Annotated in this window: 40 protein-coding genes (2 of these 40 only partly in view); 16 read left to right on the top strand and 24 right to left on the bottom strand. The window is 46.8% G+C overall.

What is annotated here, in order from left to right:
• Together recQ and K7399_RS12175 are read right to left on the bottom strand one after the other, a co-directional pair.
• Positions 1-1,432, bottom strand: partial view of a DNA helicase RecQ gene (gene recQ, locus K7399_RS12170; protein ID WP_028976159.1) — the 5' portion only. 353 nt of this gene lie to the left of the window's left edge; the window shows 1,432 of its 1,785 coding nt (coding positions 1-1,432); the start codon lies at positions 1,430-1,432; its stop codon lies off the left edge, out of view.
• A gap of 150 nt (positions 1,433-1,582) precedes the next feature.
• Positions 1,583-2,125 (bottom strand): cysteine hydrolase family protein, encoded by a 543-nt coding sequence (locus tag K7399_RS12175; RefSeq protein WP_028976160.1) that lies wholly within the window; start codon positions 2,123-2,125, stop codon positions 1,583-1,585.
• Between the two features lie 130 nt (positions 2,126-2,255).
• On the opposite strand from K7399_RS12175, the gene K7399_RS12180 reads away from it, so the two are divergent.
• The gene (locus tag K7399_RS12180) at positions 2,256-2,720 is read left to right on the top strand and encodes an Hsp20/alpha crystallin family protein (RefSeq protein WP_028976161.1); all 465 of its coding nucleotides are present in this window, start codon (positions 2,256-2,258) and stop codon (positions 2,718-2,720) included.
• Between the two features lie 81 nt (positions 2,721-2,801).
• Here the strand turns inward: K7399_RS12180 and K7399_RS12185 are convergent, their stop codons facing one another.
• On the bottom strand, positions 2,802-3,962 hold the full coding sequence (locus tag K7399_RS12185) for an aminotransferase A (RefSeq protein ID WP_028976162.1): 1,161 nt from the start codon (positions 3,960-3,962) through the stop codon (positions 2,802-2,804).
• A gap of 557 nt (positions 3,963-4,519) precedes the next feature.
• On the bottom strand, positions 4,520-5,620 hold the full coding sequence (locus K7399_RS12190; protein ID WP_028976163.1) for a branched-chain amino acid aminotransferase: 1,101 nt from the start codon (positions 5,618-5,620) through the stop codon (positions 4,520-4,522).
• Between the two features lie 434 nt (positions 5,621-6,054).
• Between K7399_RS12190 and K7399_RS12195 the strand changes: the two genes are divergently transcribed.
• Positions 6,055-7,290, top strand: coding sequence for an MFS transporter (locus K7399_RS12195; RefSeq protein ID WP_028976165.1), 1,236 nt, complete (start codon positions 6,055-6,057; stop codon positions 7,288-7,290).
• 137 nt (positions 7,291-7,427) lie between these two features.
• The gene (locus K7399_RS12200; protein ID WP_051575203.1) at positions 7,428-8,039 is read left to right on the top strand and encodes a DUF6944 family repetitive protein; all 612 of its coding nucleotides are present in this window, start codon (positions 7,428-7,430) and stop codon (positions 8,037-8,039) included.
• On the opposite strand, the gene K7399_RS12205 is transcribed toward K7399_RS12200, so the two are convergent.
• Entirely contained in the window at positions 8,003-8,614 is a 612-nt protein-coding gene (locus K7399_RS12205) for a hypothetical protein (RefSeq protein WP_028976166.1), read from the bottom strand. The two genes, K7399_RS12200 and K7399_RS12205, sit on opposite strands and share 37 nt — an antisense overlap.
• A 272-nt stretch (positions 8,615-8,886) precedes the next feature.
• Between K7399_RS12205 and K7399_RS12210 the strand changes: the two genes are divergently transcribed.
• The gene (locus K7399_RS12210; RefSeq protein WP_028976167.1) at positions 8,887-10,581 is read left to right on the top strand and encodes an adenine deaminase C-terminal domain-containing protein; all 1,695 of its coding nucleotides are present in this window, start codon (positions 8,887-8,889) and stop codon (positions 10,579-10,581) included.
• On the opposite strand, the gene truA is transcribed toward K7399_RS12210, so the two are convergent.
• Complete coding sequence (gene truA, locus K7399_RS12215; protein ID WP_028976168.1) at positions 10,571-11,308, bottom strand: tRNA pseudouridine(38-40) synthase TruA; 738 nt, start codon at positions 11,306-11,308, stop codon at positions 10,571-10,573. The genes K7399_RS12210 and truA overlap by 11 nt on opposite strands.
• Before the next feature lie 203 nt (positions 11,309-11,511).
• Between truA and menB the strand changes: the two genes are divergently transcribed.
• The 4 genes from menB (at position 11,512) to K7399_RS12235 (ending at position 16,169) form a co-directional block, all read left to right on the top strand.
• Entirely contained in the window at positions 11,512-12,333 is an 822-nt protein-coding gene (menB, locus tag K7399_RS12220) for a 1,4-dihydroxy-2-naphthoyl-CoA synthase (protein WP_028976169.1), read from the top strand.
• A 20-nt stretch (positions 12,334-12,353) separates the two neighbouring features.
• Positions 12,354-13,835: an o-succinylbenzoate--CoA ligase gene (locus K7399_RS12225; RefSeq protein WP_081791717.1), complete on the top strand. Its 1,482-nt coding sequence runs from the start codon at positions 12,354-12,356 to the stop codon at positions 13,833-13,835.
• 419 nt (positions 13,836-14,254) lie between these two features.
• Entirely contained in the window at positions 14,255-14,737 is a 483-nt protein-coding gene (locus K7399_RS12230; RefSeq protein ID WP_028976171.1) for a PH domain-containing protein, read from the top strand.
• Positions 14,727-16,169 carry a PH domain-containing protein gene (locus tag K7399_RS12235; RefSeq protein ID WP_028976172.1) on the top strand — a complete coding sequence of 481 codons (1,443 nt, stop codon included), beginning with the start codon at positions 14,727-14,729 and terminating at the stop codon, positions 16,167-16,169. Before K7399_RS12230 ends, K7399_RS12235 begins: the two co-directional genes overlap by 11 nt.
• A gap of 11 nt (positions 16,170-16,180) precedes the next feature.
• Here the strand turns inward: K7399_RS12235 and K7399_RS12240 are convergent, their stop codons facing one another.
• Both K7399_RS12240 and K7399_RS12245 read right to left on the bottom strand, forming a co-directional pair.
• On the bottom strand, positions 16,181-16,906 hold the full coding sequence (locus K7399_RS12240) for a uracil-DNA glycosylase (protein WP_028976173.1): 726 nt from the start codon (positions 16,904-16,906) through the stop codon (positions 16,181-16,183).
• An 18-nt stretch (positions 16,907-16,924) separates the two neighbouring features.
• Positions 16,925-18,490: a bifunctional metallophosphatase/5'-nucleotidase gene (locus K7399_RS12245; RefSeq protein ID WP_028976174.1), complete on the bottom strand. Its 1,566-nt coding sequence runs from the start codon at positions 18,488-18,490 to the stop codon at positions 16,925-16,927.
• Between the two features lie 226 nt (positions 18,491-18,716).
• On the opposite strand from K7399_RS12245, the gene K7399_RS12250 reads away from it, so the two are divergent.
• The gene (locus K7399_RS12250) at positions 18,717-19,643 is read left to right on the top strand and encodes a phosphate/phosphite/phosphonate ABC transporter substrate-binding protein (RefSeq protein ID WP_028976175.1); all 927 of its coding nucleotides are present in this window, start codon (positions 18,717-18,719) and stop codon (positions 19,641-19,643) included.
• A gap of 638 nt (positions 19,644-20,281) precedes the next feature.
• Here the strand turns inward: K7399_RS12250 and phnE (K7399_RS12255) are convergent.
• The 3 genes from phnE (K7399_RS12255) to phnC are packed head-to-tail and all read right to left on the bottom strand — an operon-like array spanning position 20,282 to position 22,622.
• Positions 20,282-21,082 carry a phosphonate ABC transporter, permease protein PhnE gene (gene phnE / locus K7399_RS12255; protein ID WP_028976176.1) on the bottom strand — a complete coding sequence of 267 codons (801 nt, stop codon included), beginning with the start codon at positions 21,080-21,082 and terminating at the stop codon, positions 20,282-20,284.
• On the bottom strand, positions 21,079-21,855 hold the full coding sequence (gene phnE, locus K7399_RS12260; RefSeq protein ID WP_028976177.1) for a phosphonate ABC transporter, permease protein PhnE: 777 nt from the start codon (positions 21,853-21,855) through the stop codon (positions 21,079-21,081). The genes phnE (K7399_RS12255) and phnE (K7399_RS12260) overlap by 4 nt, the downstream gene beginning before the upstream one ends.
• The gene (gene phnC / locus K7399_RS12265; RefSeq protein ID WP_028976178.1) at positions 21,852-22,622 is read right to left on the bottom strand and encodes a phosphonate ABC transporter ATP-binding protein; all 771 of its coding nucleotides are present in this window, start codon (positions 22,620-22,622) and stop codon (positions 21,852-21,854) included. Before phnC ends, phnE (K7399_RS12260) begins: the two co-directional genes overlap by 4 nt.
• A gap of 298 nt (positions 22,623-22,920) precedes the next feature.
• On the opposite strand from phnC, the gene K7399_RS12270 reads away from it, so the two are divergent.
• Positions 22,921-24,936, top strand: a complete 2,016-nt coding sequence (locus tag K7399_RS12270; RefSeq protein ID WP_028976179.1) for a penicillin-binding transpeptidase domain-containing protein — start codon at positions 22,921-22,923, stop codon at positions 24,934-24,936.
• A gap of 159 nt (positions 24,937-25,095) precedes the next feature.
• On the opposite strand, the gene ptsP is transcribed toward K7399_RS12270, so the two are convergent.
• The 8 genes from ptsP to K7399_RS12310 all read right to left on the bottom strand — a co-directional run bounded on the left by ptsP (position 25,096) and on the right by K7399_RS12310 (position 36,135).
• The gene (ptsP, locus tag K7399_RS12275; RefSeq protein ID WP_028976180.1) at positions 25,096-26,814 is read right to left on the bottom strand and encodes a phosphoenolpyruvate--protein phosphotransferase; all 1,719 of its coding nucleotides are present in this window, start codon (positions 26,812-26,814) and stop codon (positions 25,096-25,098) included.
• Positions 26,815-27,150: 336 nt separating this feature from the next.
• Entirely contained in the window at positions 27,151-29,070 is a 1,920-nt protein-coding gene (locus K7399_RS12280; protein WP_028976181.1) for a PTS fructose transporter subunit IIABC, read from the bottom strand.
• A 115-nt stretch (positions 29,071-29,185) separates the two neighbouring features.
• A complete protein-coding gene (pfkB, locus tag K7399_RS12285) occupies positions 29,186-30,097 on the bottom strand; it encodes a 1-phosphofructokinase (protein ID WP_028976182.1) in 912 nt (303 codons plus the stop codon).
• Positions 30,098-30,672: 575 nt separating this feature from the next.
• The gene (gene qoxD / locus K7399_RS12290) at positions 30,673-30,990 is read right to left on the bottom strand and encodes a cytochrome aa3 quinol oxidase subunit IV (RefSeq protein ID WP_028976184.1); all 318 of its coding nucleotides are present in this window, start codon (positions 30,988-30,990) and stop codon (positions 30,673-30,675) included.
• Between the two features lies 1 nt (position 30,991).
• On the bottom strand, positions 30,992-31,621 hold the full coding sequence (gene qoxC, locus K7399_RS12295; protein ID WP_037562934.1) for a cytochrome aa3 quinol oxidase subunit III: 630 nt from the start codon (positions 31,619-31,621) through the stop codon (positions 30,992-30,994).
• Complete coding sequence (gene qoxB, locus K7399_RS12300) at positions 31,621-33,564, bottom strand: cytochrome aa3 quinol oxidase subunit I (RefSeq protein WP_037562950.1); 1,944 nt, start codon at positions 33,562-33,564, stop codon at positions 31,621-31,623. The genes qoxC and qoxB overlap by 1 nt, the downstream gene beginning before the upstream one ends.
• A gap of 16 nt (positions 33,565-33,580) precedes the next feature.
• Positions 33,581-34,525, bottom strand: a complete 945-nt coding sequence (gene qoxA / locus K7399_RS12305; RefSeq protein WP_051577806.1) for a cytochrome aa3 quinol oxidase subunit II — start codon at positions 34,523-34,525, stop codon at positions 33,581-33,583.
• Between the two features lie 500 nt (positions 34,526-35,025).
• Entirely contained in the window at positions 35,026-36,135 is a 1,110-nt protein-coding gene (locus K7399_RS12310; RefSeq protein WP_223362309.1) for a LysM peptidoglycan-binding domain-containing protein, read from the bottom strand.
• A 434-nt stretch (positions 36,136-36,569) separates the two neighbouring features.
• On the opposite strand from K7399_RS12310, the gene pdxK reads away from it, so the two are divergent.
• Complete coding sequence (pdxK, locus tag K7399_RS12315) at positions 36,570-37,406, top strand: pyridoxine/pyridoxal/pyridoxamine kinase (protein WP_028976189.1); 837 nt, start codon at positions 36,570-36,572, stop codon at positions 37,404-37,406.
• A gap of 62 nt (positions 37,407-37,468) precedes the next feature.
• Here pdxK and K7399_RS12320 read toward each other — a convergent pair whose 3' ends face one another.
• Complete coding sequence (locus K7399_RS12320; RefSeq protein WP_028976190.1) at positions 37,469-38,077, bottom strand: TetR/AcrR family transcriptional regulator; 609 nt, start codon at positions 38,075-38,077, stop codon at positions 37,469-37,471.
• Positions 38,078-38,256: 179 nt separating this feature from the next.
• Between K7399_RS12320 and K7399_RS12325 the strand changes: the two genes are divergently transcribed.
• From K7399_RS12325 to K7399_RS12340, 4 genes are all read left to right on the top strand, one after another.
• Positions 38,257-38,988: an ABC transporter ATP-binding protein gene (locus tag K7399_RS12325; RefSeq protein ID WP_176557881.1), complete on the top strand. Its 732-nt coding sequence runs from the start codon at positions 38,257-38,259 to the stop codon at positions 38,986-38,988.
• Complete coding sequence (locus tag K7399_RS12330; protein ID WP_223362310.1) at positions 38,985-40,193, top strand: ABC transporter permease; 1,209 nt, start codon at positions 38,985-38,987, stop codon at positions 40,191-40,193. Before K7399_RS12325 ends, K7399_RS12330 begins: the two co-directional genes overlap by 4 nt.
• A gap of 188 nt (positions 40,194-40,381) precedes the next feature.
• Positions 40,382-40,948 carry a hypothetical protein gene (locus K7399_RS12335; protein ID WP_028976193.1) on the top strand — a complete coding sequence of 189 codons (567 nt, stop codon included), beginning with the start codon at positions 40,382-40,384 and terminating at the stop codon, positions 40,946-40,948.
• 385 nt (positions 40,949-41,333) lie between these two features.
• Positions 41,334-43,517 carry an alpha-galactosidase gene (locus K7399_RS12340; RefSeq protein WP_223362311.1) on the top strand — a complete coding sequence of 728 codons (2,184 nt, stop codon included), beginning with the start codon at positions 41,334-41,336 and terminating at the stop codon, positions 43,515-43,517.
• Positions 43,518-43,872: 355 nt separating this feature from the next.
• Here K7399_RS12340 and K7399_RS12345 read toward each other — a convergent pair whose 3' ends face one another.
• From K7399_RS12345 to K7399_RS12370, 4 genes are all read right to left on the bottom strand, one after another.
• Complete coding sequence (locus K7399_RS12345; protein ID WP_223362312.1) at positions 43,873-45,771, bottom strand: ABC-F family ATP-binding cassette domain-containing protein; 1,899 nt, start codon at positions 45,769-45,771, stop codon at positions 43,873-43,875.
• A 48-nt stretch (positions 45,772-45,819) separates the two neighbouring features.
• Positions 45,820-46,455: a class A sortase gene (locus K7399_RS12350; RefSeq protein WP_010025378.1), complete on the bottom strand. Its 636-nt coding sequence runs from the start codon at positions 46,453-46,455 to the stop codon at positions 45,820-45,822.
• A 288-nt stretch (positions 46,456-46,743) separates the two neighbouring features.
• On the bottom strand, positions 46,744-54,306 hold the full coding sequence (locus K7399_RS16240) for a SpaA isopeptide-forming pilin-related protein (RefSeq protein WP_276530140.1): 7,563 nt from the start codon (positions 54,304-54,306) through the stop codon (positions 46,744-46,746).
• 612 nt (positions 54,307-54,918) lie between these two features.
• Positions 54,919-55,998, bottom strand: a complete 1,080-nt coding sequence (locus K7399_RS12370) for a response regulator (protein ID WP_028982813.1) — start codon at positions 55,996-55,998, stop codon at positions 54,919-54,921.
• Positions 55,999-56,257: 259 nt separating this feature from the next.
• Here K7399_RS12370 and K7399_RS12375 point away from each other — a divergent pair, with 259 nt between their 5' ends.
• Positions 56,258-57,671: the 5' end (the start) of a hybrid sensor histidine kinase/response regulator gene (locus K7399_RS12375; RefSeq protein WP_223362610.1), read on the top strand. Its footprint extends 1,631 nt past the window's final position; 1,414 of the gene's 3,045 nt are visible here — the first part of the coding sequence; its start codon is at positions 56,258-56,260; its stop codon lies off the right edge, out of view.

Consider the following 57,671-nt stretch of genomic DNA (forward strand, 5'->3'; position numbering starts at 1 on the left):
GCACAAGATACTGCTCGGCAGTCAGAAAATCGATGAATTCACTGATCTGCTTCTGCGTTTGCTCCTGCATGATGCCATAGGTTGAGAGCCGATTCAGATGAAATGTCTTCACCTTTTGATCCGATGCACCGGCGAGTACCTTGGCAACCATCATCTTGCCATAACGTTCGCGCAGCCGCTTGACACACGACAGTACTTTTTGGGCTTCAATCGTTACATCGGATTGTTCACGTGTATCCAAGCAGTTGCCGCAATGCCCGCAATTGTCTGGATCTTTATCTCCGAAATAGCGCAATATGTAACCTTGCAAACACGTTTCTGTGTGGCAATAACCGATCATCTGCTCCAGCTTATGGTACTCCGCATGTTTCAATGCATCATCCATCTCAGATTGATCGATGAAGAATTTCTGCAGCCGAATGTCCTGTGGCGAAAACAACAGGATGCAATCGCTCTTTTCTCCATCGCGTCCGGCACGCCCTGCCTCCTGGTAATAGGCCTCAATATTGCGCGGCATATTGTAGTGAATCACAAAGCGTACATTGCTTTTATTAATCCCCATACCAAACGCATTCGTCGCAACAAGGACCGTCAGATCATCATAGAGAAAACGTTCTTGACTCATCGCCCGTTCCTGTTCCGATAATCCAGCATGATAGCGACCGACTGCCAGTCCTTTCTCCGCAAGGCGCGCAGATAAGCGGTCAACCTCTTTGCGGGTTGCAGCATAAACAATGCCCGGCTGATCCTGATTTTTCTTCAGATAGTCGAAAAGAAAGACATCCGCACTTTGTCCACGAATCACTTGAAAGTTCAGATTGTCACGGGCAAAGCCAGTAGCGATCACGTGATCCTGCGCAATCCCCAGAAGCTGACAAATATCTGCGGTGACATTCGGCGTCGCCGTTGCGGTCAGTGCGACAACCACCGGTTTCTGAGAAAAGCGCGTGATCATCGCTGGAATCGAGCGATAGCTTGGCCGGAAGTCATGTCCCCATTGCGAGATGCAGTGCGCCTCATCGATAGCAACCAGAGAAACCTTCATCCGTTCCAGAGCCCGTACAAAATCAGGAACCTCTAATCGTTCTGGAGCGATGTAGACCAGTTTATACTTGCCGCGGGCAGCCGCTGTCAGGCGCTCTTTTCCTTCAGTGAAGCTGAGTGAGCTGTTGATGAAGGTTGCTTGGATGCCGGCATTGCCAAGCGCATCAACCTGATCCTTCATTAAAGAAATCAGTGGTGAAATGACAAGGGTAACGCCGGGGAAAAGCAGTGCCGGAATCTGGTAACAAAGCGATTTTCCGCCGCCCGTCGGCATAATGCCAATCGTGTCGTCGCCGTCAAGCAAGCGCGTAATGATTTGATCTTGACCTCTGCGGAACTCATCATAGCCAAAATATTTTTTCAAGGCTCGGTGCGCTGCATCATCCATCATTGAAATCTCCTTTAATCGTTGGCCTGCGTATCGGATCGTACGGGACTGTCTGTAACATTCGCCCGCTTCCACAAGCCTTTTCCCATCCTTAAACGTCGTATAAACGCTAGACCCATTTTATCATAATTATCCCGTTTGCTCTTGCCCTCACAGTTCAAGTTCAGACTGCCTGCGCGTGTCGGCACCAAGTACTTGATTCATCATGCGCAACGCATAGTCATTATCCTCCTTGACGTTTGAGGCGCAACAATCTTGCGGCACCATCAGATGAAAGTCGCGCATATACGCATCATTTGCCGTAAACAAAACGCATAGGTTGCCTGCTACCCCAGTCAAGATCAATGTATCCGCACCCAAATCATGCAGGAGTGCATGAAGCGGCGTCGCGAAAAAGCCGGAATGTTTCGGTTTAATAATAAAGTAGTCCTCAGGATCGGGGAGGAGTTGACGTACCGCTTCAGCCCCCGGTCCTTCCAGCGCCGCGTGAATCAGATCATCGCGATTCGATGCCCAGCGGCCACAATTATCGTTCACATAAATAATTGGAATGCCTTGTTTTCGCGCCCTGTCCATCAAACAGGCCAACGGATGAATCATTTGCTTGATGCCATTCAAGAGCAGCCCGGCTTTGCTGAATTGAAGCGGATTGATCATATCAATGATCAGCAAAGCTTTATTGTCGTTCTTCATCGCCCGCGCCTCCTCTGTTCCCCCATTATTGCCAAAGCGGTTGTTCCGCATTCGCCAATGAAAATCCACGAAACAAATCCACACCGGATACATATGATGGGAGCAGATAAGTATCTGAAAAGGAGGAGTCATGATGGATAAGAATAATCCCGACAAACCGCAGTTGCCCAAGAGAAGGAACCTCATGAATGATCTTGATGCCTTCTTCGAACGCAATCCTTTCGGTGATGTATTGAGATCCATCGACGATTTTTTCAGCAGTCATTCCGTGTCCGGTTTCCCAGTTCATTTCTATGAAGCGGAAAAAGAATGGGTGGTTGAAGCTGAGCTGCCTGGAGCAGAACGAAAGAATATTCATATTGAACTCTTCAGCGATAAAGTTAAAATTTCAGTGAACAATAATGTGGTAATGAATACGCAGCACCAGCAAACCGGTGCTTTTACCCACGAATACCGTTTTGACCATGCTGAGCGCGTCGTGACCATACCGTATACGATTGATCGTGCGCGTACCCAGGCTTCCTACATCAATGGGATCTTAAAGATTCACGGACCAAAAACGCCGAAAAAAGGACACCGGCTTTCAATCGAATGAATGCAAGGCAAAGAGGCTGCTTCATAGGAGGCAGCCTCTTTTCATAGCTCAAAGACAGCGCTTATGTAAGTAGAATCCCGTTCATTTGGATAGTCGCGCAACAAATCGTTCCAACCGATCCAAGCCATCTTTTAAGACATCCATCGAATAAGCATAGGACAAACGCAGATAACCTTCACCATAAGATGAAAAGGCGCTTCCTGGTACGGCTGCCAAGCGCTCCTGATCAAGCAGCTGCAAGGCAAAGTGTTCGGACGTCCGCCCAAACTTTTTAATCGACGGGAAAACGTAAAACGCCCCGGACGGCCGCACAACATCAAGACCCATCGCTTCGAGGCGGCCGATGACATAATCCAGCCGCTCCTTATAAGCGCGACGCATCGGTTCCGCATCGTTCTTCCCGGTCGTCAGTGCCTCAATAGCAGCGTATTGCGTGATGCTCGTAATGCAGGAAATACCGTATTGATGCACTTTAATCAATTGTTCAGCAATCGGTTGGTCCGCGAGAATATAGCCCATGCGCCAGCCGGTCATCGCATGCGACTTCGACAACCCGTTAATCACCAGCGTCTTCTCTTTCATTCCTGGAAAGGTTGCAATTGATCGGTGCTTTTGATCGTAGGTCAGCTCGCTGTAAATTTCATCAGAAACGACGAAAACTGGCTTATCCTTTAGCACTTCAGCGATTGCTTTCAATTCTTCGTACGTCAGCACGCATCCGGTCGGATTGGATGGGTAAGGAAGAATGACCGCCTTCGTTTTTTCAGTCAAATTTTCAGCGATCTGGGCGGCTGTCAGTTTAAATGCCGTTTCCCGAGTGTCGATAAAGACAGGTACACCTCCGGCAAGTGTGATCGGCGCGGCATATCCAGGATAGGCTGGTCCCGGCAGAATGACCTCATCGCCAGGTTCAAGAATCGTACGAAAAGCAAGATCAATTGCCTCGCTTGCGCCAACAGTGGTGATGATTTCCGACGCCGCTTCATAGTGAAGATCATATTTTTCTAAAATATAATTTGCAATCGCCTGTCTTAATTCAATTAAGCCCGCGTTTGCTGTATAGGTGGTTTTGTTGTGATCAATCGCAGTTTTCCCAGCATCTTTCACATGCTCGGGTGTTGCGAAATCCGGTTGGCCGATGGTCAATGAAACCGCCCCCGGATAGTCTTTCACTTTATTAAAGAATTGTCGAATGCCACTGATTTGAATGTCGCGAACATGACTGTTCACAAGGTGTTCCATAGCCGTCATGATCTTCCACTCTCCCATCGTTCATCTCTATTTGATTAGAAAACTTGGCTTTGCCAAGCCTCTGGCGAAGGCAAAGGCTTAGTTGCACTTACACTCGTTTCCTTAAATCTTTTTATTTTCTATACTTTCTTACCAGTGTGAGAAAAACCGGGCAAAAAGCGTCCGGTCCTTACTTCCGCAGGATGCGGTGGCTTTCGCGTTGCATACAGGACGTACTTTCACAGGATGTGATGACTTTCGCGTTGCATACAGGACGTGCTTTCACAGGATGTGATGACTTTCGCGTTGCATACAGGACGTGCTTTCACAGGATGTGATGACTTTCGCGTTGCATACAGGACGTATGCGCACTTAGCGAAAGTTCCTTTAAGAAAGTTCCTTTAGGAAAGTTCCTTCATACATGTGTGATGGTCTCCTGTCTTTTCGGTGCTGAATCGTCGCTCCGATTGCTCGCTTGCCGCGGGGCGATTCGGGCGCTTTGCGCAGCTGTTTGTAAACAAAAAGCCTGCACGCCTCAATCTGCGTAAAGGCTTTTCTGGGTTACCTGCTTATTCAGCAACGGCTTCTTTTTCTTTTTGAAGCTTAACTTCCTGCGTCCAGCCTAATTTATCTTCAATCTTGCCGCTTTGTATGCCGGTGATCGTGTCGTACAATTTTTGCGACAGCTTGCCGGTTTTTCCGTTTGCCACTTTAATGACATGGTCTTCCCACTTCAAGAAACCGACCGGAGAAATAACGGCTGCCGTTCCGGTACCAAAGACTTCTTTCAATTTTTGTTTTTCTGCTTTTTTGAACAGCTTGTTCACAGAGACTTTCTTCTCTTTGACCGTTATGCCCCATTTTTTAAGCAGTTCAATGACAGAAGCACGCGTCACGCCTGGGAGAATACTGCCGTTCAGTGCCGGAGTCCATACTTCATCGTCAATTTTGAAGAAGATGTTCATGCTGCCGACTTCTTCAATATATTTATGTTCCACACCGTCCAGCCAAAGCACCTGATCAAAGCCCAGCTTTTCCGACTTCGTCTGTGCTTTGAGACTCGCCGCATAATTGCCGGCGGTCTTTGCGTAGCCGACACCGCCCTTAACCGCACGGACGAACTCATCTTCAACATAGATCTTTACCGGACTCATGGAGTTGCCAAAGTAAGCACCCACTGGAGACAGAATAATCAGCAGCTTATAGGTTGCTGACGGATGTACGCCCAATGCCGCATCCGTACCAATAATAAATGGACGAATGTAAAGCGATTGCCCCGGTTCGGATGGAATCCATGCTTCTTCGATGGCAACCAGTTTTTTTATCGCTTTGATCACAAACTTTTCATCAATTTTTGGGATGTTCAGCCGATCACACGACTGATTCATACGCGCCATGTTTTTATCAGGGCGAAACAATAGGACACGTTTGTCTTCCGTCCGATACGCTTTTAATCCTTCGAAAACTTCCTGACCATAATGAAAAATCGTTGCAGCCGGATCCAATTGGATTGGTCCGTAGGGTACAATTCTTGCGTCATGCCAGCCTTTTTCCGTCGAATAGTCCATTTCGAACATATAATCGGTAAAAAGTTTACCGAAACCTAGTTTCGCGGAGCCAGGCTTTTCTTTCAAATGATCAGCTTTTTTGAACGTGATCGACTGCCCCATGATACGAATCCTCCTAAAGTTTCATATTCCTAATTTGATTATAGCAATCCGTTTCGCCAGACGCCACATCACGCAGCAATTCATGCATGCGGATTTCACTTTTCTTTTCTTTAGTATCGATAATGCCCTTATTAATATTCCAGAATTGTTTGGGGTAACTTAAAGGCCGTTCTTGCGTATACATATGCGGCATAAGCGCTGTGCAAATGCTAGGCGAATAACGCGTCGTACACATGTTTTTTTGGGCGGATTTCATGCGTGTAATCATTGAAAATACACACATTTTTACGCAACAAAAAAAACATAAAAAAATTCATTCAAAAGGCTTCTATTGTCTTGATCATCCTGCTACAATGTTCTGGTTGACTTAGGAGAACGCTTAGGCGGACGACGGTCTTCTCAATTATCGTTCACGATGAAAGGAGCGCTTTACCATGCGCCAATTTACTTTTGCCTCTTGTGCTTTGTATTTTCTGACCGGACTGACGGCTATTTCTATCGGATCTGTGATGCCTGAACTTTTAAGTTACTACCATGTTTCATACACAATTGGTGGAAGACTAATTTTTGTTGGTGCAATGGGATTTCTTGCAGGCGTTCTGCTGACTTCATATCTCAATCGCCGCTTTCATCCGAAAGCGCTGCTGACCTTTTCCGCGTTGTTGATTGCTGCAGCGCAATTCAGCATCTTGCTATTGCCGCCGTTTCCATTGTTTATGGCTCTTTATTTTCTCAACAGTGTTGGATCGGCTTCTATCGGGATCGTCGTTGCCACCATGTTCATTGAAGTGTTTATCGGCCGTCAGGCAGTAGCGATGAGCTATCTTGAAGTATCGTTCGGACTCGGTGCTTTTACAATGCCGCTTCTTGCCAGTTTCTTTATCGCCCATGATATCTGGCGTTATCTGTTCGTCATTACCGCCGTGCTCGCAGTCATCCTTGCCATTGTCTGGACGCGCATTTCATACTCGAAAACCATGGTCGATACTCGCGAGCCCTTGGATGCCTCGGGTTCAAGCGATGCGCAGCGACCACTCAGCAATCAATTAAAATGGATGGTACTTGGCTTTTTCGCTTTGATCGTCTTCCTGTATGGCGGGCTTGAAGGCAGTCTGAATAATTTCATGTCTTCAATTTTCATGAACTATTTAAACCAAGCTGCCTATTATGCCTCAATCAGTGTCGGTATTTTTTGGGGTGCGATGGTTATTGGCCGTGCAGCAACTGCATTTGTCATCCGCAAACTCACCTACAGCAAATTTCTGTTGATGAGTATCGCCGGAACCATCACCTCACTGTTGTTCTTCATTTTTATAAAGAATGTGATAACGGGATACATCTTCGTTGGTACACTGGGACTGATGATGTCCGGGATTTACTCGATCACCTTAGTCTACGCAAACTACTCCATCCCAAACAGCGCACACTTGGTGACGCCAATTATCTCGGGATTATCCGGACTGGGTGCCGCCGTGTTCCCAGCCATTACCGGATTCGCGCTTGACCGTGCGGGTGTCGGCATGACCTTGTGGTATATCGTTAGCATCGCCGTTGCGTATCTCATCTTTCTGCTGGTAATCAATCAGTTGCGTAGCGGCCGCATCAAATTTAATTGGCATCTTCATCGTGCCCAGCCTGCCTTCGCAGGACGCCGCACACGTTATAAATAAATTTAATTTGAATAAATGATAACCCGTACGGCTCATCCGTACGGGTTTTTCATTCGGCCTATATCAACAGATTCACCTGTTTTTGATGAACTCACGCCATCATCCCGAATAAATTGTGATAAGAGGAGGAGCGAGTAATGGACGAGCAAATTCGAGCGGTTGATTATGCCTTCATCAATGCACTAGGGACGATAAGTGCGGCTATTGGTGCCACACCGTCCATCACGCTTCCGGAAGAGATAAAGAATGGTCTGGATGTTGTGGGCAACGCCTTGCAGGCAACCGGGAATGGTCTAGATGCAAACATTAGCGAGGGTCTGGATGCGGTCGGCGGTACCATGCAAAGCTTCGGCAACGGACTCGTCATCTATGGGGACATCGCCGCGCAACCGCAACACGATAATCTGCGAACGACTACGATCGGCAACATGCTTCAGGCACTTGGAGGGTCGCTGTCGCTGCAGTCGGATCTGGAAACGGAGGAACGCAATCGTGCGACCGCCCTCTCGATCATTGGCAACTTGTTGCAGATTGCCGGCAACTCACTTCAGGCGGTCTCGACGATTCTTCAGATCAATCAAGCGGCAGACGAAGCCAAGACGGACCAAGTTAACGCGACCGGCAGTTGGGTACAAGCCACCGGCGCATCACTCTCTTTCCTGGCTGCCTATGATCGGGCAACAACAATCCCCTTTGAGTCACGTGACACCGGTCACTTCATTCCTTCTTCCGCCAGCCTAATGGACTGAACCTGGGCATGCTTATTCATGTTGAACTCGAGCTTCATTTCATTCTTGTGATCAACATAGCCAATGATTTGCCCGCCCTCGCGTATATTAAATGAATAATAATCAGTGCCGTAGTGGCGAATCACCTGTTCTTTGCTGTCCCCGATTTGAATCTCTCGATAGGTTTTGAGCGGATTATTTGGGCGAAAAGAAAATGACGGCAAGGCAGGCAATGAGTCTGAAAACACATTGCCAAGGCGCACGCGCTGCATTTTAAGCAGATAAAAGGCGGCAATCCGCCCCTTGTGCGGTTCGGCCCTTTTTGAAGCCGTAACCAGCCCGCCCTTCCAGGAATAATAGACCAGCTTTCGATCCTTCTGCGCTCTTGGAATCGGCTTGCCAAATCGACGGACAAACGCCTTTGATTCAATCGAGTCGCCGATACGCATGCCATGGAACGCCTCTCGGGACAAATCCGTGGACGGGGTACGCATCGCGGGATTGATTGCGCCAGCGGCGATCCACCAAGCGGCAGCCATGAGAAGGGCGGCGATGACACTGATGAACACAAAATACATCCATTTCTTCTTTTTCATCGATTCTCCTTTGCGCTGTACCGAAAATGATTTACTTTGATTATACGCCTACGCGTGGCAGAACTGCATGTCTGTCACGTGTGCGCCAACCGTTTGGACCGGTGCATGCTGACGCAATATGTGTTTCAGAAGATAGGATTTAACAGCATTTCGATGACCGTGTTGATCTCAAAAAAAGTGGTAAAAATTGGGGTGCGGATCTGCTTTCCATGAAAATCAGCGCGTCTCTCGTTATAATAGAGACAACTTGTTAGAATGTGATGTGATCATCCATGCATGCGTTAACTGAAAAAGAACACCACCAATTGATTGATACCGTTCAAAAAAAGGCAGCTGCATCCTTGTTCTTTCCCGATGCCCCTGTGCTTCATGTCTATTCTGGCATCGTCCAAAAAGAGAACATTTGGATCAGCGGCAATCGGATTGCCTATGTTGGGCCGGATGAACCGCTGATTTCCGAAAACACGGAAGTTTGCCGTTTAAAAGCAAATCAGATCATGGTCCCTGCCTATATTGAGCCACATGCCCACCCCTTTCTTGTTTATAACCCGCTTTCTTTAGGCCGTTATCTGACGGAAAAAGGAACGATGATTTCAGTCAATGACAATAGCTTCGCTTTGGCGCATTTGAGCGGTGAACAAATGGAACAGTTTGTTCACGAACTGAATCAAGCAGGCGGACACTCCTGGTTATGGTGGGCTTACTTTGAGAACCAGCATCCTTCAACTGCTGCGCTGGAAAAATGGCTGAAGCAGCCGTTCGTGATGCAGGGCGGAGAATTGAGCCACTGGCTGCCGCTTAAATTAGGTGCTCAGGACTTAAAGGATAAATTGTTTGCCGTGCGTCGCTCCGGCAAACGGATGGAAGCGCATCTGCCCGGTTCATCGCTCAACACACTCAACCTGTTCGCGGCATCCGGAATGACGGGCGATCACGAGTCTATGACTCCGCGCGATGTAATTCATCGGCTCAATCTCGGTTATTATACTGCGATTCGCAACTCATCGATCCGTCCCGATCTTCCGGTAATCATGAGCGGATTGGCACGGCATCCGGGACTTGATCTGTCCAAGCTGATGCTGACCAATGACGGCGCATCACTTCCCTTTTTACACCATGCCACACATGCCGCAATGATTAGACAGACCATGGATTGCGGTATTTCTATGGCGGACGCGTACCGAATGGCGACCTTAAACCCGGCAGTATATTACCATATCGACGACCTGTTCGGTAGCATCACGCCGGGCAGAATTGCCGACATCAACATTATCGAATCGCTTCAGGAGCCCGAGCCGACGAGCGTTCTTTTTGAGGGAAAATGGCTCGTGCGCAACGAGAAACGAATGACCGAGCCGGTTGCTCTTGATCTGAAACGTTATTTTAATCACGCCGACACGCGTCATTTGCCGGAACAGTATCCGCTTAGCCCAGTCGCGCCGATCGGTCTCGAACTGCAAAACAGCGTCATTACCCGTCCGTACCCCTTTGATCCGGTCAGCCCGCTGTCTGATGATGAATGCTTTCTTACCTATATATGCCGATTAACCGGTGCCGTCTTAAACACACGTATTCGCAACTTTGCGCATTCGCTTCAGGCACTGGGAAGTACCTACTGCGCCTCTGGCGACATCCTGATCATCGGGCGCGACCGTGCTGCAATGCACGCCGCCTACCAAGAAATCCGCCATGGATTCCAAGGGATCACGGCACAGTTTGATGGTACGGATGCGTTCTCGTTCAGCTTGGATCTGCTCGGTGTCATGAGCACACGATCGATGGACGCATTGAGTCCCAAAGCCGAACAGTTCTTGCAAGCAATGAAAAAGGACGGCTTCGCTTTTGACGATCCGTTCTTCTGTTTGTTTTTCCTGACCGAACAGCATCTCCCGTTCGTACGACTGACGCCAAGGGGTATCCTTGACATCAAGTCCAATCAGCTGATTGTGCCAACCATTAATAACTGATGTGCTCCAGATACAGGCCGCAGGCGTCCGCCAGGCGGCCTGTTTGTACGCGCTGCTTCGATTCGAGGATATGCGGAATCGCATCGACTTCGATTGCGCATATCCCGACTTCAATGAGTGTGCCGACCATTTTCCGCGCCATGTTGTACAGAAAGCCATCACCGGTCAAGCGGATATCAATGAAGCCATCATGCGCATCCATTTTAATCGCCGAAATCGTGCGGACTGCTGACTTTTTCTTTGATTTTGCATTTGCGTAAGCAGTAAAATCATGCGTGCCGATAAAATGCGTGCCGGCCTGCCGCATGCGCGCGATGTCCAACTTTTCGTCAACATGCATGCTGAATTTTCGCATAAAAGGATTACTGTTCGGCTCATTCCAAATTTTATATAGATAGGTTTTCGCTTTAGCATTGTAACGCGCATGGAAACGTTCAGAAACGCGTTCGATGGTCGGCACGCAAATATCTCTAGGCAGCTGATGATTCAATTGATTGAGAAAATCCGCTTCATCAAGCAGCGTCTCCGTTTTGAAATTGGCAACTTGTCCCAGTGCATGAACACCGGCATCGGTTCGGCTGCAGCCGACGATTTCAATGGACTGACCGATAATTGCTGTCAGCGTTTGTTCGATTTTTCCTTGAATCGTATTCTTCGTATCGCCCAGCCGCTGCCAGCCTTTGTAGCGGCTGCCGTCATACTGGATGGTTAATTTATAATTGTTCATTTCTTTCTCCTTTTGAAGCCTCATAAGGCGTCTCATTCCTACCTCCGCATTGTCCCGCAACTTCAGTCCGCTTGTCAATTTTGCATCCTGCATGAAAAGGTGCTCTATTCGAAAAAAGGCAATCCAATATGCTACAATGAGGGTGTCACATTTGACAAAATAGTGACAAATCCAACCAATTTTCCAGAAGGTCAGGTGGAATGATGTCCTCTATTGAGTGGCAAAAGGTCAAAGACTATGAAGATATTCTTTTTGAGACCTACGAAGGGATTGCAAAAATTACCATTAATCGACCGCATGTACGCAATGCGTTCACCCCAAATACAGTAGTTGAAATGATTGACGCATTTGCTCGAGCACGTGATGATGCATCGATCGGTGTCATCATTCTGACAGGTGCCGGTACGAAGGCATTCTGCTCCGGCGGCGACCAAAAAGTACGCGGCAACGGCGGATATGTCGGCAAAGACAATATTCCGCGGCTGAATGTCCTCGACCTGCAGCATCTGATTCGCATCATCCCGAAACCGGTTATCGCCATGGTTGCCGGCTATGCGATTGGCGGCGGCAACGTCCTCCAAGTGGTTTGCGACTTGACGATCGCCGCCGACAACGCCGTTTTCGGACAAACCGGACCAAAAGTCGGCAGTTTCGACGCGGGATACGGTGCCGGTTATCTAGCGCGAATTGTCGGTCACAAAAAAGCGCGTGAAATCTGGTACCTATGCCGTCAGTACAACGCGCAGCAAGCACTGGACATGGGCCTCGTCAACACGGTTGTCCCGCTCGATCAGCTTGAAGAAGAAACCGTTAAATGGGCCAAAGAAATGCTGTCGAAGAGTGCCACCGCACTTCGGTTTCTCAAAGCGTCGTTTAACGCGGATACGGACGGACTGGCAGGACTGCAGCAGCTGGGCGGCGACGCGACGCTTCTTTATTACACAACCGATGAAGCCAAAGAAGGACGCGATGCCTTCAAAGAAAAACGCGATCCTGATTTCAGCAAGTTCCCGAAATTCCCATGAGTTCGGACGCATATCCATCGATGCCGCAATGGCTCCGTCAGCGTGCGCTGCTGACGCCTGATCGGATCGCAATGGAAACGGTACGTGAACAGCTCAGCTTCAAACAACTTTATGCGCGCGTGCGCCAGGCGGCCGCCGGACTGCGCGACGCTGGTGTGCGCAGCGGCGATCCTGTCGCGTCGCTGCAAGGAAACACGCTGGATTGCGCCGTAACCGTTTATGCGCTGATGCTGCTTGGCGCCGTTATGGTGCCTTTGAACACGCGGCTGTCACCAACGGAGTTGTCCGGACAAATTAAACAGAGCGGCAGCCGGATACTGGTCACCGATCACGATAATGCGGCGGCCGCTGAACAAGCGGTCACTACTATGGGCTGCATGATACGCGATGCGGCAGAGTTGGCGCAAACTGCTGCGCTTTTTGATGATCAAGAAACCGAGATTGAACTGACTGATCCATGTACGATCATTTTTACTTCCGGTACAACCGGCCGACCAAAAGGCGTCGTACTTACCTATGGCAACCATTGGTGGAACGCCAATGGTTCATTAATCAATCTCGGACTCCAGCAGAGCGACACGTGGCTCTGCTGCGTCCCGCTTTTTCACGTCAGCGGGTTGTCCATTTTGATGAAAAGCATCATCTACGGCATGCCGGTGTATTTAATGAAGAAATTTAACGCGGTGCAAGTCAATCAGCTTCTATTAAGCAGCAAGGCAACCCATATTTCTGTGGTCGCCTCGATGCTGCAGCGTATGAGCGATGGACTTGGCAGCGGACAAGCTTATCCGAACACACTGCGCTGCATTCTGCTTGGCGGCGGTCCGGTGCCTGCATCGCTGCTTGATCGCTGCCTGCGCCTGCACATGCCGATCTATCAAACGTACGGAATGAGCGAAACGGCCTCTCAAGCGGCCACGCTGCCGCCCGAGTACATGCGCGAAAAAGCCGGCTCAGCCGGCAAACCGCTTTTCCCGCTGCAGCTGCAGATTGCCACAGATGGGCGACGTGCCGCAGTGCATGAACCTGGTGAGATTCTGATTAAAGGACCGACGGTATTCAGTCATTACTTAAACAACGCTTCAGCAACCGCCGCGGCGATGAAGAATGGCTGGTTCCATTCCGGCGACATTGGCTATTTGGACAAAGACGGCTTTCTGTTCGTCCTTGATCGCCGTAAGGACTTGATCATTTCTGGCGGTGAAAATATTTATCCGGCTGAAATCGAGTCGATCCTGCATGGCTGCCCCGGCATTGCGCGAGCAGGTGTGATCGGTATTCCCGATCACAAATGGGGCCGCGTCCCCGTTGCTTTTGTTTGTTTGAAGCCAGGCGCTGCGTTCTCCGAAACCAAATTGATTGGTGCTTGTCGCGCGCAGCTTGCCTCCTACAAGGTGCCGCGGCGTATCTTCGTTCTTGATGCATTGCCTGAAAATGCTGCACACAAATTGCTGCGGCGTAAACTCTATATGTATTATGAACAACTAAATCAAGTCAAATGAACCGGGCTGAGCCCGGTTTTTCTTACAGGAAAAGAATGTATATGATTTTTGGTCCCACAAAAGACAGTGCATCAAATGCGCAGATGCTCTGGCGTCAGCGGGAACAGTGAGCCGAGGAAGACCCCACAGGAATTTGTGTGTTCGAGGAAGCTTCCGGATCGCCCGCGGCAAGCGAGTAACCGAAGCGGCGATTCAGCACCGAAAAGACAGGAGACCATCACACATGATTGGAGATTAAGGACCGGGCGCTTTTTGCCCGGTTTTTCTTATAAGGTCAAAACGTATCGCCCTTTAATCAAATCGTCCGTTTGACTAGAAAAGTTAACTCGGTGCTGCTTTTCCACCGTCTGCTTTATGCTATAATTTATTAAAATGGCAAACTTTGCCGATTCATTGACTTAACAAGAGGTGACCTTTATTTGCAGAAAAGACAACTCAATCCCCGTATTGTTACGATCTGGCGGCAACGTGCGATCATGACACATCTTATTTTTTGGCTGATTATCGGCGGCTTTGCCGTATGCGTCCGCTTTTTTGATTGGCCACACTTTCTATTCTATATTGCCGGCGCTCTGGCCGCGCTCAACATTCTCCAGCTGATTCTGTACGTTTTTCTCTTTCCAAACATTAATTACCGAACGTTTTTCTATGAAATCAGGCAAGAGGATCTGCTCATTCAAGACGGCATCTTAGTGATTACACAGACGGTTATCCCGTTCACGCGCGTGCAAAATGTGGAAACCGAACAAGGCCCATTACTGCGCAAGCATCATTTAACTGCGGTTTCGGTGACAACTGCTGCCGGTGAACATGAGATCCCCGCTTTGGAAGAACGTGATGCCCTTGCCCTGCGCGACCAAATCTCCGAGCTGATCAAGGAGAATCCGGCCAATGAACTCTAAACGCAGACATCTTCACTTTTTTGCCATATTCAGTGACGCCTTATCGACGCTCTGGAGTATCATCGTACCCTTCGGCTTCGGGCTTGTCTGGGGACTGCGCCACCTTGACGACATTATCGGCTATGTCCTGATCCTGCCGCTCGTCATTCTGATCTTTAATTTTGTAAAATGGCTGCGCTATACCTATGAATGGTCGGATGATCAAATCCATATCCGCTCCGGCATCTTTGTACGCAACGATTGCTACATCCGATTTCAACGTATTCAATCCGTTCAAATTAAGACCAATTTGCTGCTCCGTCTGCTTGGCGTTGTGCAGTTAAAATTTGATACGGCCGATCCTGCTTCAAAAGGCGATAGGGTTCTCACCGCATTGAACAAAAAGGAAGCGGAACGCATTAAAGCGGAAGTTAGCCGCGTTAAAGGGCAGCTGTCGAACTTACGGACGGAGGGGACTGCGCCGGAATCTCCGGTACATAAAGAAAAACAGCCGAAGAAAAGGTATCAATTATCAGGAAAGCGGCTGCTGGCCGCTGCGCTGCTTTCATCGAAAATTGGCGTGATGCTGGCCGCGGTATTCGGGCTTTGGTCACAGGCAGACGATCTCATTCCCGACAACATTCGTGGTCGTTCACTCAGCTATCTCGAGCATGCATCACTGGTCGGTCTGATCATCCTGATCGGTGCGGCGATTCTATTGCTGTGGGTTGCATCGTTAATCAGTATCCTGCTGCGCTGGGGCTTTTTTCGGCTCACGGTCTTCGATACGGAATGGCGCATTCACCGCGGCGTTTGGGAGACCAAAGATGAAACCTATAAAACCGATCGTGTACAGGCGATCCAAATCCAAGAAACCTGGCTGCAGCAACTGTTTGGTTGGTGCACGATTTATGCACAGTGCAGCGGCAGCATTGATTCGGAAAATGATGATGGCGGATCGGTCATCGTCTTTCCAATGCTCCGAAAAGAAGAATTGCCCGGTTTTCTGAGTACCGTCATCCCAAGGTTCGCCGGTACCCTATCCACGCGCGTGTTGCCATTGCGCAGTACGCTTTATCGGATGGCCGGGCCGGCATGCTTCTGGATTGTATCGTGCTCCATACTTGCATGGCGCTTTGACTGGGGAAACTATGCGCTGATCGGCTTGCCGTTCATTCTTATTTGCGGCTGGTTCCGCCGCCGCTCGGAAAGCTGGGCATTAAGTGATAAACGGCTGATCGTTGTCAATCGCTGGTTCGCAAAGACAACCACCATCACACGGAGAAACAACATCCAAAGCCTGACAATCAAACAATCCTTTCTGCAAAAACGACTCGGGCTTGCAAACACCCTGGCAACCATTCGCGCCTCTTCTGAACAGATCTTTTCCATCCATCAGCTTGAAAAAGAACATGCGAATACTATTTTTCAATGGTTTCGCAATCGAAACTAAAAACATCTCGCTTACTCATGCGAGATGTTTTTTTCACGTTCAGAATGTAAATCCGGTTCCTCAAGCGAGACTTGCCAATTCACCGGCGTCTCACCGACCGATTCCAGAAATTGATTGGTTCGTGAAAACGGATGGCTGCCAAAGAAACCGGAATGTGCCGAAAACGGACTCGGGTGCGGCGATTTAATGATGAAGTGATGTGGATGGGTAATCAACGCTTCCTTTGCCTGCGCGTTTCGCCCCCACAGAATAAATACGATCGGTTTTTCACGATCATTCAAGTCGCGAATGACCGCATCGGTGAACTGCTCCCAGCCCATCCCTTTGTGCGAATTTGGTGACCCGCGTCGAACGGAGAGCACGGTGTTCAAGAGCAGCACCCCCTGACGCGCCCATTCAATCAGGCAACCATGCTGTGGAATCGCGCAGCCGAGATCGTCGTGTAATTCTTTAAAAATATTTTGCAGTGACGGCGGCTGCTTGACTCCCGGCATGACCGAAAAGCTAAGTCCGTGTGCCTGACCCGGCCCATGATACGGATCCTGACCGAGAATCACAACCTTCACTTTTTCATAAGGTGTGTAATTCAGAGCATTATATAGATCGAACATATCCGGATAAACGGTTTTTGTTGTATATTCTTCTTTTAGAAATTGCCGCAGCTTTTGATAATAATCCTTTTCGAATTCTGGTTTCAGCAAGGGAGCCCAATCATTTCTTAAAATATGCTGATTCACCTTTGTGCACCTCTCTGTTTAATAGATAATTTTCCAATTATGATCAACGGTTGCTTGAATCACTTTCCGCTCCAGCACTTCATTGGCAATCAGTTCAGTCACATCAATGGGAATGTCTTTAACGACCGGCTTGCCACTGAACATGAAGTACTCACCGCCGCCAATGGAACGATAATTGTTCATGACAACATCATAGGAAGCATCGACGTTTACGGCAGCTCCATGATAGTTGAGCTCCACCACACGACTGCCAACTGGTTTCGAAAGATCCAGGATGTAGTTGATCCCTTCCCACATGTCGTAGTTGTAGTGCTGCGGTTTCGGATCAGTGAATGCTTGGCTGACCTTAACCGTACCGTTTGAATCAAGCGCAAAATAGGATGCCGAACGTTCTAGCGCGTCACGCATATCTTGACCGCTAATCCGAAGCACACGCAATGTGTTGGGATAGATATAATTGGCAACAATATCACGCATGGAAACATTCGGCGGCATGCCCGGTGATTCATTATTGAAAAGCGCCGTTGCACTGATATCGGCACCCGATGCTTTCATCTGCAGCCGATTAATGAATTCAATCAGTGGATGATCCTGCATACGCACCTTCATCGGATCATGCACCAGCATGTCGCCATCAATTTTGCCTAATGGCTGATCCAACCAAGTTTGTGCATCTTTCTCATAGGCGTCGACATGTGCCAGCAAATCCTTGTCTGCCGCTTCACCGCGCACCGAAAGCAGTTCCGATTGCTTGGTGGTCACCTGCCAACCGGCCGGACCCTTTTCAAGCTCAAGCATCACTTTTCCAAGATGCGTGCCGCTCGACCCCGGTTGGATAATTGTGACCCCATTGATCGCTTTACCGGCGATCATCCGGTGCTGGTGTCCGGTAAGCAACACATCAACATCCGCTACTTCTTGACACATTTGGTAGGCTTGATTTTCACCTTTCATCTCTTCAATCGGTTCGCCGGTATCCAAATCACGTCCAAATCCGCCATGGTAGGACAGCACCACAAGGTCCGCTTTTTCTTCTTTTTTCAAAAAAGGAACCCATCGCTTCGCAGTTTCCACCGGGTCTTCAAAATGCATGCCCTTAATATTTTCCGGCTTTTCCCAGTTCGGCACGTATTGCGTCGTCAGCCCAAGAACCGCTACACGCGGCCCCTCAGGGAATGTTTTGACAATATACGGCTTGCCGAAGAACGGGCTTCCATCTGATTTCTTGACGATATTTGCGCCGAGCCATGGAAAGTTCGAGGAAGAAACGGCATCATTCAAGACATCCCTGCCAAAATTGAACTCATGGTTGCCGAATACCGCACAATCATAGTTCAAATGATTAGCAACAACCGCCATCGGATTCGGTCGTTTATGATCAAAGCGCGCATAATAATAGAGAAGCGGCGTTCCTTGGATCATGTCGCCATTATCAATCAGAAGCGTACACGGCGCTTCTGCCCGCTCCTTATGTATGAGCGAAGCGATTTTCCCCATCCCAACGTCTCTAGGACGGTTATCCGCATAATTTATTGGGTAGATGGAGCCATGAACATCGCTTGTTTCTAAGATGATCAATTTCATACGTCACACTCACCTCAATCCCTACTTTTCATAGTACCACGCGTCATATGGTTTTGGAGACAAAAAGATCATAGATTCGCCATCAAAGTAATTATTTTTTCACAAAATTATGTTAAAAAATAGATAATCTGCGCAAAAATAGTGTTATTTTTGTGACAAAGCCTTTATGATAGATAGGGACATACATTGTCTGCATATCTCATTTTTTCTGGAGGCGATTTGTTTTATGTTTAAGAAAAGTTTCGCTCTGTTCCTTGCATTTGGTCTCGTGTTGAGCGTACTCGCAGGATGCGGGAATGGAAGCAGCTCCGCATCATCAAAATCTAAGGCTTATGTACCTAAAGAATTGGTTATCGGATTTGTTCCTTCATCCAATGCGGACACACTTGAAGCAAAGGCAAAACCATTGGGCGATTTACTTTCTAAAAAAATTGGTATTCCCGTCAAGGTTCAAGTAACAACCGATTACAACGGAGTTATTGAAGCAATGGCTTCGAAGAAAATGGATCTTGGCTTCCTGCCTCCAACCAGCTATGTCCTTGCGCACCAAAAAGGCTATGCGAATGTATTACTACAAGCACAACGTTACGGTGTAAACCCCAAAGACGGCTCCAACACTTCTGAAAAAGTAGACTACTATTACTCAGGTATGCTCGTTCGCAATGATTCAGGCATTAACTCAATTAAAGATTTGAAAGGCAAAAAAATCGGTTGGCAAGATGCCACCTCTACCGCCGGTTACGTATTCCCGGCTGTTAAAATGAAGAAAGCAGGCATCGATCCTCAAAAAGACGTGACCGGTGTCACTCTGCAAGGCCACGATAAAGGTGTTCTCGCGGTGTTGAACAAAGACGTTGATGCAGCACCGGTTTTCGTAGATGCGCGCAATATTGTTAAAGCAGAAAACCCAAATGTATTTAAAGAAACCCATTATATCTTCCAAACCGCAAAAATTCCAAATGATACGATCAGCGTTCGTCCGGATATGTCGAAAAAATGGCAGAAAAAGATTTCAGACGCTTTTGTTTCGATCAGTAATGATCCCAAAGGCGAAAAAGTCATCTATTCGATTTACAGCCATGTCGGCTATTCACCTTCTAAAGATTCGAACTTTGATGTTGTTCGTAACTATAACAAAGAAATCGGCGAATAATAGTTTTACTGATTTAAAAGCCTTGCTGCTCTGCTGCGGCAAGGCTTCTTTTTACTAGGCGAGTAAATTTTGAACATTATGTCAAAATGTTCTGCAATGCACTATGCAGCTACGCCTTGCCTATTTTTTTGTGTAACTAACATTATTTCAATGTCCTTTAGACATTGTTCTCTTATGCGTGTTGCGCCCTTGGCTCGTATCCAGGGCTCAACACGTAGACGCATCTTCCTGTTCATCCTTGTACTTAGTCTGATAACTCTTTCCTTTTTCATGAGAAAAACCAAGCTGTGCTTGGTCCTTTATCTCCAGCCATGTGTGATGGTCTCCTGTCTTTTCGGTGCTGAATCGCCGCTTCGGTTACTCGCTTGCCGCGGGCGCACCGCGAGCCTCCTCAGACAGGCCAGGAATCTGCGGGGTCTCGCTGGCACGCATCAACTAAGCGCGATCCCGCCGGCGCCAGAGCCCCTCCGCTTTGACTCTTGGCCAAGACACTGGGGTATTGGTTTGAAGACAGGGCAAAATCTTATACTTTCTTTTCCTGCAAAAAAAGACGCTCTCGGCAGTTCCCCAACGCCTGAGCGTGTTTCTTCTTTAGTACTGTCTGTTTGCTTATTTTTCGATCAAGCCTTTGCAATCTGTTACACGAGCCGTTTGCGAATCGACCCAGAGATTAAGTCGATGATCGAAACCATGACAATGATGCCGAGCAGGATGATCCCGACGCGATCCCATTTGTGTGCATTTAAGGCAAAAATCAATGGTGCACCGATCCCTCCGGCACCAACCATACCGAGTATCGAAGCAGAACGTACACTGATTTCAAATCGATAGAGTGTGTATGAGAAGAATTGTGGCAGAACTTGCGGTACAACCGCAAACCAAAGCGTTTGAAATTTATTTGCCCCACATGCCCGCAGCGCCTCAGCTGCACGAAAGTCCATATCCTCAATTGATTCACCGAATAGTTTACCTAGCATGCCAATCGAGTGGAAGCCGAGTGCGAGCACCCCAGCAAAAGGCCCCAGTCCTACAGCTTTGATGAATAGGAGTGCCATAATCAATTCTGGGAACACGCGAATTGCACTCAAAATAACTTTACCCGTGGATGAGACCACTCGGAAACGGCTCATATTTCGCGCAGCCCAGAACGCGAACGGAACACAGAGGAGTGCGGAAATAAACGTACCAAGGACGGCAATGTTAAACGTTTCGAGTAAGGCATGCAGCAAGTCTTCACCATCCGGATCGCTAATATAGGACCAATCCGGATGTGCCATCCCTGTAAAAATAGCTTTGGCGGAGGTCCAAGCCGAAGCTTTCAATTCAAAATTTTGAAAGAAGCCGGTAAATGCCCAAATATAAATGATTAAAACGATAAGAGCGATGGTCCAATTTCTAAGCCGGCGAAACAGCAATTTTTTTTGTGTGGTATTCATCATATCAGTTTCTCCCGTATTCTATTGCTAAGTCCGTCAATGATCAAGACAACAACAAAGGTATAGAGGATGATCGACATCACGCGATCGTATTGCAGAAATCCAAGTGTACGGCTGAGATACAAGCCGATACCACCGGCGCCAACATAACCGAGAATGGCAGCAGCTCGAACATTAATTTCAAAACAGTAAAGAAAATAAGACATGTACGGAGCAACAACTTGAGGGACAACACCAAGAAAAATCCATTGTGTTTTATTAGCGCCTACGGCCGTCATCGCTTCCAATGGTCCATCGTCAATGGCTTCAACGGATTCATAGGCCAATTTAGCAATGACACCGAACGAAAACACGCCCAACGCAAAAATGCCAGACACAAAACCAATACCGAAAATCGGTACAAACAAAGCGGCAAGCAACAGTTCAGGGATGGTTCGAATCAAATTCATGATAAAGCGGAACGGGACATACACCCATTTCGTTTTGACAATATTGCGCGAAGCGAGCAAAGCAAATGGAATTGCGGCAAGTCCGCCGAAGGTTGTCCCGAGAACAGCCATACGGATTGTCTCCAGCATCGCTTGTGTTATGTAGTTAAAATAGCTCCAGTCCGGGGGAAACATCTGGTCAATCAATGCGCCCATATTTGAAAAGTTTGCAAGCAGCTCAGCGATTGATACCCCGGTTTGTTTTGAGGCACTCCAAATCAGCAGAATGAAGAACAGAATGACAAGAACCAACTTTAACCGTGCCACTCTTCTTTTTGCCAAATTCACGCTCTGCTCGCCTCCGATCCCTCTTTCTGTGAACCGCGACTGTAAATTTGATCAAATGTGTCATCGGATGCTTGCTCTGCAGTACCGTCAAAGACAACTTCACCCGAGCGGATCCCAATCAAACGCGTTGCATACTTCTTTGCAAGATCAACGGAATGCAGATTAACAATCGTCGTCATACCTAATTCTTTATTTACACGCTGCAAGTCATCAAGCACTTGAATTGTTGTGACCGGGTCAAGTGAGGCGACCGGTTCATCGGCAAGAATAATCGTCGCCTCTTGGGCGAGTGCTCGAGCAATCGATACCCGCTGCTGCTGACCGCCTGAGAGTTCGTCTGCTCTGGAATAAGCTTTTTCCTGAATATTCACACGATCCAATGCAGACATCGCCAGTGCAACATCCTTCTTCGGCCATAAACCCAGCACGGTACGCAACGTTGAGTGATACCCCACACGCCCCGACAATACATTTTTCAATACCGAGGAACGTTTGACAAGGTTAAAATTTTGAAAAATCATGCCAATATCACGTCTCATGTGCAGCAATTGTTTTCCCCGTGCTTTTGTGATCGACTGACCTTTGATTAATATTTCACCCTCAGTGATTTCATTCAGACGGTTGATTGATCGAAGCAAGGTGGATTTTCCAGCTCCCGACAAACCAACGATCACAACAAACTCCCCTTTCTCAATCGTCAAGTTAACCTTTCTCAGGCCTTGCGTTCCATTGGGGTATGTTTTGGATACATGCTTGAACTCGATCACATTCTCCATAGCTTCGATCACTCACTTCCATTTTCATTTAAGAGCAACAAAATGTGACAACCTATCAAACAATCATGATTATTATAAAGCAAGATTCATAGGAAAATCTACGTTCATCCTTATATTCTGTAATTCTTTGAAATATTTTATCGATTTATTTCTTGCTTATTCGGCACATCTGTTAAAATCATTTATAATAGTAGAGACTGTTGTTGGACAGCCCGGCATGGATGCGGCCGTGCCTGAATATACTAATCTTAATGAACCTGTCCTGGATTTTCTATGGAGGTGTCCCCTAATGAAACAACGCAAACTGATCTTCCTTTTTTCCGTATTCCTCGTATTGCTATTCGTGCTCAGTGCGTGCGGTCAAAAGCCAACCGCAAAAGACCGAATGGAGGAATACGTACACGCATGGCAGAAACAAGATTTTTCGAAAATGTACACACTGCTCTCCAAATCATCACAGAAACGTGTCAGCAAAGCTGATTTTATTGAACGCTATAAGCGCATCTACGGCAACATTGAAGCCGGCAAACTAACCGCGCGTGTTCAAGAGAATAAGAGTAAAAGTGATTCCGTACACGTGACGGCCACACTAGCGACCGTCGCCGGGCCGATAAAATTCTCTCAAAATGTCGCGTTCAAAGAAGAAAAACAAAAAGATGAGAAAAATTTATATCTCGATTGGCAACCAAACCTGATTCTTCCAAAAATGAACGCCCAATCAAGCGTTCGTGTTGACACACTGCCGAGCACACGCGGCGAGATCGCAGATCGCAACGGCAAGCCGCTGGCCATCAATGGGACCGCGGCGCGTATTGATCTCGTTCCTGGAAAAATGGGCAGTGACAACGATAAAACAGCCACGATCAAGCAATTAACAAAGCTGCTCGGCGTCAGCAAAGAACAAATTGACCAAGCGCTTTCCGCATCATGGGTCAAAGTGGACAGTTTAGTACCGATCACTACGGTTGACGCTGCGAAAACCGATCTGATCAAAAAGGCCGTTGCATTGCCGGGCGTGGTCAAAACGGATGTATCCAGCAGAGTCTATCCAGATAAAAATGCAAGTGCTCATTTAACCGGCTATGTTGGAAAAATGACTGCTGAACTGCTCAAACAGCATAAAAACGAAGGCTACACTGCAAACTCAGTGATTGGAAAGACCGGACTGGAATTATTATTTGAAAAGCAGCTTCGTCAACATAATGGAGCGGAGATCAAACTGCTGGATTCAACCGGAGCAGAAGTTGCAACACTCGCCAAAAAAGACCCGGTTGACGGACACAATGTCCAGTTAACCATTGACCGCGACGTTCAGGATTCATTGTATGATCAGCTGAAAAAAGATGCAGGAACTGCCGTCGCAATTGATCCGCGCAACGGTGATATTCTCGGTCTGGTTAGCGCGCCATCCTACAATCCCAATGACTTTGTTCTCGGCATTTCGTCAAGTGAATACCAGAAACTGAGCAATGATCAGCAGCAACCGCTAAGAAATCGATTTACCGCTGCGTCGGCACCGGGTTCAACGTTTAAACCGCTGACGGCAGCCCTCGCGTTAACGCATAAAGCAATTAATCCCGATACAAAAGTTGCAATTAACGGGAGCAAGTGGCAAGCGAGCAGCTCGTGGGGTGACTACTATGTAACTCGGGTGAATCATGATGCAAAGGTAAATTTGGAGACGGCATTGTTCAAATCTGACAATATCTACTTTGCGCAAACAGCACTTAAAATAGGGGGAACCGCCTTTGCCTCCGATGCGAAGAAATTCGGCTTTGGCGAATCGCTGCCGATTGAATTTCCAATGCGTAAATCAACGATTTCAAATAGCGGGAAACTGAATGACCAAGGACTGCTTGCCAATACAGGCTATGGTCAGGGGCAAGTCAGTGTAACCCCGCTGCACTTGTCACTCATTTATTCGGCGCTTGTCAACGATGGCAGTATGATCAAACCGCGTCTAGTCAAGACCAACGACGCACCGACCTTTTGGAAAAAGAATGTGATGTCCGCAGATACTGCACAATTGCTTAATAAGGATCTGATTCAGGTCGTTGCCAATCCTTCTGGAACGGCTCATGATGCACAGATTAACGGAATCACGCTTGCCGGTAAAACCGGAACTCCGGAATTCAAACAGAAACAAGGGGAGAGCGGACGTGAAAACGGATGGTTCACCGCCTACAATACGGACGATCCAAAACTGCTTGTTACAATGATCGTCGAAAACACGCAAAAAAAAGGCGGCAGCCACTACGTGACACCAAAAGTCAAAAAGGTTTTTGAACAGGTATTGAAAAAATAATTTTGGCTAAAAAGCTCCGAAGCGATATGCTTCGGAGCTTTTTGCTTTGATACCTGAACCCTCAATTTTGTGCCTGATTATAAGCCTTCTTTATCCATAAGAAAAACCGGGCAGCATCCCCGTTTTAGGATGTCTGCCCGGTTTCTTTTATTGTGAGTATTAGATCATTTTTGTTTTAACATAATCGAGCACTTCTTCAGCGGTGTCTAAGTTGAGGAAGGCTTCTTTGTGTTTTGCCAATTCTTCCTTAGAAAGCTTCAGAAGCTGGCTTCTTGCCGGAAGAATAGAGGTTGCGCTCATGCTGAATTCATCAAGTCCCAGTGCAAGCAGAAGCGGAATCGCTGTTGCATCGCCGGCCATTTCGCCGCACATGCCGGCCCAGTGCCCTTCTTTGTGCGCTGCATCAATAATGTTGCTGACCAATCTGAGAATGGATGGATTACATGGTTGATAGAGATAAGACACGTGTTCGTTCATCCGGTCTGCCGCCATCGTGTATTGAATCAAGTCATTCGTTCCGATGCTGAAGAAGTCTGCTTCCTTAGCAAAACGATCCGCAAGAACGGCTGCAGCAGGAATTTCCATCATCATGCCGACTTGAAGGTCATCCGAAACGTTTGTGCCTGCAGCAACAAGCTTTTCTTTCTCTTCAAGAAGAATTGCTTTCGCTTGACGGAATTCATCAATCGTAGCAATCATTGGGAACATGATCCGCAGTTTGCCGTATGCACTTGCTCTCAGCAAAGCACGCAACTGAGTGCGGAAAATGTCCTGCCGTTCCAGACAGAGACGAATGGCACGGAAGCCAAGGAACGGGTTCATTTCTTCAGGAAGTGGGAGATAAGAGAGCTTCTTATCTCCGCCGATATCAAGGGTACGGATCACAACCGGCTTGTTCGCCATCTTCTCAAGAACTTCCTTGTACGCATCAAATTGTTCATCTTCCGTCGGCAATTTGTCACGGCCCATGTACAGGAATTCGGTACGATAAAGGCCAACTGCTTCACCGCCGTTGTTCACAACACCCTCAACATCACCAGGGTTACCGATGTTGGCACCGAGAATCACATGTGCATCGTCGGCAGTCTTGGTCGGTTCGCTAACAAGCTTTTTCCATTCTGCCTGTTGTTCCTTGTATGCCGCTTGTTTTGCCTTGTATGCAGCAACTTCTTCTTCAGATGGATCAAGGATAACTTGCCCATTTAAGCCGTCAATGATGGCAAGTTGTCCTTCTTTTGCCTGAGCCATGACCGTTTTCGTTCCGACAACTGCCGGAATTTCCATCGAACGCGACATAATTGCCGAGTGTGACGTACGTCCACCGATGTCGGTCGCAAAGCCTTTTACATATTTACGATTTAATTGAGCCGTATCCGACGGTGTTAAATCCTCAGCAATAATCACCGTTTCTTCTGTAATACTTGCTGGCGATGTAAAGGAAACGCCAAGCAAATGGGCAAGCAGACGCTTGGACACATCGCGAACGTCGGCAGCACGTTCTCTCATATAGTCATTGTCTTTCATGCTTTCAAACATTTGGATGAAAAAGCTGGACACATCGTCAAGTGCGGCTTCTGCGCTCAGGCTGTCATCATCAATTTTGGATGTGATCTGACCAACGAATTCCGGATCGCTGAGAAACATCAGGTGGGCAGCAAATACTTCTGCCTTATCCTTGCCGAGTTCCCGTTCAGCCGTTTCTTTGATGCTTGTCAGTTCTTTTTTCGATACTTCAAGCGCATCATTCAGCTTTTTCTTTTCTGCTTCTTTATCGCTCACCGTACTTCTTTCGAAGGAAAGATCCGGATTCTTCAGGATGAAAGTCTTAGCAATCGCGATTCCTGCAGAAGCAGCAATACCTTTAATCTTTTCTGACATGTTTTCATTCACCCAACCCTTCAAATATAAAAGCTCAGTCTCTCACAAAACCGATCGAACATGCGTAAGCATTAATAAAGCGGGCCTTCTCCCGTCCCCAAGATGAGGAACAGAATCTCAGAAAGCAGTATGTTCCTCACCGTTATATCGATGCGGCAGGCGCATGTACGTACAATCGGTGCATCTCCTGCCGCAGATTCGTTTTTCCCGTCTGTAGGTCTAGGAAAAACATAACACTAAATATTATATCAAGAGTTTTTTTAAATTGAAAGCGACTCCAATCATTGTTCCTTAATTGTTAGCATTTTTGTCATATGCTGACAGGAATTAGACAGATCAAGCTTCTTCCTTTTGCTCAATCGGCTTCTTCCAAATGCCGTAAAGAATGGCCGTTACAAGGGTTCCGATAATGATGGCCAGTGCATAGAGCAGCGGATTGCCGTTGCTGACCAGCGGAATGACAAAGATACCGCCATGCGGAGGGCGCAGCCCAATGCCGAATAACAGAGCAAGTCCGCCGGCAAGTGCTGAACCGATTGCAGATGATACCATCACGCGCAGCGGATCAGCCGCGCCGAATGGAATCGCACCTTCCGACACAAATGCAGCGCCTAAGACATAGGCAACCTTTCCTGCATCTCTTTGCCCACGGTTAAACTTATGCGGGAACAGTGTGGTTGCAAGCGCCATACCAAGCGGAGGAACCATACCACCGGCCATAACTGCAGCTTGTGGATAGAAGTTGCCCGCACTGATCATGGCAATACCAAATGTAAAGGCAATTTTATTAAACGGTCCACCAAGATCGATGCCCATCATACCGCCAAGAATTAAACCAAGAATAACAAGATTTCCTGTCCCCATACCATTGAGAACACTTGTCATCCATTCAACGAAAAGACTGATCGGTTGATTGATCAAGAACATCAAAGCGCCGGTAATAAAAATACCGAATACCGGATAGATCAAAACGGGTTTCAAGCCATCGAGCGATTGCGGCCATTTCTGGAAAGCCCACTTCACGAGCTCAACAGTATACCCGGCTAAGAATCCGGCGATCAAACCACCAAGGAATCCAGCATTGCTGGTCAATGCCATTAAACCACCGACCATACCTGGAGCAAGACCAGGGCGATCAGCAATACTCATTGCGATGTATCCGGCCAGAATCGGAATCATCAAGTACATTGCATTTCCGTTTCCAATATAGCTGAGCAGGTCGGCAAAGCTGTGTACATCTGCAACGCTTGCAACGGGTTTAAGCTCAATACCCGTCAGAGTAGCAATCAAATAGGAAACTGCGATCAAAATACCGCCGCCGACAACAAACGGCAGCATGTACGTCACACCGTTCATTAGGTTCTTGTAAATGTTCAGTTTCTTTCCTGATTCTTCTTCCGAAGCTTGCGCTTTGCTTGTGCTACCGTCGCCCTCGTAAACCGGAGCCTTTTCTTCAAGGACTTGATTAATGAGCTCTTCTGGTTTGCGAATACCATCCGTAACCGGTACCTGAACGAGCGGTTTGCCTCTGAAAGGCTCTACATCAATGTTAATGCTTGCCGCAACGATAATTCCTTTTGCCTTTTCGATTTCATCCGGCTGCAGCTTATTTTTGATGCCTGTGGAACCATTCGTTTGAACTTTAATCGATACGCCCATTTCTTTAGCCTTTTGCTTTAGGGCATCGGCTGCCATGTACGTATGGGCAATGCCGGTCGGACAGCCGGTAACCGCAAGAATCTCATAGCCGTCCGTATTGCTTTCCGCTGCCTTTTTCTCTTCAGCAGCAACATTTTCACTGGTTTCTTCTTGCGCGTCAAAGGCAGCAACAATTTCTTCAGGTGTTGCAGCGTTCATTAACTTTTCACGGAATTCCGGCTGAATCAAGAAGGTCGAAAGCGTCGACAGTGCTTCAAGGTGCGTGGCGTTCGCACCATCGGTTGCCGCAATCATAAAGAACAGATGTGCCGGCTGGCCATCAAGCGATTGAAAGTCTACGCCTTCTTTTGAACGTCCGAAAGCAATTGCTGCTTCTTTTACTGCCGGCGTTTTCGAGTGCGGAATAGCCACACCGTCGCCGATTCCAGTCGTGCTTTGTTCTTCACGCTTATCCAAAGCGGCGCGGTATCCAGCCCTATCGTTGAGTTTGCCCGCTTTGTCCAGCGTTGCTGCCAGTTCATCTAAAACATCTTTCTTCGTCGTACTTTTCAAGTCCAGATTAACGGTTGCTGCCGTTAACAGGTCCGTCACTTTCATTATCTTTTCCCATCCTCTCTTTTTCACCAAGGGTGCCCCAGTTAATCTTCGATCGCGGCGGAGTCTAGCATTTTCTCTATTTTTCTTAAGCCCATTCTCACAGCCACGCTCATGATTATATTGCGCTGATCTTGATTTGAGGAAGCAGTTCTTCCACTTTTTCTTGTGTGCACAGATCGACAGAAAAGGCCGTTGCACTGCCGGAAGCGGCACCTTTTTGAAATGCCTTGCGGAAGTCTCCGCTCACCGCATATTCAGATAAAAAGCCGCCGACGAGCGAATCGCCTGCTCCAACCGAATTCTTCAGCTCGCCCTTTGCTGGAGGAGCATACAGGTATTCGTCCTTATCTATGTAAACAGCACCTTTGCCGCCCATTGAGACAATGACGTGTTCAATTCCTTTTTCAACAAGCTTCTTCCCATAGGTTTTCACTTCATCAAACGTTTCAACCGTTACACCGAAATATTCGCCAAGTTCATGGTGGTTCGGCTTCACTAGGAATGGTTTTGCATCAACAATTTCGCGGAATGCCTTGCCGCTCGTATCAACAACAACCTTTGCCCCGCTTGCACTGACGTGATCCATCATGTCTTTATAGATCGTAACCGGCAACGTTGCCGGAACGCTTCCTGAAAGAACGAGGAGGTCATCTGCAGTCAGTTTTTCAAGCTTTGCATAGAGTGCATTCAGCTGTTCATCGGTAATTTGCGGAGCAACACCATTGATTTCAGTCTCCGAATCACTCTTCAGTTTTACGTTAATCCGTGTATCGCCGTCTACCGGAACAAAGTCAGCCTCAATGCCTTCTTCTGCGAGCTTATCCTTAATAAACTCTCCCGTAAAACCGCCGATAAAACCGAGACACTTGGACGTTTGCCCAAGATGCTTCAGAACCCTGGAAACGTTGATGCCTTTTCCGCCCGGCATTTTGCGGTCTGCTTTAACATGGTTTAATTCGCCGGCTTTAAAATGATCCACTTGTAGAAAGTAATCAATTGCCGGGTTCAACGTGCATGTATAGATCATGAGTGATCAGCTCCTCGTTAAGATTTTGATTAGAAATAGGTAACAATGAAAATAAGCGCTCAAATAGAGAGCGGATTCATGAGCAAAATCAGCTAATCCCTTGTATTGTCTGCCGCATCGGGCTATTCCATACAAGGCATTAGACATCCAATTCAAATGATCCGGGAATCGCTTGCATTTTTAAAGCACTCAAGTGTCGAAAAAGTTCTCTCAAGTTATTAATTATATAGAGAAAAACGTTCATTATCAATCAATTCATGTCATAAAAAATCATCTGATGACGTTTTTTGACTGTTTTATGAACTTTCTCCATAAACGTGTTGCCGAAATCGAACGCTGCGCACGAGCTAAAACCGACGCATTTATGAAGCAACAGCGCACTAAAGAGGCTGTCCAAACGTTAAAAACGGACTTTTGAGACACCCTCTTCAGGCATTGGACCAGACTTAGCTGCACCGACAGACCTCATGTCCGATATAGCGCAGCAACGGCATTTTTCAAAAAGTTCTCCACCTTTATTATAGTGTAAAAAAGACGGGGCATCCACGCCTCGTCTTCAGTAACCCAGATATTACTCACAGTGCATAAGCGAGAATCCACAACGTTCCGGCCACTACAGCAAAAGCAACATAGATCCCAAACAGAATCCCGATTAACTGATGGACCGGCTCTGTCCCTTCTGTGACATGCATAAACAGGAACAGTTGAATGAAGGCTTGGAAAATCGCTAAGCCAACAATGATGGTCAAGGTTGCCGTTACCGGCAGCGCAAGTCCGATTGCAATCCAGAGTGCGAGAAAAGTAAGTGCCAAGGAAAGTAAGAGACCAATGACTTGTTTCCAAGGAAAACCGTACCGTTGTTGCTTGACCGTATGGCTTTGATTTTCACTCATTTCATATCACCAACCCTGTCAGATAAACCGCTGTGAAAATAAAGATCCAGACGACATCAAGGAAGTGCCAGTAAAGACCGGCCATAAACGCTTTGCGCGCCGTCACCGTGGTAATCCCGCGTTTGCCAAGCTGAAGCAGGATCCCGGCGATCCAGACAATACCAAGCGTAACGTGAGCACCGTGCGTACCGAGCAGAACAAAGAACCCGGACAGGAACGCACTGCGCGAGATCGGCGCCCCCTCATGGACTGCGTACGTGTAGAATTCATTAATTTCAAGACCAAGGAAAACAAGACCAAGCAGTATCGTCACGATCAGCCAGCCGATTAAGCCTTTTTTGTTATGGCGGCGCAGTTCTAACGTACTCAATCCGCAGGTGAAACTGCTGATAAGGAGTACAATCGTTTCAGCCATGACCGGTCCGATTTCAAAGAGATCATGTGGTCCCGGACCGCCGGCCGTATGGCTTTGAAGTACGAGATAGCTGCCGAATAACGTTCCAAAAAGCACCAATTCAGCAGCGAGAAAGATCCAAAAACCAACAATACGGAGATCTCCCTCTTCCGTTCGATATTCCAAAGGCAACTTGCTTTGATCTTTTTCATGCAAACTAAGCGTTGCATCCGTCATTAGGATAACCTCCCCGTGGCAGCTTCGGTTCGTTCAATGTCTTCAACCGGAATAAAATGATGATCATCATAAACAAAAGAGCGAGCAATCATGCAGGCGATAACGCCAATCGCCCCTGGAATCGCCATCCAGTACCATTCAAAGACGCATCCGAATCCGGCAACAAACATAAACGCCGACATGATGACCGGAATACCGGTGTTGCTTGGCATATGAATCGGTGCGTACGGTTTCTTCGAATCGGCTTCTCCCTTTCTTTCTGCTTCTTTCATGGCTTCAAAGGCATCACGCGTTGAAACTTCAGGAATATGAGCAAAGTTATATTCCGCAGCCGGTGAAGAGGTGGCCCATTCCAATGTACGGCCGTCCCAAGGATCGCCCGTCTTGTCCTTTTTGCCATGAATTGCACTCCAGACAATGTTGTAGGCCATGATGATGAACCCGACACCCATACCGACAGCGCCAATCGTCATCACGACGTTGATCGGCGTCCAGCCAAGGCCGGCCGGATACGTGTACATCCGGCGCGTCATACCCATCAGCCCAAGGAAGTACATCGGCATGAAACAGATGTTAAACGAGATCATGAAAATCCAAAATGCCCATTTACCTTTTGTCTCATCCAGCAAGTAGCCGAACATTTTCGGCCACCAATAGTGCAGCCCGCAGAAAATACCGAATACAGTTCCGGCAATCAAGGTGCTGTGGAAATGGGCAACCAAGAAGTAGCTGTTGTGGTATTGATAATCTGCCGGGGCCATCGCCAACATGACACCGGTAATTCCGCCAATTGTAAAGTTTGGAATAAATGCCAGCGCCCACAGCATTGGCGTCGTAAATTGAATACGCCCTTTATTTAAGGTAAACAGCCAGTTGAAGATTTTCACACCGGTCGGTATCGCAATAAGCATCGTTGAAATGGAAAAGAAAGCATTAACCGGCGCTGTATTGCCCATTGTGAAAAAGTGGTGCAGCCACGTAATAAAACTTAATACCGAGATGGCCACCATCGACCATACCATCACCGCGTAACCAAACAGCGTTTTGTGGGCAAAAGTGGCAATAACTTCGGAAAAGATTCCAAATACCGGGAGCAGAACGATATACACCTCCGGATGACCCCAGAACCAAAATAAGTTCGCCCAAAGCATTGGAGAACCCCCGGCCGCAATCGTAAAGAAGTGCGCGCCGAACAGTCGGTCAATCGACATCAACGCCAGAGCAACGGTAAATGCTGGAAAGGCAAACACAACGATAACCGACGTAATCAGAATCGACCACGTGAACAGCGGCATTTTAAATAAAGTCATGCCGGGCGCACGCATTTTGAGGATGGTAACCAAGAAGTTGATTCCGGTTGCCAATGATCCAATACCGGATATCTGAACCCCAATTAAATAGTAGTTTTGCCCGACTCCCGGATTCATTTCGGCGCCGGCATAAGGAGCGTAGCTTGACCAGCCAGCATCCGGCGATCCGCCGATAACAAAGGACAGGTTGAACAGCATTGCACCAAAGAAGAATAACCAGAAACTAAGTGCATTAAGAAAAGGAAACGCGACATCGCGCGCACCGATTTGAAGCGGAACAGCAATGTTCATCAAGCCAAAAATAAACGGCATCGCAACAAAGATGATCATGATGGTGCCGTGTGTCGTAAACACTTGATTATAGTGCTCCGCATCAAGAAAATGCAGATTAGGAAGCGTCAGCTGGGCGCGCATCATCAATGCATCGACACCGCCGCGGAACAGCATGAGTAAGGCAGCAATGATATACATGATACCTATTTTTTTATGATCAACCGTTGTTAGCCATTCTTCCCACAACCATTTCCACTTTTTAAAATAGGTTAGGACGGCCACAATACCGATTGAAGCCAATGCGATGGATGCATCTGCACCATAGATCATTGGATCACCTGTGACAAAAAACCATCCCATAAACGATTTAATCGATTCAATCATCTTGAGATCCTCCTTCCCCGCTCTCGTGATCCATATCCATACCATGCATTGAATCGGTATCCACAGATTCACCGTTCATCAGTGCTTCCATCTGCGCTTTATTCAGATCCTTTGCAACGATTGCCGGGTAGGACGAAAACGCTTGCGCTTTTACCGTATTCGGCTTCAGCAATTCCATATATTTTTCATGTGTCAGTGCAGGCTTGTTGTCTTTCACATCGTTCACCCAGCGGTCAAAATCGGTCGATGACCGTGACATCACTTTAAACGTCATGTGCGCAAAACCTTTGCCGGAATAGTTGGAGCTGCGTCCATCGTAATTACCGGGTTTATCGGCTTGCAGCCAAAGCTGCATCGGCATATCCGTCATGGTATACTGCTGTCCGCCAAGTTCAGGAACCCAAAATGCATTCATCGCATCATAGGCATGCAGACGGAACTTCACCGGAGTGCCCGCAGGAATAACGACATAATTAACGGTCTCAATTTTCTGACCCGGATAACGAAACAACCATTTCCATTGAACCGAAGTCACATCAATGGTCAGCGATTCCCCCGCTGTCTGTGCCTGCGCTGCAGTCGCTTTCGGCGGCTGGTTCAAACTGAACAGCGTCTTCACAGTGGGAACGGCTAACAAGACACAGATAATCACCGGAATAACCATCCAGATGATTTCCAGCCTTCTATTTCCTGTATCATTAGGATCAAATCCATCACTATTTTTGCGCCCGTAGCGTGCAAGTACATAAACAAATATGATTAGAACAACGGCGAGAACCAAGCTCATCATAATTAATGACCAAATAATCAAATGATATTGCGACCTTGCCACCGGACCCTGCGGATTCAATACGGCTATTTTCTCCGAACATCCCGTCAGCATCGCGAGCGCCATCAGCAGCAAAGCCGGTTTTATGAGTGCTTTTAAATTCTTCACGTTTGCTCTTCCTCCCCTCTGAACCTCTCTATTCGAACGCATAACAAACCCTTCACATTATAGCATAAACTTTCTATTATAACTTTAATAGATCGTATATAACGTGATATTTGTTACATATTAGTGAAAATAAACAATGAATATCATATTGTAACTTTTCGTTCACCTTTTATTCACCGTTTATACACATTATAACTCGAGCACATAATTAGTAAAGCGCTTCCATTCATTTTTTCAATTCGATTTCCGTAACAAAAAAAGAGGATGGTCCCGGTTCTTTACGTCATGCCTTTACAAGCAGCCGGGCTCATATTTGAACTGGACGAGCACCCGCCGCGGCCGATCCGAGCGGTGCCCGAGCATCTGTGCGTTAGACGCACGGTCTTTTATACGTCCAAAAACCCCGTACTTCCTTTATTTGCAAAAAATAACCCCTTAAACGGGACATAAAAAGCTCCGTTTAAGGGGGAAAGTCGTTCATTCTATCCGTGCACCGTACATTACATCGAACCAGGAATAAGCAGATGCTGTCCCGGATAGATCAGTGTCGCCGATAAGTTATTGGCGCGCATCAATTGGTTTACCGAAATGCCGTGGAGCGTTGCAATTTCCCAAAGGCTGTCGCCGCTCTTCACCTTATAAGCACTTTTTGAAGAAGACGATGTGCTTTTCGCGGCTGTCTGCGTGATTACCGTTTTCGACGATGACGCAGATCCGGATAATTTCAGCGTTTGCCCTGGAAAAATCACATCGGCATTCAATCCATTAATCGATTTCAACGTACTTACGGAAATACCGTTTCCCGTTGCAATCTTCCAAAGACTGTCGCCGCTTTTAACTGTATAGGATGCTGCACTTGTCTTTGCAGGCGCTTCCGTTTCTTGTGCCGCGCCGTTGTTTTGTGATGCTGCTTCAGTCTGCGTGGAGCCTGACAGCTTTAACACCTGTCCCGGATAGATCAGATCCGATTTTAAATGGTTCAATGCTTTCAGGTTGGCAACCGTCATCCCATGATGGCTTGCAATTTTCCAGAGACTGTCGCCGCTTTTGACCGTATAACTCGAGGTTGTACCCGTCTGTGCCGGAGCGGTCGACTGGGCGGGTCGTTCTGTTTGATGCTTTGCCGTTTCCGTTTCCGGTGCAGCGACGACTCTGCGTGCGGTTTTAAACTTTGGTTCCCAGTAGGATTGGGAACCGCCGCCGCTAAACACATTGGTTATATGTACACCCACTGTAACTTCAGCACTGATCATTTTTCCATTACCAATGTAGATGCCAACGTGATGAATCCCGCCGTCACCAGCAGTATCGAAGAAAAGCAAATCGCCCGACTGCAATTGATCCTTGGATACCGCAATCCCTTGCTCTGACTGTGCCGAAGACGTGCGCGGTAATGATCTATTCAGTACTTTGTTGTAAATGAATTGAGTAAATGAAGAGCAGTCAAATGAATCTTCTGAAAAGGCTGGTGCGGCATATTGATACGCCTTGCCTTGATAATTTAATGCCTGGCTGACAACATCCTGTCCGGATGCAGCCATCGCCTGTTGGCCGGCGCCTGAAAACAACAATCCGCTCACAAGAGCAGTAGGTACAATAATTTTTTTCACTGCAATTCCTCCTAATCGCTCTCTTCGTCATTCTAAACGTTTGTGTTGCGAAAGTTAGCAGTTTCATTGAGTTATTGATGACAAAACGAAGGCTCCAGAACCAGCTGCTCCATGAATGCTCTGCTCGATCCATAGGCATCAATCAATTGCTTAACTGCTTCCCTGAAACAGCTTGTCCCCAGCGTCTTTATTTCTAGTGTCGTTCACTCCGTCCATGCTGTCAATAACAACGCGCCTTAAAATGGTAGAAAACTTCAGCCGCTCTTTTGCAATACACGTCTAGTCTTTTTATCGGATCAATTGCGCGAATCATTAATTGATGGCTTCAAAAATTTTTCGACATTTTCTCCCCGCTCACAAAAGCAGAGACATAGTTTTTTCAGCGTCGACTCATTATAATAGGAGATACGAGAAAAAGGACAGGAGGCTTTTCGATGAATACACTGAATAAAGCATTGACAATTGCCGGATCGGATACGAGCGGCGGCGCCGGTATGCAAGCCGATCTGAAGACCTTTCAAGAACTCGGCGTCTACGGCATGACCGCACTGACCTGTATCGTAACAATGGATCCACATAAAAACTGGGCGCACAGCGTTACTGCACTGGATACCGAATTGCTCAAGAAGCAGCTGGATACGATCATTGTCGGTATTGGCGTCGATGCAATGAAAACCGGCATGCTCGCTTCACCGGAAATTATTAAAATTGCGGCGGATGCGATTGAAAAGAATCGTTTGGATCGCGTGGTTATCGATCCGGTTATGGTCTGCAAAGGGGCAGAGGAAGAAATTCAGCCGGAACTGCAGCCGGAAAACACGGCCGCAATGCTCGACTACTTAATTCCAAAAGCATTGGTGACAACGCCTAACCTCTATGAAGCGGCACGTTTAACCGGTATGCCGCGGATCACGAGCGTTGATCAGATGAAGGAAGCGGCGAAGAAGATCGTTGCCTTGGGTGCGAAGAATGCACTGGTCAAAGGTGGCAGCAGGCTTCCGAATACAGATCAAGCCATTGATGTGCTTTATGACGGAAAAGACTTCCATATTATTGCTGATGACTACATCGACACGCCGAACATTCACGGTGCCGGCTGCACCTATGCCGCAGCGGTTACCGCCGGTCTCGCCAAAGGGCAGTCCGTTCTTGAAGCTGTTCAAGTGGCGAAGAAATTTGTGACTGCAGCGATTCGCGGATCCTTCCGCTTAAACGACTATACCGGTCCGACCGATCACAGCGCATATAAGAAAGAGCTCGCTGCTCACTAAATCCATTCTACCGAAAAACCCCGGAGAGGCAACAATTGGCCTCTTCGGGGTTTTTCACTCTGCTACACGTCGAGTCCCAACGCCCTCAGTGGGCCTTGGGTCATAATCACTAAAATTCTGCGTGCAATTTCTTCTTCCGAGATCTTGGCCTGTTGTTCAAACCACCAGCTAAGCAGTCCAATCATCGCTGATGATACGAAAATCGGCATAATTTTGAGCATTAATGGATCTTTTTCGATCACAGGAAGATTCATCTGGCCGATTTCCTGTTGAAATTTAGACAGAAAACGTTCTTGCATGCGCTGCCGAAACATTGGAATGTCTTCATTAAAGAACATTGCCCGGAAAAAGCGGTCATTTTTCTTAAAATGGCGGAACATCGTCTGAACAAAGCCCGTAATCCGATCGAACGACACCTTTCCATCAACAAAGTAAGTCCGTGGATGAAACCTTTCAACCGTCTCATTTAGACCTTCGTCAATCACTTTCTCCAGTAGATCGTACTTGTCGAGAAAGTGAAGATAGAAGGTGCCGCGACCTATTCGGGCAGCCGATGCAATATCTTTTACAGTAAGCGCATTGAATTTTTTTTGAAGCAGCAAATCAAGAAACGTCATTTCAATCGCAGCCCGCGTCTTAATCACGCGCAAATCGGTTGACTCCGATACCATCCGAATCCCTCCCAGCTATTATAGAGGATCAGCAAAATCAAAGGATAAAAGACACAGATGCCGTTTATGTTCACTAATGATCATTTTGAAAACGATTGACTATTGAACAATTGCCGATTCCATTTTATCATAATTATTGAACACAGTGTTCACTATGAGCTACATTGACAAAGGATGTGATGACGGTGAGTTTCCCTGTAAAAGGAGAGCATCTGCACAAAAAGTTTAAGAACCAAATCGTGCTCAGCGATGTATCGCTCACACTTCAAGAAGGAGAAATATACGGACTGATCGGACCATCCGGAGCCGGAAAAACAACATTGGTACGCATTTTACTCGGTTTGGAAAAAGCCGACAGCGGCAAGATTGAGCTCTTTGAGCAGCGCCCAACCTTGAACGCCTTCCGCTCTCTCGGTTATATGGCTCAGTCCGATGCTTTATATAGCGAATTAAGTGCCTATCAGAATCTTTCATTCTTCGCTTCGATTCAAGGACTGCATGGAAAGGCGAAAAAAGCCCGCATCCTCGAGGTCGCAAAAGCGGTTGAACTGGACAAAGATCTCAAGAAAAGTGTTGCTCAATTTTCCGGTGGTATGAAACGACGCCTGTCGCTTGCTGCCGCACTGATCCATCAACCTCGACTCTACTTGCTCGATGAGCCGACCGTCGGGCTTGATCCGCTGATCCGCAAGAAATTGTGGACCCTGTTTCATTATTTAAAAGAAAAAGGAGCGACGATTATCGTCACCACTCACGTCATGGACGAAGTCGCGCAGTGCAGCCGCGTCGGACTGCTCAGTGAAGGAAAAATTATCGCTGAAGGTGCGCCGAAAGCGTTGATGCAGCGTTATCATGTCTCATCGGTTGAAGACATCTTTATCGCGGTTGAAAAGGAGGGGGCGAAAAAATGAGAAATCTCTTTGCGATGGCCCGGCGCATCATCAGCCAGATCGTTCGTGACAAACGCACCTTGGCTTTGTTGATTATCGCGCCTCTTCTGATTCTAACACTCGTCTGGTATATTTTCGGTGCGAAAACCTCCGAGCCAAATCTTGCAATCATTCATTATGACTCGTCCGATTACATGAGCGCATTCGCGAAAAACGATTATAAACGTATGACTCCGCTGCAAGCAAGACAGGCACTTGCGGACAAGAAAATCGATGCTTACGTTGACCTGAAAAATCCAGTAAAGGTTCACTTGGAAGGCAGCGATCCGCAGCGCAACGGTTTAGCGATGAGCAAAATTCAAAAGTCAATGCAAACGATGCAAACGATCACGGTCACTGCGCTGAAAGACGAACTCACCGACGTCATTAAAGCACAGCAAAAAGACATGCAAGCGCAGCAGCAGATGATCGCACAAATGGCTAAAGCAATGCAGATTTATGCGCCCGGCGCTTTAGCACAAATCACGCAAAATGCGCCAAAGGCCGAACAACCGGACAGCCCTCACAAGCAAGAAAAAGTGACGCTTGATGTCTCCTATCTTCATGCCAATGATGATCTGAATACATTCGATGCCTTTGGGCCGGCAATGGTGGGGATTTTCGTCTTCCTGTTCATCTTTATGATCGGCGGCGTTTCCTTTCTACGCGAACGAACAACCGGAACACTGGACCGGCTCATGGCTTCTCCAATGAAAAATTATCAAATTATCTGGGGCTACATGATCGGATTCGGCTTGTTCGTCATTGTTCAATCGTTCCTGCTGACCTGTTACATCGTCTACGTGCTGCAGATCTATAATGTTGGCCATCTGCTCGATGTCCTGATCATCGTTTTCATTCTGTCATTCAGCGCGTTGTCGCTCAGCATCCTGCTGTCGACCTTCGCATCGAACGAGTTGCAGATGTTCCAGTTCATCCCGCTGGTGATCGTCCCGCAAGTCTTTTTATCGGGCTTGTTCCCGATCGACACGTTGCCGGGTTGGGTGCAGGCGATCGGAAATCTGATGCCGATTCACTATTCAACCGAAGCATTGCGAAACATCATGATCCGCGGAAGCGGATTCTCCGGCTGGTGGCTTGACGGATTAATTTTGATTCTTTTCTCGGCGGTCTTCATCACGATCAATATTCTAGTCATCCGCCGGCAGCGCCCGCTGACCAGCTAACGAACAAACACGAAACTTCAGACCGAGGCAGATGCCTCGGTCTGTTTTTATACAAAAAGCCGTTTTTTCCAGCAACCGGCTTCGTTTGTCTCTTTGAAACAAGGTGGACATGACTTTAATTTGTTGTCTCATTTATCTGTAACCAATCCATACTCTTGTGCTATCATGCTGGAAGAGGTGGCGTAAAAATGAAAAAAGTTATCTTGCTTCTATTGATTGGTGTACTAATTGTGATTGGTGGGGGTTTCTTTATACTTCATCAAAACCAAGGTGCAACAAATGACCAGAAGTATGCAAAAACAAGTTCCTCTTCCCAAACAAACGCTGAGTCACAAGAAAAATTGAATACTAACGAAACATCAAAATCAAGTTCCTTGCCAACAGAAAAGGATCAGCAAAAGGATTCAGAACAGCCAGAAAAAAGCGGATCATCTTCAGCACAGTCGAATGAATCAGAAGTGAATCAATCATCAAATTCGTCAACTACAGCGAATACGGCATCCGATAAAGGAGAAGCGTCAAATGAAAGGGCAAGTTCAAGTTCCACAAAAGATTCAACTGTTCAAGCAGTGGATCGACCAAAGGGTTCCTGGGTAAAAACTTTTGAAAAAGATCTCTATAATGGATACCATGCAACGCCAAGCCGCTACAAGTATATTGGTAATGGTCTTTGGCAGGTTTGGGTCAAGGAACATGATACCGGCCAGGATCCTTATGTAACTGTTAATCAATATACAGGTGATTTCCACGGTTGATCATCACTTCTTTCATTCATTAATAGTTGTCAAAATAGCCCCTCATCTAAAATGGGAGGCTATTTTTATCTATAGTACAACCAAATTCTCCCTACTAATAACAGGTAATGTGTCAAATGAATGATCATAACCACGAATAAAGGTATTGTACAGTATTATTTGATAGAAGTTTCTTCGATCATGGTAATATACAATAGTACACTTCCTCAAACAACGGTGCACTAGCAATGACAAACCTATTCGTTAAAATACTTTCTCATCCCTAAATTTAATATCGGGTCAACAAATACCAAGAAATAAAAGATACAGCTATGCAGCAGCCGTTGGTTTATCACATACAATGATTAAAGCAACACGTCGTATGTGCGCTTGCGGAGGTGCAGTGATGATTATTTATGATTCGAAAAAAAGATGCATTCACTTGCAAACCAAACATTCCAGTTATGTCATGCAAGTCGACAATGGCTATCTGCTCCACCTTTACTGGGGAAAGCGAATCAACCACTATCTTGGCAGCAGACCGGTGATTAAGGCGCCAAGATCTTTTGCTCCTTACGCCGATCCGAAACATCGCGGCTTTTCCTTAAGCACACTCCCACTCGAGTATCCGGGATACGGAAATGGTGATTATCGTCATCCCGCCTATGCGGTTCAACTTGAAAATGGAACAACGGTCAGCGATTTGCGCTACAGCGGTCACATCATCTATTCGGGTAAGCGAAAACTTAGGGGACTGCCGGCGACTTATGTTGAGAAAAACGCGGAAGCAGACGCGATTGATCTGATGCTCGAGGATCAAATCACCGGTTTATTGGTTATACTCACGTATACCGTCTTTCGCGACTTTGATGCCATCGCCCGCACGGTACGTTTCGAAAACAAGGGCAACCGTACAATCCGCCTTCTCAAAGTCTCCAGTGCTAGCCTTGATTTACGCGATGATCAATTTGATTTACTTACGTTCTATGGCACGCATAATGACGAGCGGAACATGGATCGTCAGCCGCTCGCACCCGGCAGCCGGGTTATCGAGAGCACGCGTGGCGCCAGCAGTCCGCAGCATGACCCTTTTTTTGCCTTGATGCGCAAGAATGCTGATGAGAGTCAGGGAGACGTATTTGGCTTCAGCCTTGTATACAGCGGCAATTTCCGATCACAAATTGAAGTCGAGCAATACCACACGACACGCGCATCAATAGGCATTAATCCATTCACCTTCAGTTGGAAACTTAATCCTGAGGCAAGCTTTCAAGCCCCTGAGGCCGTGCTTGTCTACTCGGATCAAGGACTCGGCGGCATGTCGCGCACCTACCATCAGCTTTATCGAAGCCGCCTCGCCCGTGGAACCTACCGTGATCGCGTTCGCCCAATTCTCATCAATAACTGGGAAGCAACCTATTTCAAATTAAATGAAGAAAAATTGCTCGCCATTGCCTCTGAAGCCCAAAAAGCAGGCATCGAACTCTTCGTCCTAGACGACGGCTGGTTTGGCCGGCGAGACAACGATAAAAGTTCGCTTGGCGATTGGTTTGTCAACAAACGCAAACTGCCGCATGGACTCAAAGGACTCTCAAAGCGAATCCACGATATCGGACTCGCGTTCGGCCTCTGGTTCGAACCGGAAATGGTCTCACCAGACAGTGATTTGTACCGTGCACATCCTGATTGGACGCTTCACGTCCCAGGTCGTCCCCATAGTCTCAGCCGCCACCAACTCGTGCTTGATCTGTCACGCGCGGACGTTCGCCGCTACCTTTATCAATCGCTTTCAACCATTTTATCGGACGCGGACATCAACTACGTAAAATGGGACATGAACCGGCACATGACTGAAGTCGGTTCAGCACTTCTCCCTCCCGACCGCCAACAGGAAACCGCACACCGCTACATGCTTGGGCTTTATGAACTAATGGAGCGCCTCACGCATGCCTTTCCAAACATCTTGTTCGAAAGCTGTTCAAGCGGCGGCGGCCGCTTTGATCCGGGTATGCTCTTTTACATGCCGCAAACCTGGACCAGCGACAATACCGACGCCGTTTGCCGATTGAAAATCCAATACGGAACAAGCGTTGTCTACCCAGCGATTGCCATGGGCGCCCATGTTTCCGCCGTACCCAACCATCAAGTCGGTCGACTCACTTCGCTTGCTATGCGCGGCGCAGTCGCCATGTCCGGAAATTTCGGCTATGAACTTGATCTAACTAAATTAAGCAACGAGGATAAAGCCACCGTAAAAAAACAAGTTGCTTTTTATAAAAAAATCCGTCCACTCATTCAATTTGGCAATTTCTATCGAATAGGTAGTCCATTCACGAGCAACGATGCCGCCTGGTGCTTTGTCTCACCTGACCAAACGGAAGCCATCGGTTTTTATTTTTCCATAGGGTTCAACCCAAGTCTCGTACAAAAAGTCTTTCATTTTCAAGGATTGAATCCGGACTTCGTCTATGAAAATTGTGCAAACGGCGATGTGTTCAGTGGCGATGAACTGATGAACAGTGGTTTAAACGTACCGATTGAAAAAGGCGACTTCCATCGTTACCTATGGTGGATTAAAAAAGCAGATTGAACTGCAAAGGCATGAGCCTGTTTTTGTAGAATTTCTGTTAAGAAAAGCCAAGCTGTGCTTGGTCCTTTATCTCCAGCCATGTGTGATGGATTCGTGTCTTTTCGGTGCTGAATCGTCGCTTCGGTTACTCGCTTGCCGCGGGCGCACCGCGAGCCTCCTCAAACAGACAGAAATCTGCGGGGTCTCGCTGGCACGCATCAACTAAGCGCGATCCCGCAGGCGCCAGAGCCCCTCCGCTTTGATTCTCGGCCAAGACACTGGGCTATTGGTTTGAAGATGGGGCAAAATCTTATACTTTCTTTTCCTGCAATGAAAGAAGGCAAAAATCCTGCTCAAGGATTTTTGCCTTCTTTATTTATTGGTTTTCGATTTCTTCCACTTTTAACGATAATTCGGTCCAACGTTCCATCGCCTGATCGAGTTTTACTTCCATTTCCTGCTGTTTTTTATAGAATTCCTGAACCTTGCCCGCATCGCTGCCTGCTTGGGCAATTTCTTTTTTCAGCTGTTCGACCTGTTCTTCGAGCGATGCAATTCGATCTTCAATCCCGTTCCACTCCTGCTGCTCTTTATAGGTTAGTTTTTTCTTTTTCGCAGCAGGCTTTTGAATCGGTAGTTCTTTTTTGTTTGCTTTGGTCTTTACCGCCGCTGCCTGTTCTTTTTTTCGTTCATCCATGTATTCACTGTAGTTTCCCTCGAAGCGGCGGATGCGACCGTCCCCTTCAAAGACGATCAATCGATCGACAACCCGATCAAGAAAATAGCGATCGTGTGATACGGCCAGCACAGTGCCTGGAAATTGCAACAAGTAATCTTCGAGAACGGTCAGCGTCTCCGTATCCAGATCATTTGTCGGTTCATCAAGAAAAAGGACATTGGGTTCCGTCATCAAAATGCGCAACAGATAAAGCCGCTTATGCTCGCCACCGGACAATTTGCGAATAAATGTGCGCTGACGCGGGCGCGAAAACAGGAAACGCTCGAGCATCTGTTCCGCCGTCACCTGCTGCCCGTCATCCGTGCGCACCACTTGCGCTGCTTCCTTAATATAGTCGATAACCGTCAGATCTTCATTCATTTCGGTATGCTCCTGGGTGTAGTAACCAATCTTTACGGTCTCGCCAATAGCCACTGTTCCTGAATCCGGATTCAGCCGCTTAGCTAGAATATTAAGCAACGTTGTTTTGCCGCTGCCGTTGCCCCCGATGATGCCCAAGCGTTCGCCCGGTGTAACGAGCAAGTTAAATTCATGAAAAAGTTCGCGACCATTAAAATGCTTCGAAAGCTGCTCCGCCTCAATCACTTTCTTGCCGAGGCGTGTCGATCCGAGTGCTACGTCCACCGACTGTTTGATTTCCGGTCCTTTGTGTTCTTGAAGCTGATGTACACGCTCCACTCTGGCTTTTTGCTTGGTTGACCGTGCTTTCGCGCCGCGGCGCAGCCAAGTCAGTTCACGGCGCAACTGATTCTGCAACTTAACCTCACCGGATGCCGCATGCGCTTCACGTTCGGCTTTCTTTTCAAGAAACAGTTCATAATTGCCGTCATAGCTGTAAAGCTTCCCGTGATCCAGCTCAAGAATGCGTTTGGTTACGCGATTCAAGAAATAACGATCATGGGTCACCATCAAAAGCGCACCTGAATACTGGTCCAGCGCTTCTTCAAGCCAGTCAATAATGACGTTATCTAAATGGTTCGTCGGCTCGTCGAGAATCAGCAGATCGGCCGGCTGAATCAGTGCGCGCGCAAGGGCAATTCGTTTCTTTTGCCCGCCGGAGCATTCGTTTGCAGGCGTGTCAAAGTCATGGATGCCGAGCCGGGTCAGAATCCGTTTTGCTGCAGCTTCCGCATCCCAGGCATTCGCCGCATCCATCTGTTGCTGGCGCTTAAGGAGCTGTTCTTGAAGTTTCGCATCTGCCGGATTCTTTTCCAATTGGGCAAGCGCCTGCTCATAATTGCGCACGGCAGCCATAATCGGCGAAACGCCTCCATAAATATGGTCCAGCGCAGTCACGCCGTCTTCAAAAACCGGGGTCTGAGGCAGATACTCGAGCCGAAAGGCATTGGCATGCCGCATACCGCCGCTTTCTGCCGAGTCACGCCCCGCGAGCACATTCAGCAAGGTCGACTTCCCGGTTCCATTGACGCCAATTAACCCAATCCGCTCACCCTCGGAAATGGAAAACGAGATATGGTCGAAGAGCGTCTGCACGCCATATGTTTTATACAAATCGTCAACATCAAGAATACTCAATGGGATCATCCTATTCTCTAAAAAATGATAAAGCGCGATTATTCATGCTCATTGATGAGCCTCAACACGAACCAGTTTGCCAATGACAATCAATCGATTCGGTGTACGCGTCGGCTTGTCACACGTGACTAATGTGATGCGTTTGTCATTGGTTTGGAGGGCGACACTGCCCTCGTTTTCAGAAACAATCTTTCGATTCGAGACCCGATACACGTAGTCAGTCGTCAAGTTGGTAATGACGACTTCATCACCGATTTTCACATGCATCAATGGACCAAAAAGCAGATTTTCACGCCGCATGTGGTGACCGGCAAGCGCATAATTGCCGCTGCCCATTTTCTGATCCGAACGCATGGTAGCCGCGCCGACCAGCAAATTGCTGCTGGTCGTCCCCTTTAAAATAGGGAGCGCAATCCCAAGACGCTTCACTTGAATGCGCCCGATCACCGCATGAGAGGAAACACGCGTCCCGGCCCTCACCGCCTCATAAAACGACGGCGGCTGAATCGATTTATAATCAAAGGAGGCATCCCGTTGATTATTTTTCTTAAGCTGAGTTGCTGTCAATTGCTCCGCATTCAACTTCCCGCTCAGATAACCGATCAAACCTTCCTTTAAAAAAGGAGAAGCAATCAAAAGAATACCTGCCGCGATGCAAAGTACAGCCAGCCATTTGCGCCACACAAACCATCCCGCCTTTTCAAAAAAATACCTAATCAAAGTGTACCATGATCAAGTGCCGAATGTTATCTTCCGCTAAGAAAAACAGTCGCGCTCAGCCATGCAGAAATTTACGTGCCTTCGAGCAACAGCGGTGCGCCGCAGGCGTCTTACCGCTCGCTTGCAATTCTCAGCTAAGACACTGTCTTATCGCTTTGAATTCATGCCAGCGCTTAGCTTTATATAAAAAAAGACATCCGGCCGGTTTGACCGAGTGTCTTTCTACAAGTTACTATTTTTTTCTTTTGTCTCTTAGCCTTTTTTCCGTCTTCTTGAGAATATGGTCAGGAACGCGCCGCCAATCAAGAGTGCTGCCCCGGCCGCGAATGTTGCTAGATGATTACTATCACCGGTTTTCGGCAAGTCTTTCTTAGATTTCGGTGACGCGGTCTCCACTAGACCTAATTGTCCACGTTCAATCGATGACGTATTCTTGGATGTCGCGTCTTTTTTAATCACTGGTTTTGGTTGAGGCGTTCCTCCATTTTGCTGTTCGCCCAAAACGCCACGTTCAATGGTTGGAATTGCTTTATTCGTTGCTGTAATCTCTACCGGCTTCGAGATGCCTTTTTCAATGACAAACGGAATTGGCGTTGCATCAAGCTGGTAGCCTTCGGGTGCCTTGGTCTCAATGAAGGCATATTGCCCTGGTGCAAGATCCTTCACAACAAACCGACCGCTATTATCGGTTGTCAGTCCGGTTTTCAAAGTCTTGCCGTTACCGTCAACCAGCTTGAATTCGGCTCCCTTGAGCACAGCATCCGGATCATTTCTATCAACCTTGGTTAAACGAACATCACCTGGGGTGAGCAGGTCGGTTGCCGTAATCGCAATTGCCTTGACGTCCGTTGCCGTCACATGGAACGGAATCGGCGTCTCATCCAAGTCATAATTCTTCGGTGCTTTCGTTTCGATAAAATGGTAGTTGCCCGGTGCCAAACCGCTTACCGTGAATTGGCCTTTATCGTTCGTCGACCAGACGGATGGCAATGCTTTTCCATTTGCATCCTTCTCAACCATTTTACCGGTGCTGTCATAGAGTTTGAATTCTGCTCCCTTAAGAACGGCGTCCGGATCATTTTTGTCGACCTTCGTCAGGACGACACTGTTCAGCTTATCCGTGGCTGTGATCGGGATTGCCTTTGCATCCTCATTCGTCACTTTAAACGGAATCGGCGTTGCATCCAGTTCATAGCCATTTGGTGCTTTCGTTTCGATAAAGCTGTACTCGCCAGTTGCTAGACCGTTTACCATAAATTGACCATGATCGTCTGTGGTCCAGACCGTTGGAAGTTCCTTTCCGGTTACATCTTTCTCGACAATCTTGCCGTCCTTACCAACGAGTTTGAACTCTGCTCCCTTAAGGACTGCATCCGGATCGTTTTTGTCGACCTTCGTCAGGACGACTTTGTTCAATGCATTAACTTTTGATACGCTGACAACGGTCGGTTGCCCGCTCGTCTGATCATCAATCGTAAAGCGTTTTGGTGCTGAATCAAGCAGGTATCCGTTCGGAGCTTTCGTCTCCACAAAATTGTACTTGCCTGGTTTCAGATTTCCAACGCTAATTTTGCCGTTCGTATCTGTTTTTAAATCTTTCTGAATGACTTGATCGTCTTGATCAACAACTTTAAATTCTGCACCTTCGAGTCCATGACCATCAGCATCCGTTTTCGTGAGTTCAGCCTTTCCTTTGTAGTTTTCAAAGGTCTTCTTAAGGAAGATTGTCGGCTGGTTGGTCGCTGACGGATCAATTGTAAACGTCAATGGACTGGTGTTTCGAATATACCCCGGAGCAGGGGTTGTTTCTTCCAGGGTATAGGTGCCCGGTCTCAAATTGTTGAGCGTCATTTTGCCATCTTTTGTTGTTAACTGTTCTGCGGTGATCGGTTGCCCGTCATTGTCTTTTGCTGCTTCGCCTTTCGCGTTCAGTAATTTAAATACCGCACCTGACAAAGCTTTGTCCGGATGATCACCATCAACTTTTTTCAACGTGAGGCTTCCAGGTACCATTTTGTTCGTTACGTCTACTGGCACCGCGTAGGTTGACAATTGTCCTTTCTTGATTTCAAAAGGCACTGCTTTACTATTCTTTAAATAGCCGGCAGGTGCTTGGGTCTCAACGAGTTGATAATTTCCCGGTGCCAAATCCTTGATGAGCAATTTGCCGTTCTGATCGGTTGTTACGCTTGTTCTAACGGCGTCTCCATTGCGGTCCAGGACGTTGAAGACTGCGCCTTTCAGTCCTTCACCGCTCACTTCGTCTTTCTTAAATACTTCTGCATTTCCCGGGGTCAGCGTATCATGAGCAACCACCGTTGCTTCATCGACCGACTTCTGACCCGGCGCAACGGTCACAGGGATCGGCGCGGCATTTAGATCATAATTGGTTGGTGCCTTGGTTTCAATAAATTGATAGTGTCCCGGCACAAGATTATTGACCACGATTTGACCGTATTCATTGGTGACGAGATGCTCTTTCACCCAAATCTGATGCCCGCTGTTATCCACTCGAATCAATTTGTATTCAGCGCCTTGCAGCAGCGATTGATCCTCCGTTGCCTTTTTAATCAACTTCGCACTGCCGGGAGTCAACGTATTTTCTGCAGTGACTTCGGCCGCCGCTTGCTGACCTTTTTCAATAACCACTTTAATGCGTTCATTGTTAAGGTCATAGTTTGCAGGGGCCTTCGTTTCGGTAAAGTAGTAAGTACCTGGCTTCAGGTTTGTAACCGCAATTTTACCATTAGCATCCGTTGTTAAGTCTTGCTTAATGATCGATCCATGAGCATCTTCCAGATTGAATACCGCGCCCTCAAGCGTTTGATTAGGATCGGCTGAATCCACTTTCGTCAAAACAGCGTCACCTGGAATCAGCTTATCAATCGCCTTCTTTTGAACAACTTCAGTTTGCCCTTTTGTGATCGTAAACGTGATTGGTGTCGCATCTACTTCGTACCCAGTTGGAGCCTGCGTTTCAACAAATTGATAGTTTCCCGGCTTCAAACCTTCGTAGATGATTTGGCCCTTGTCATTGGTTTGCAAATCTTCTTTAATTACATGACCCGTAGCATCCTTCAGTGTATATTTTGCACCCTGAAGGCCAAGCTCCGCATTGTCTTCCCCAACCTTATTCAATATTACGCTACCTGTCTGCAAAGCATTCGGTGCATTAATCTTCAATGGTTGTTTCTGGCTCTTCTCGATTGTAAACTTAATCGGTTCTGGATTGAGCACGTAACCGGCCGGAGCTTTTGTTTCCATGAATTGGTAGTCACCCGGCTTTAGATTGTCTACCGTCAGTTTCCCTTTGCTGTCTGTATGAAGACCTGATTTCAGTGTTTCTCCCGTCTGATTCTGGAGATCAAATGTCGCGCCGGTCAGTGGTGCGTCATGATTATCCGAGTCAACCTTTGTCAATTCGACACTGCCGGTTATCAACCCATTGGTTGCTGAAATTTGAAGGGGTTTGACTTGACCCTTTTGAATGGTGAACGGAATCGCTGAGCCGCTGATCAATGCGTAATCGTTTGGTGCGCTGGTCTCGACAAATTGATAGTCGCCCGGTACTAGATCATTTACCTCAATTTGACCAGCTGCATTCGTTGTTAATCCGCTCTGTAGTACGTTACCATTCTGAACAAGATTGAACACAGCTCCGGATAAAGTCTTACCCGTGTCTTCGTCTGTTTTTGTTAAAACGACAGAACCTGGCGTGAGTGTGTTTTTAGCAGTAACGTTGATAACGGTTGTTTGATCTTCATTGATCGTAAACGCATAGGGTTTTGAATTGAGTTGATAGTTTGCCGGTGGAATGATTTCCACGAGTTGATAGTTTCCAGGCTTCAGATTATCGGCCGTCAATTGTCCGTTTTCATCAGTCGTCAGCTGCTTGATGAGCTTGCCGTCTTGATCCTTGAGCTCGAATACAGCATTTTTCAACTTTTCTCCGGATACATCATCTTGTTTTGTCAGAATCACTTTTCCAACGAATTTATGATTGACAACGGCTAATTGTGTAGTCGTCTCCCCTTTAGCCGGCTTGGCGATCGTAACTGTTTTCCCCGCTTTATAATCAGGATTAATGACATATCCTGTTGGTGCTTTATCCTCTTTCAATACGTAGTCGCCGTATTTGAAATGATTGAACGCTGCCTTTCCATCGTTGTCCGTTGTAATTGTTCGCAGCGCTGTTTTTCCTTCTTTGTCATACAACGTAAACGTTGCACCCGAAAGCGCACTGCCATCGTCAGCATCTTTTTTAGTTATGGTCAGTCCACCGGTCTCTCCACTTCCGGTACCATCACCACCGGAAAGCTTAACGGTAACCTCTGAACTTGTTTCTGTTGTATACGTCTGTATGTTTTTGCCATCAAGCTTTACCGTATTTTCCAGCTTGTCGCCATTTGATGCATTGATTAGCGTTCTATACGTTAACAAATAGGCATCATTGATTGCGTTTTTAAATGCTAAGGTGAAGGATTGTGCACCGGTATCATTATCCGTATGAACATCGCGTGTATAATCGGTTCCTTGCTTCAATGGCTCTCCGGTTTTTGTTAACGTTCCATTCCTGTTAACCGTTGCTTTATAAAGCTCAAAGGATGAGGCATCAATAATTTGATTGTTGCTTGGTGTGTCTGTAAGAACAGGTTCTGAGACCGACGATTGGCTTGGATTAATATTTACCGTCCAATTGACATAATTCCCATCTTGCGCACCGCTTTTTGAAGCAAAGCTGTCGCCATTGGTTGGCTGAACTGAAGCCGATAGATCCGTTACTTTATCCGCCCCATCGAGCACCAACGCTGTATTGTCATATGCTTTATGAATGATTTGCCCATTCAACGACGTTTTAAAGGTCATGTAATACGGTGAGTCAATCGCCTTTTTAAAATGAACCGTCAGCGTATTATCATTAGCAGCTGATGGGTACTCAACCGTGTAGTCATCTTCCGGAACGTCCTCTCCAACGGAATACCCATTCCACCCACCGGTTAACGTCATCGTGTGTACCTCGAGCGATCCGTCAATGTATTGTTGATTGTCTTTAATTTGGTCAACGATTTTAGGATCTTTAAGGGTCACATTGTTATAGTTTATACCGATTTTCCATGTGATTTGTTTGTTCGACGGGTCGTAGGAGCCGCTCTTAAACCCATTAGACTTTGTATAATCATCCGGATTAAAGGTTGCTGTTGATGAACTTGATTGATCTTTCCCATTCTCATCTTTCCATGTCAACTTTGAAGTGTTTGAAAAAACCGTTTTACCGGATGCTAGTTTGTTGTAATCAAAGTCCGTCGTATAAGTGATCGTAAATGAATCGGTTGTTTTTGCATAGGCGCCTTTAAATGTAACAACAAAACCATTAGCATCTGAACTCAAGTCATAATCTGTGCCCTTTGTAAGATCCTTATCTTTTGTTTCATTATGAATCTTAAATGCGTTCTCCTTCAGCGCTAATCCAGCATGATCAAATGTATCGGTTATTGTCGCGTTATTAAGTTCGTAGTGATTCCCATTAACGGCAATCTTCCAAGTGGCTGTTTTAGCCTTATAATCAGCGCCGGTGTTTGACTTTATAATGCCCTGCTGTTTTGGGTATTGCTCATTGCCTGATGCGGAGCTGTTGTCGGAAGTTACCGTGTTGCTGATCTTCCCATCTTCAGTTACTAATCCCACAGCTTTTGTTGTATACGTGATTTGATAAGCACTGTCAATATCATGCTTAAATTGGAGATCAAAACCGTTTTTATCGGTCGTTGATTTAGGAGTTATCTCATATTCACTGTTATCTACCAAGCTCCCCTGGGTAAATCCTCCATCGTCCTTCACCGTAGCCTGATAAACCTTAACCGAACTGCTATCAAGTTCATGGCTATTGTCGAATAAATCATGCAGAACGGCATCGGCCTGCTTTATCGATTGCTCATCACCGTTATAATTAATGGTCCATTTGATGGTTTGCGTATTCGAGTCATAGGATCCTGTTTTCGTTAAATGCGTTCCAAGCTTAGTGGTTATTGACGCAGATGCCTTGACATCCTCATTTCCATCACTGGAAAGCGTCGCCGTATTTTTAAACGTTCCCTTTTTTGAAGAATCATTAATCTTCGTTGAATATTGAATTTGATAGGCACGGTTGATGTCCTGATTGAACTTAATGGTCAGGTTGCCATCATCTGTGCCAAGCTCATAGTCGCTTGAGGGAACTTGACTGCCAAGCTTTACGGTTCCATCAACATTCACTTGCAGTTGATACAGCTTAATTGAATCTTTGTTGAGGGTTAGCCCGGCAGGCGTCGGATCCTTCACCACTGCATTTTTCAATGTTGCTTCATTCGTATTGATATTTACCGTCCAATTAATATTTTTCGGATTTACGCTTCTATCTGGTGAAACGTCTTTGTGAATTGCTGTTCCTTTTGGATTTTCAAATGGAATTGTAACCGTTACGGCATCACCCGGCAGATCAAACTTGATTTCCTTTTGCGTACTTCCGGTAATCGTTTCTTTATTAAATTTCGTAAAGACGGTAAACGTCCCGCCAACGTTGGAATGACGCTCTGCGTAATTAGTGAATGTAAGGGTTACCTTGCCGGTATCGTTGTTCCCATGTTTCACCATATAATTTGCAACGACATTGCCATCATCATCTTTAAGTTCTCCGTTAAAGTCATTATAAATGGCAAATTCTTGAGGCAACTCAAAGGTATAGTAATCGCCTTCGTGGATATCCCAATCGTCTTCAATTGACCAATTCATATGAATGTATGCCTCAGATTCAAGTCCCGGTCGATGCTCTGAGCTCCATACATTCCCATCTTTATCTGTAATTTTGTCAACCGACACAACGGGTTTCGTTATTTCTTGAGCGGTTGAGGCCTTTGCTTCAGCCGCAGCACGTTCAATGCTTTTCGTTTGTTTCTTTTCTGGTGCGGTTTGTACTGATGCAACGCTTTCCTTTTGATTTTCTGCTTTGGCTGCCGCACCTGAATCTCCGACTGCTTCTTGCTTTGCTTGACCCGCACTCGATGCGTCCTTCGATTCTGCATCTGTGTCGGCTTTCTCAGCTTTTGCTTGATCTTCCGTGCTTGAACCATCAGTCGTCTTTCCTTGATCATCCGTTGCTGTAGCGTTGTGATCGGCTTTTTCTGATTTCTCAGTTGTTGCCTCTGCCTTAACCGCGACATTGATCGTCTGTTTTTGGTTATTTCCCAAATCAAAGTCGATCGGTGTGATCTTTTGATCCGCTTTGATGTCATCATCAAAAACGGCTGGAATGCGCAGGTTTCCGGTGGCTCCGGAAAGGTCTTTTGTTTTTTCACTGTTAAAATGGATGGTCAATTGATTAGCATTCGCCGGTTGGTCACTGGCTTTGATTGTATAGCTGCCAATGACCGTTGTATTGTCGGCGAGTTTAACCTCACCGGTTGTGTCGGTGCTATCTTTGTCTCCATCGTCTTTTGTGCCGACCTTAAATTGAGCAGGTATCTGGATGGTCACATCTTGATCAAGTTTTGGACCGTCTTTTTGTGTCCATGTATAGTCCAGATTCACTGCATCTCCTTGCTTCAATGGATTTTCTGTATTAACCTCTTTTGCTGCGTCACCTTCCCCAGTGGTCAGCCCTACTGAATCAATGATTTGCTGCGTTTGGGTATCTTCCGCACTCGCTTGCCCCAAAAATGGCGACAATGACATTTGGCTAAAGATAACAAACAGTGCAAGGACGATAATCATAAAGCGTTTCATTACTTTTCTGTGCTTTGTTTTTTGCAGTCCGAGCGGCAGTCTTTTTGCTCTCACCATGCTTCTCCCCTTTGGTATGTAATCGGTGTGTTTATAAATAGCCGTGTTCACTGGACACAACATGAGACCGTTTGATGGAATGTGAAATAAACAATCAAGATGGGTTTGTTTCGTGTGGTGTTTATTAGCGCCGATACATTGGTCAGCTAATAATGATTCTAACTTGGGGAACTGTACAGAATCTGAACAAAAATCGAATTTTGTCACATTTTCGGATTATTTGTATAATAAGTCACAGACAAGCGACTGTTCTTAATCTCCAGCCACATGTGATGGGTTCGTGTCTTTTCGGTGCTGGATCGTCGCTTCGGTTGCTCGCTTGCCGCGGGCGCACCGCGAGCCTCCTCAGACAGGGCAGGAATCTGCGGGATCTCCTTTGGCCTGTGATCAACCGAGACGCTCCGCAGGCGCCCGAACATCTGCGCGTTGATTCTCGGTCAAGACACGGGTCTATGGGTTTGAAGATGGGGCAAAATCATAAAGCTTCTTTACCTGTAAAAAAGACCTGAGGGAAACCATGTTCCTCAGGTCTTTTTTCATCTAAAAACCACCCGATCAACAAGCAACTGTTGACCGGGCGGTTCGTCGTATCATACACCGTTCACTTTTTGTTTAAACTTCTGTTTCATTAACTTCCTTCAGACTCTCGTAGATGCGGATGGCACCCTCGACATTGCCTGTTTTGTTGTATATGGTCATCTCTTGCTTCATATTTCGCTCATCCCCGGGCTGAATCCGATCCACTTTTTGACAGACAGCCAATGCTTCTGTATCTTCGTTATTTTTTATAAGAAAGTCGACTAACCGATGTGCGTGTTGCAACCACAATTGGCACAGTCTGATCCGTTCGGGTTCCGCCCACAAGTACCCATACTCTTCAAAGTAATGGCCTTTATAGTCATTGAACGCCTGAATATGATCCTGATAAGTTGAACGATCGAGTTTATGCAATCTTTCAAGCCGCGCCTCCCATTCTTCAACATCAATACTCGCTCCGGCAAGCGTGAGCGAATAGCCGATATCATTCTTCACAATTTTTTGTTTAAACGCCAGTTTATCAAGTACTTTTCGAACTTGATATATGGTTGTGTATAGATGGGTAGCCGCCTTGTTTGGATCCGCTTCCGGCCAAAGTAAATCGACCAGCGCTTCTTTGCTGACAAAGCGATCATGGGAACTTAGAAGGAATGCATAAAGTTCCCTTGCCTTGGACGTACGCCATTTGACCGCAACATCAACTTTTTTGCCCTTATCCATCCGGTAGAATTTGAGATGATCGAAGCAAGCAATGGCAAAGCTGATCGTTTCTCGCTCTGCCTGTTCTTGCTTTATGTATCGTTCATGGAGCAGCCGTTCAATCGTTCGCTTCAGCCGGTCTTTCATTATCGGTTTGAGCAGGTAGTCCACTGCGTTTAATTCAAATGCTTTAATGGCAAATTCATCAAAGGCGGTCGTGAACACAACCTTAATGTTCGTGTTGTTATCCTGAAGTCGTGCTGCCAGTTCAATCCCGCTCATTTCCGGCATTTCAATATCTAAAAAAGCAACGTCGGGATGCCGATTTGCCGCCTCGTCAAGCGCCTGTTCAGGATCCGTGTAGGTTTGGATCATTTCAAAGCAACCCGTTGCCTTAAGCATCGTTTTCAGCTGCCTGCACGCCAACACTTCATCGTCAACCACAAACGCAATCATTTCATGATCCCCTCCAATCACACAAGGCGTCCGTACACTTGACGAACCCGAATACAGGATTTTCAGAAAACAATGTAATCTAGACTAATTATAGCATTGAAACCGCTGCTTGCACGCATTCGTTCGTGTACGAAAGTGAAGAATAATCGATTCTTATCGAGACGCAACCTGGTAAAATGGTAGAATCAAGGTAGGGCAGTACAATCAAGCATTTCCAGGCAATAAAATTCCACACTCTTTTTCGGGAGAATGATAAGTGATGCGGCGTTCCTTTGCATTAGGTGTAGTTCTTTTGTGTTATGTTGGTTTCTTCTTAATCTTCCTTTCATGGTATCATAGTTCAAAATACGACGGTCCGATCGCAACACACGGAACGCTTGATATTAGTCATTGGAACTTTGCAAAAGACGGGGAAATTCAATTAAATGGCCAATGGATGCTTTATCCGGGGCAAATCTTGTCTCCAAAAGATAATCTGGCAAAGAAGAAGTATCAATTCATGACCGTACCAACAGCAAAAAACGGCACAGAGAATTTTAAAGCAGTCGGTTCCAATACGGGGACTTATCGTTTGCTGATCCATTCCGACCGAAATCAAGTGTTCGGCTTGCAAACTTCAACCATTTACAGTTCAAATCGAATCTATGTGAATGGCCAATTCGTTGGCGAAAGCGGTCACCCGTCAACCGATCATCACATGGAAACATCGCTCAGATCTTATGCAGCCTACTTTACACTTCATAAAGGCGACAACGAACTTCTGATTCAGACCACCCGCGCCACAGGAGCAGTTGGTTGGGGAATATCACGGCCAATCCTGTTTGGCACCCAGCAACAGATTTCGCAAAAGCATGATTTTATCTTATTTAATGATTTAAGTGTGGTTATCTCGTTCTTTATTATCGGTCTTTACTTTTTGGGCTTTTTTATCCAACGAACAAAAGATCTATATTTACTGTTCTTTTCAATTATTTGTCTGTTATTCGCCGTGATTATTTCATTTATCAGTGAAGCGCGCGTCATTTATTTACTTTTTCCAAACTTGTCCTATGCTCACTTAGTCATTATCGAATCGACCTCTACCTTGCTCATTGGGATCGCACTGCTGCTCTATTTGTATTTTGCCTATCCCCAGCTCGTGTCAAAAAAAATAACTTATGGCGTAGTCACTGTCTCACTTTGTACGCTGATCTTAGATTTTCTTCCCTTGGATCAATTAACAATGATCGGATTGCTGCTTCATACGAGTTCAGCCGTATTCACCCTCGCCTACGCGTTCTATATCTTTGTTTTGGCAATTATTCAGCGTGTAGAGGGCAGCGTCTATCTGATGATTGCAGCACTCTCAATGAGTATCTTTGTGATCATGACCACCATAAACGTCTACATACCGAAACGGTTGTTTGCTCTTTATTCCGTTTCATCACTCCTATTTCTTTTGATGCTCGCACTGCTAATGTCGCAGCGTTTTTCCAACGCATTTAAGCGTAGCGAGCATCTGACAGCAGAACTTGATCAAAACAATCAAATTAAAGATGAGTTCATCGCTAAAATTTCCCATGAATTTAGAACGCCGCTGAATGGGATTATCAACATTGCGCAGACACTTCTGGCAAGCAAGAAAGACCGAAAAATCTCTGAAGAAGCAGAAAAACTGCAAATGGTGACACGCA

It is taken from the genome of Sporolactobacillus terrae, from assembly GCF_019930545.1.
Taxonomy (GTDB): Bacteria; Bacillota; Bacilli; order Bacillales; family Sporolactobacillaceae; genus Sporolactobacillus; species Sporolactobacillus terrae.

What these genes read in the sequence shown, in the direction of transcription:
- K7399_RS12175 (WP_028976160.1), bottom strand. Translation starts at nt 2,125, where the DNA reads ATGAAGAACGACAATAAAGCTTTGCTGATCATTGATATGATCAATCCG.
- K7399_RS12180 (WP_028976161.1), top strand. Translation starts at nt 2,256, where the DNA reads ATGATGGATAAGAATAATCCCGACAAACCGCAGTTGCCCAAGAGAAGG.
- K7399_RS12185 (WP_028976162.1), bottom strand. Translation starts at nt 3,962, where the DNA reads ATGGAACACCTTGTGAACAGTCATGTTCGCGACATTCAAATCAGTGGC.
- K7399_RS12190 (WP_028976163.1), bottom strand. Translation starts at nt 5,620, where the DNA reads ATGGGGCAGTCGATCACGTTCAAAAAAGCTGATCATTTGAAAGAAAAG.
- K7399_RS12195 (WP_028976165.1), top strand. Translation starts at nt 6,055, where the DNA reads ATGCGCCAATTTACTTTTGCCTCTTGTGCTTTGTATTTTCTGACCGGA.
- K7399_RS12200 (WP_051575203.1), top strand. Translation starts at nt 7,428, where the DNA reads ATGGACGAGCAAATTCGAGCGGTTGATTATGCCTTCATCAATGCACTA.
- K7399_RS12205 (WP_028976166.1), bottom strand. Translation starts at nt 8,614, where the DNA reads ATGAAAAAGAAGAAATGGATGTATTTTGTGTTCATCAGTGTCATCGCC.
- K7399_RS12210 (WP_028976167.1), top strand. Translation starts at nt 8,887, where the DNA reads ATGCATGCGTTAACTGAAAAAGAACACCACCAATTGATTGATACCGTT.
- truA (WP_028976168.1), bottom strand. Translation starts at nt 11,308, where the DNA reads ATGAACAATTATAAATTAACCATCCAGTATGACGGCAGCCGCTACAAA.
- menB (WP_028976169.1), top strand. Translation starts at nt 11,512, where the DNA reads ATGTCCTCTATTGAGTGGCAAAAGGTCAAAGACTATGAAGATATTCTT.
- K7399_RS12225 (WP_081791717.1), top strand. Translation starts at nt 12,354, where the DNA reads ATGCCGCAATGGCTCCGTCAGCGTGCGCTGCTGACGCCTGATCGGATC.
- K7399_RS12235 (WP_028976172.1), top strand. Translation starts at nt 14,727, where the DNA reads ATGAACTCTAAACGCAGACATCTTCACTTTTTTGCCATATTCAGTGAC.
- K7399_RS12245 (WP_028976174.1), bottom strand. Translation starts at nt 18,490, where the DNA reads ATGAAATTGATCATCTTAGAAACAAGCGATGTTCATGGCTCCATCTAC.
- K7399_RS12250 (WP_028976175.1), top strand. Translation starts at nt 18,717, where the DNA reads ATGTTTAAGAAAAGTTTCGCTCTGTTCCTTGCATTTGGTCTCGTGTTG.
- phnE (WP_028976176.1), bottom strand. Translation starts at nt 21,082, where the DNA reads ATGATGAATACCACACAAAAAAAATTGCTGTTTCGCCGGCTTAGAAAT.
- K7399_RS12270 (WP_028976179.1), top strand. Translation starts at nt 22,921, where the DNA reads ATGAAACAACGCAAACTGATCTTCCTTTTTTCCGTATTCCTCGTATTG.
- ptsP (WP_028976180.1), bottom strand. Translation starts at nt 26,814, where the DNA reads ATGTCAGAAAAGATTAAAGGTATTGCTGCTTCTGCAGGAATCGCGATT.
- K7399_RS12280 (WP_028976181.1), bottom strand. Translation starts at nt 29,070, where the DNA reads ATGAAAGTGACGGACCTGTTAACGGCAGCAACCGTTAATCTGGACTTG.
- pfkB (WP_028976182.1), bottom strand. Translation starts at nt 30,097, where the DNA reads ATGATCTATACATGCACGTTGAACCCGGCAATTGATTACTTTCTACAA.
- qoxD (WP_028976184.1), bottom strand. Translation starts at nt 30,990, where the DNA reads ATGAGTGAAAATCAAAGCCATACGGTCAAGCAACAACGGTACGGTTTT.
- qoxC (WP_037562934.1), bottom strand. Translation starts at nt 31,621, where the DNA reads ATGACGGATGCAACGCTTAGTTTGCATGAAAAAGATCAAAGCAAGTTG.
- qoxB (WP_037562950.1), bottom strand. Translation starts at nt 33,564, where the DNA reads ATGGGATGGTTTTTTGTCACAGGTGATCCAATGATCTATGGTGCAGAT.
- pdxK (WP_028976189.1), top strand. Translation starts at nt 36,570, where the DNA reads ATGAATACACTGAATAAAGCATTGACAATTGCCGGATCGGATACGAGC.
- K7399_RS12320 (WP_028976190.1), bottom strand. Translation starts at nt 38,077, where the DNA reads ATGGTATCGGAGTCAACCGATTTGCGCGTGATTAAGACGCGGGCTGCG.
- K7399_RS12325 (WP_176557881.1), top strand. Translation starts at nt 38,257, where the DNA reads ATGACGGTGAGTTTCCCTGTAAAAGGAGAGCATCTGCACAAAAAGTTT.
- K7399_RS12330 (WP_223362310.1), top strand. Translation starts at nt 38,985, where the DNA reads ATGAGAAATCTCTTTGCGATGGCCCGGCGCATCATCAGCCAGATCGTT.
- K7399_RS12335 (WP_028976193.1), top strand. Translation starts at nt 40,382, where the DNA reads ATGAAAAAAGTTATCTTGCTTCTATTGATTGGTGTACTAATTGTGATT.
- K7399_RS12340 (WP_223362311.1), top strand. Translation starts at nt 41,334, where the DNA reads ATGATTATTTATGATTCGAAAAAAAGATGCATTCACTTGCAAACCAAA.
- K7399_RS16240 (WP_276530140.1), bottom strand. Translation starts at nt 54,306, where the DNA reads ATGGTGAGAGCAAAAAGACTGCCGCTCGGACTGCAAAAAACAAAGCAC.
- K7399_RS12370 (WP_028982813.1), bottom strand. Translation starts at nt 55,998, where the DNA reads ATGATTGCGTTTGTGGTTGACGATGAAGTGTTGGCGTGCAGGCAGCTG.